The organism is Alkalihalobacterium alkalinitrilicum (assembly GCF_002019605.1).
Classification (GTDB): domain Bacteria; phylum Bacillota; class Bacilli; order Bacillales; family Bacillaceae_F; genus Alkalihalobacterium; species Alkalihalobacterium alkalinitrilicum.
On the sequence record NZ_KV917368.1, the window covers coordinates 2199574 to 2257244 of the forward strand.

At 36.5% G+C, this 57671-nt stretch carries 60 protein-coding genes, 1 pseudogene and 2 riboswitches (1 of these 63 running past the window's edge); of the genes and pseudogenes, 9 read left to right on the forward strand and 52 right to left on the reverse strand.

The window, feature by feature from the left end:
* From BK574_RS10230 to BK574_RS10240, 3 genes are all read right to left on the reverse strand, one after another.
* Nucleotides 1–623: transposase (locus BK574_RS10230; protein WP_142248068.1), on the reverse strand; the 623-nt coding region annotated here is incomplete at its 3' end.
* Between the two features lie 326 nt (nucleotides 624–949).
* Nucleotides 950–1669 carry a FadR/GntR family transcriptional regulator gene (locus BK574_RS10235; protein WP_078428530.1) on the reverse strand — a complete coding sequence of 240 codons (720 nt, stop codon included), beginning with the start codon at nucleotides 1667–1669 and terminating at the stop codon, nucleotides 950–952.
* A 158-nt stretch (nucleotides 1670–1827) separates the two neighbouring features.
* Nucleotides 1828–2895 carry a M14 family metallopeptidase gene (locus BK574_RS10240; protein ID WP_078428531.1) on the reverse strand — a complete coding sequence of 356 codons (1068 nt, stop codon included), beginning with the start codon at nucleotides 2893–2895 and terminating at the stop codon, nucleotides 1828–1830.
* A 568-nt stretch (nucleotides 2896–3463) separates the two neighbouring features.
* Between BK574_RS10240 and serA the strand changes: the two genes are divergently transcribed.
* Complete coding sequence (serA, locus tag BK574_RS10245; RefSeq protein WP_078430830.1) at nucleotides 3464–5038, forward strand: phosphoglycerate dehydrogenase; 1575 nt, start codon at nucleotides 3464–3466, stop codon at nucleotides 5036–5038.
* A gap of 68 nt (nucleotides 5039–5106) precedes the next feature.
* Here the strand turns inward: serA and BK574_RS10250 are convergent, their stop codons facing one another.
* The 27 genes from BK574_RS10250 to BK574_RS10380 form a co-directional block, all read right to left on the reverse strand.
* On the reverse strand, nucleotides 5107–6078 hold the full coding sequence (locus BK574_RS10250) for a peptidoglycan DD-metalloendopeptidase family protein (RefSeq protein ID WP_078428532.1): 972 nt from the start codon (nucleotides 6076–6078) through the stop codon (nucleotides 5107–5109).
* A gap of 92 nt (nucleotides 6079–6170) precedes the next feature.
* A complete protein-coding gene (locus BK574_RS10255) occupies nucleotides 6171–7268 on the reverse strand; it encodes a Ger(x)C family spore germination protein (RefSeq protein WP_078428533.1) in 1098 nt (365 codons plus the stop codon).
* Nucleotides 7255–8361, reverse strand: a complete 1107-nt coding sequence (locus tag BK574_RS10260; RefSeq protein WP_078428534.1) for a GerAB/ArcD/ProY family transporter — start codon at nucleotides 8359–8361, stop codon at nucleotides 7255–7257. The genes BK574_RS10255 and BK574_RS10260 overlap by 14 nt, the downstream gene beginning before the upstream one ends.
* Nucleotides 8362–8391: 30 nt before the next feature.
* Nucleotides 8392–9891: a spore germination protein gene (locus BK574_RS10265; protein ID WP_078428535.1), complete on the reverse strand. Its 1500-nt coding sequence runs from the start codon at nucleotides 9889–9891 to the stop codon at nucleotides 8392–8394.
* Between the two features lie 248 nt (nucleotides 9892–10139).
* Nucleotides 10140–11096 (reverse strand): VanW family protein, encoded by a 957-nt coding sequence (locus BK574_RS10270; protein WP_238457998.1) that lies wholly within the window; start codon nucleotides 11094–11096, stop codon nucleotides 10140–10142.
* A 180-nt stretch (nucleotides 11097–11276) separates the two neighbouring features.
* Nucleotides 11277–11861: a cob(I)yrinic acid a,c-diamide adenosyltransferase gene (locus BK574_RS10275; RefSeq protein WP_078428536.1), complete on the reverse strand. Its 585-nt coding sequence runs from the start codon at nucleotides 11859–11861 to the stop codon at nucleotides 11277–11279.
* Nucleotides 11862–11876: 15 nt separating this feature from the next.
* Entirely contained in the window at nucleotides 11877–12311 is a 435-nt protein-coding gene (locus BK574_RS10280) for a bifunctional adenosylcobinamide kinase/adenosylcobinamide-phosphate guanylyltransferase (RefSeq protein WP_078428537.1), read from the reverse strand.
* Entirely contained in the window at nucleotides 12245–12895 is a 651-nt protein-coding gene (locus tag BK574_RS10285) for a histidine phosphatase family protein (RefSeq protein ID WP_078428538.1), read from the reverse strand. Before BK574_RS10285 ends, BK574_RS10280 begins: the two co-directional genes overlap by 67 nt.
* Nucleotides 12853–13659 carry an adenosylcobinamide-GDP ribazoletransferase gene (gene cobS / locus BK574_RS10290; RefSeq protein ID WP_078428539.1) on the reverse strand — a complete coding sequence of 269 codons (807 nt, stop codon included), beginning with the start codon at nucleotides 13657–13659 and terminating at the stop codon, nucleotides 12853–12855. The genes BK574_RS10285 and cobS overlap by 43 nt, the downstream gene beginning before the upstream one ends.
* Nucleotides 13652–15169 (reverse strand): cobyric acid synthase, encoded by a 1518-nt coding sequence (locus BK574_RS10295; RefSeq protein WP_078428540.1) that lies wholly within the window; start codon nucleotides 15167–15169, stop codon nucleotides 13652–13654. The genes cobS and BK574_RS10295 overlap by 8 nt, the downstream gene beginning before the upstream one ends.
* The gene (locus BK574_RS10300; protein ID WP_078428541.1) at nucleotides 15166–15741 is read right to left on the reverse strand and encodes a bifunctional adenosylcobinamide kinase/adenosylcobinamide-phosphate guanylyltransferase; all 576 of its coding nucleotides are present in this window, start codon (nucleotides 15739–15741) and stop codon (nucleotides 15166–15168) included. The genes BK574_RS10295 and BK574_RS10300 overlap by 4 nt, the downstream gene beginning before the upstream one ends.
* Nucleotides 15738–16820 carry a threonine-phosphate decarboxylase CobD gene (gene cobD, locus BK574_RS10305; RefSeq protein WP_078428542.1) on the reverse strand — a complete coding sequence of 361 codons (1083 nt, stop codon included), beginning with the start codon at nucleotides 16818–16820 and terminating at the stop codon, nucleotides 15738–15740. Before cobD ends, BK574_RS10300 begins: the two co-directional genes overlap by 4 nt.
* Entirely contained in the window at nucleotides 16807–17769 is a 963-nt protein-coding gene (cbiB, locus tag BK574_RS10310) for an adenosylcobinamide-phosphate synthase CbiB (protein WP_238457999.1), read from the reverse strand. Before cbiB ends, cobD begins: the two co-directional genes overlap by 14 nt.
* Nucleotides 17766–19241, reverse strand: coding sequence for a heme ABC transporter ATP-binding protein (locus BK574_RS10315; protein ID WP_142247939.1), 1476 nt, complete (start codon nucleotides 19239–19241; stop codon nucleotides 17766–17768). Before BK574_RS10315 ends, cbiB begins: the two co-directional genes overlap by 4 nt.
* A 23-nt stretch (nucleotides 19242–19264) precedes the next feature.
* Nucleotides 19265–20299, reverse strand: coding sequence for a FecCD family ABC transporter permease (locus tag BK574_RS10320; RefSeq protein ID WP_142248069.1), 1035 nt, complete (start codon nucleotides 20297–20299; stop codon nucleotides 19265–19267).
* The gene (locus BK574_RS10325) at nucleotides 20283–21275 is read right to left on the reverse strand and encodes an ABC transporter substrate-binding protein (RefSeq protein ID WP_078428544.1); all 993 of its coding nucleotides are present in this window, start codon (nucleotides 21273–21275) and stop codon (nucleotides 20283–20285) included. The genes BK574_RS10320 and BK574_RS10325 overlap by 17 nt, the downstream gene beginning before the upstream one ends.
* Before the next feature lie 240 nt (nucleotides 21276–21515).
* Nucleotides 21516–21701: riboswitch (cobalamin riboswitch) on the reverse strand.
* Nucleotides 21702–21975: 274 nt separating this feature from the next.
* Nucleotides 21976–22431: a flavodoxin gene (locus BK574_RS10330; protein WP_078428545.1), complete on the reverse strand. Its 456-nt coding sequence runs from the start codon at nucleotides 22429–22431 to the stop codon at nucleotides 21976–21978.
* A gap of 135 nt (nucleotides 22432–22566) precedes the next feature.
* Nucleotides 22567–23505 (reverse strand): WD40/YVTN/BNR-like repeat-containing protein, encoded by a 939-nt coding sequence (locus tag BK574_RS10335; RefSeq protein WP_078428546.1) that lies wholly within the window; start codon nucleotides 23503–23505, stop codon nucleotides 22567–22569.
* A 443-nt stretch (nucleotides 23506–23948) separates the two neighbouring features.
* Complete coding sequence (locus BK574_RS10340) at nucleotides 23949–25730, reverse strand: ATP-binding protein (protein WP_078428547.1); 1782 nt, start codon at nucleotides 25728–25730, stop codon at nucleotides 23949–23951.
* Nucleotides 25730–26446, reverse strand: a complete 717-nt coding sequence (locus tag BK574_RS10345) for a response regulator transcription factor (protein WP_075384834.1) — start codon at nucleotides 26444–26446, stop codon at nucleotides 25730–25732. Before BK574_RS10345 ends, BK574_RS10340 begins: the two co-directional genes overlap by 1 nt.
* A 138-nt stretch (nucleotides 26447–26584) precedes the next feature.
* The gene (gene ccsB, locus BK574_RS10350; protein ID WP_078428548.1) at nucleotides 26585–27772 is read right to left on the reverse strand and encodes a c-type cytochrome biogenesis protein CcsB; all 1188 of its coding nucleotides are present in this window, start codon (nucleotides 27770–27772) and stop codon (nucleotides 26585–26587) included.
* Nucleotides 27756–29411 carry a cytochrome c biogenesis protein ResB gene (resB, locus tag BK574_RS10355; protein WP_078428549.1) on the reverse strand — a complete coding sequence of 552 codons (1656 nt, stop codon included), beginning with the start codon at nucleotides 29409–29411 and terminating at the stop codon, nucleotides 27756–27758. The genes ccsB and resB overlap by 17 nt, the downstream gene beginning before the upstream one ends.
* Before the next feature lie 12 nt (nucleotides 29412–29423).
* Nucleotides 29424–29951, reverse strand: a complete 528-nt coding sequence (gene resA, locus BK574_RS10360) for a thiol-disulfide oxidoreductase ResA (protein ID WP_078428550.1) — start codon at nucleotides 29949–29951, stop codon at nucleotides 29424–29426.
* Nucleotides 29952–30232: 281 nt separating this feature from the next.
* Nucleotides 30233–30961, reverse strand: a complete 729-nt coding sequence (locus BK574_RS10365) for a pseudouridine synthase (protein WP_078428551.1) — start codon at nucleotides 30959–30961, stop codon at nucleotides 30233–30235.
* Nucleotides 30962–31249: 288 nt separating this feature from the next.
* Nucleotides 31250–31780, reverse strand: a complete 531-nt coding sequence (locus BK574_RS10370) for a spore maturation protein (protein ID WP_078428552.1) — start codon at nucleotides 31778–31780, stop codon at nucleotides 31250–31252.
* A gap of 2 nt (nucleotides 31781–31782) precedes the next feature.
* Nucleotides 31783–32370, reverse strand: coding sequence for a nucleoside recognition domain-containing protein (locus BK574_RS10375; protein WP_075384840.1), 588 nt, complete (start codon nucleotides 32368–32370; stop codon nucleotides 31783–31785).
* Nucleotides 32363–33517, reverse strand: a complete 1155-nt coding sequence (locus tag BK574_RS10380) for a D-alanyl-D-alanine carboxypeptidase family protein (protein WP_078428553.1) — start codon at nucleotides 33515–33517, stop codon at nucleotides 32363–32365. The genes BK574_RS10375 and BK574_RS10380 overlap by 8 nt, the downstream gene beginning before the upstream one ends.
* A 180-nt stretch (nucleotides 33518–33697) precedes the next feature.
* On the opposite strand from BK574_RS10380, the gene BK574_RS10385 reads away from it, so the two are divergent.
* Nucleotides 33698–34423, forward strand: coding sequence for a DUF421 domain-containing protein (locus tag BK574_RS10385; RefSeq protein ID WP_078428554.1), 726 nt, complete (start codon nucleotides 33698–33700; stop codon nucleotides 34421–34423).
* A gap of 72 nt (nucleotides 34424–34495) precedes the next feature.
* Here the strand turns inward: BK574_RS10385 and BK574_RS10390 are convergent, their stop codons facing one another.
* The 7 genes from BK574_RS10390 to BK574_RS10415 form a co-directional block, all read right to left on the reverse strand.
* Entirely contained in the window at nucleotides 34496–35353 is an 858-nt protein-coding gene (locus BK574_RS10390; RefSeq protein WP_078428555.1) for a DUF421 domain-containing protein, read from the reverse strand.
* A gap of 31 nt (nucleotides 35354–35384) precedes the next feature.
* Entirely contained in the window at nucleotides 35385–35591 is a 207-nt protein-coding gene (locus BK574_RS10395; protein WP_075384844.1) for a DUF1657 domain-containing protein, read from the reverse strand.
* 12 nt (nucleotides 35592–35603) lie between these two features.
* Nucleotides 35604–35954 carry a stage V sporulation protein AE gene (spoVAE, locus tag BK574_RS26995; protein ID WP_142247940.1) on the reverse strand — a complete coding sequence of 117 codons (351 nt, stop codon included), beginning with the start codon at nucleotides 35952–35954 and terminating at the stop codon, nucleotides 35604–35606.
* 9 nt (nucleotides 35955–35963) lie between these two features.
* The gene (gene spoVAD, locus BK574_RS10400; protein WP_142247941.1) at nucleotides 35964–36971 is read right to left on the reverse strand and encodes a stage V sporulation protein AD; all 1008 of its coding nucleotides are present in this window, start codon (nucleotides 36969–36971) and stop codon (nucleotides 35964–35966) included.
* Entirely contained in the window at nucleotides 36972–37451 is a 480-nt protein-coding gene (gene spoVAC / locus BK574_RS10405; RefSeq protein ID WP_078428556.1) for a stage V sporulation protein AC, read from the reverse strand.
* A gap of 16 nt (nucleotides 37452–37467) precedes the next feature.
* Entirely contained in the window at nucleotides 37468–37911 is a 444-nt protein-coding gene (locus BK574_RS10410) for a hypothetical protein (RefSeq protein ID WP_078428557.1), read from the reverse strand.
* A 134-nt stretch (nucleotides 37912–38045) separates the two neighbouring features.
* Nucleotides 38046–38249 (reverse strand): DUF1657 domain-containing protein, encoded by a 204-nt coding sequence (locus BK574_RS10415; protein WP_075384847.1) that lies wholly within the window; start codon nucleotides 38247–38249, stop codon nucleotides 38046–38048.
* Nucleotides 38250–38341: 92 nt separating this feature from the next.
* Between BK574_RS10415 and BK574_RS10420 the strand changes: the two genes are divergently transcribed.
* From BK574_RS10420 to BK574_RS10430, 3 genes are all read left to right on the forward strand, one after another.
* The gene (locus BK574_RS10420; RefSeq protein WP_218970571.1) at nucleotides 38342–38878 is read left to right on the forward strand and encodes a hypothetical protein; all 537 of its coding nucleotides are present in this window, start codon (nucleotides 38342–38344) and stop codon (nucleotides 38876–38878) included.
* A gap of 86 nt (nucleotides 38879–38964) precedes the next feature.
* Nucleotides 38965–39651, forward strand: coding sequence for a YetF domain-containing protein (locus tag BK574_RS10425; RefSeq protein ID WP_078428559.1), 687 nt, complete (start codon nucleotides 38965–38967; stop codon nucleotides 39649–39651).
* An 11-nt stretch (nucleotides 39652–39662) separates the two neighbouring features.
* The gene (locus BK574_RS10430; RefSeq protein ID WP_078428560.1) at nucleotides 39663–41237 is read left to right on the forward strand and encodes an alkaline phosphatase family protein; all 1575 of its coding nucleotides are present in this window, start codon (nucleotides 39663–39665) and stop codon (nucleotides 41235–41237) included.
* 80 nt (nucleotides 41238–41317) lie between these two features.
* On the opposite strand, the gene BK574_RS10435 is transcribed toward BK574_RS10430, so the two are convergent.
* On the reverse strand, nucleotides 41318–42226 hold the full coding sequence (locus BK574_RS10435; RefSeq protein WP_142247942.1) for a superoxide dismutase: 909 nt from the start codon (nucleotides 42224–42226) through the stop codon (nucleotides 41318–41320).
* A gap of 120 nt (nucleotides 42227–42346) precedes the next feature.
* Here BK574_RS10435 and BK574_RS10440 point away from each other — a divergent pair, with 120 nt between their 5' ends.
* Entirely contained in the window at nucleotides 42347–43150 is an 804-nt protein-coding gene (locus BK574_RS10440; protein WP_078428562.1) for a DUF2935 domain-containing protein, read from the forward strand.
* A gap of 41 nt (nucleotides 43151–43191) precedes the next feature.
* On the opposite strand, the gene BK574_RS10445 is transcribed toward BK574_RS10440, so the two are convergent.
* The 4 genes from BK574_RS10445 to BK574_RS10460 form a co-directional block, all read right to left on the reverse strand.
* Nucleotides 43192–43683, reverse strand: coding sequence for a DUF3907 family protein (locus BK574_RS10445; RefSeq protein WP_075384853.1), 492 nt, complete (start codon nucleotides 43681–43683; stop codon nucleotides 43192–43194).
* Nucleotides 43684–43781: 98 nt separating this feature from the next.
* Nucleotides 43782–44168 (reverse strand): hypothetical protein, encoded by a 387-nt coding sequence (locus tag BK574_RS10450; protein ID WP_078428563.1) that lies wholly within the window; start codon nucleotides 44166–44168, stop codon nucleotides 43782–43784.
* A gap of 108 nt (nucleotides 44169–44276) precedes the next feature.
* The gene (scpB, locus tag BK574_RS10455; RefSeq protein WP_078430834.1) at nucleotides 44277–44888 is read right to left on the reverse strand and encodes an SMC-Scp complex subunit ScpB; all 612 of its coding nucleotides are present in this window, start codon (nucleotides 44886–44888) and stop codon (nucleotides 44277–44279) included.
* Nucleotides 44889–44902: 14 nt separating this feature from the next.
* Nucleotides 44903–45673 carry a segregation/condensation protein A gene (locus BK574_RS10460; RefSeq protein ID WP_078428564.1) on the reverse strand — a complete coding sequence of 257 codons (771 nt, stop codon included), beginning with the start codon at nucleotides 45671–45673 and terminating at the stop codon, nucleotides 44903–44905.
* A gap of 156 nt (nucleotides 45674–45829) precedes the next feature.
* Here BK574_RS10460 and BK574_RS10465 point away from each other — a divergent pair, with 156 nt between their 5' ends.
* Nucleotides 45830–46357 carry a DUF309 domain-containing protein gene (locus BK574_RS10465; RefSeq protein ID WP_078428565.1) on the forward strand — a complete coding sequence of 176 codons (528 nt, stop codon included), beginning with the start codon at nucleotides 45830–45832 and terminating at the stop codon, nucleotides 46355–46357.
* Between the two features lie 289 nt (nucleotides 46358–46646).
* On the opposite strand, the gene BK574_RS10475 is transcribed toward BK574_RS10465, so the two are convergent.
* The 9 genes from BK574_RS10475 to BK574_RS10510 all read right to left on the reverse strand — a co-directional run bounded on the left by BK574_RS10475 (nucleotide 46647) and on the right by BK574_RS10510 (nucleotide 54460).
* Nucleotides 46647–46994, reverse strand: a complete 348-nt coding sequence (locus BK574_RS10475; protein ID WP_078428567.1) for a GNAT family N-acetyltransferase — start codon at nucleotides 46992–46994, stop codon at nucleotides 46647–46649.
* A gap of 352 nt (nucleotides 46995–47346) precedes the next feature.
* Complete coding sequence (ribH, locus tag BK574_RS10480) at nucleotides 47347–47817, reverse strand: 6,7-dimethyl-8-ribityllumazine synthase (RefSeq protein WP_075384858.1); 471 nt, start codon at nucleotides 47815–47817, stop codon at nucleotides 47347–47349.
* Nucleotides 47818–47870: 53 nt separating this feature from the next.
* A complete protein-coding gene (locus BK574_RS10485; protein ID WP_075384859.1) occupies nucleotides 47871–49064 on the reverse strand; it encodes a bifunctional 3,4-dihydroxy-2-butanone-4-phosphate synthase/GTP cyclohydrolase II in 1194 nt (397 codons plus the stop codon).
* A gap of 16 nt (nucleotides 49065–49080) precedes the next feature.
* The gene (gene ribE / locus BK574_RS10490) at nucleotides 49081–49734 is read right to left on the reverse strand and encodes a riboflavin synthase (RefSeq protein ID WP_078428568.1); all 654 of its coding nucleotides are present in this window, start codon (nucleotides 49732–49734) and stop codon (nucleotides 49081–49083) included.
* A 4-nt stretch (nucleotides 49735–49738) separates the two neighbouring features.
* Nucleotides 49739–50824 carry a bifunctional diaminohydroxyphosphoribosylaminopyrimidine deaminase/5-amino-6-(5-phosphoribosylamino)uracil reductase RibD gene (ribD, locus tag BK574_RS10495; protein ID WP_078428569.1) on the reverse strand — a complete coding sequence of 362 codons (1086 nt, stop codon included), beginning with the start codon at nucleotides 50822–50824 and terminating at the stop codon, nucleotides 49739–49741.
* A 321-nt stretch (nucleotides 50825–51145) separates the two neighbouring features.
* A riboswitch (FMN riboswitch) is annotated at nucleotides 51146–51293 on the reverse strand.
* A 249-nt stretch (nucleotides 51294–51542) separates the two neighbouring features.
* Complete coding sequence (locus tag BK574_RS29045; protein ID WP_338020590.1) at nucleotides 51543–52091, reverse strand: group II intron maturase-specific domain-containing protein; 549 nt, start codon at nucleotides 52089–52091, stop codon at nucleotides 51543–51545.
* Nucleotides 52092–52102: 11 nt separating this feature from the next.
* A complete protein-coding gene (gene ltrA, locus BK574_RS29050) occupies nucleotides 52103–52810 on the reverse strand; it encodes a group II intron reverse transcriptase/maturase (protein ID WP_338020591.1) in 708 nt (235 codons plus the stop codon).
* Nucleotides 52811–53346: 536 nt separating this feature from the next.
* Complete coding sequence (locus tag BK574_RS10505; RefSeq protein WP_078428570.1) at nucleotides 53347–53781, reverse strand: peptidylprolyl isomerase; 435 nt, start codon at nucleotides 53779–53781, stop codon at nucleotides 53347–53349.
* 94 nt (nucleotides 53782–53875) lie between these two features.
* Nucleotides 53876–54460, reverse strand: coding sequence for a biotin transporter BioY (locus tag BK574_RS10510; RefSeq protein WP_078428571.1), 585 nt, complete (start codon nucleotides 54458–54460; stop codon nucleotides 53876–53878).
* A 201-nt stretch (nucleotides 54461–54661) separates the two neighbouring features.
* Between BK574_RS10510 and bioD the strand changes: the two genes are divergently transcribed.
* The gene (bioD, locus tag BK574_RS10515) at nucleotides 54662–55405 is read left to right on the forward strand and encodes a dethiobiotin synthase (RefSeq protein ID WP_078428572.1); all 744 of its coding nucleotides are present in this window, start codon (nucleotides 54662–54664) and stop codon (nucleotides 55403–55405) included.
* Nucleotides 55380–56738, forward strand: coding sequence for an adenosylmethionine--8-amino-7-oxononanoate transaminase (gene bioA, locus BK574_RS10520; protein ID WP_420796933.1), 1359 nt, complete (start codon nucleotides 55380–55382; stop codon nucleotides 56736–56738). Before bioD ends, bioA begins: the two co-directional genes overlap by 26 nt.
* Nucleotides 56739–57228: 490 nt before the next feature.
* Here bioA and BK574_RS27000 read toward each other — a convergent pair.
* Nucleotides 57229–57671 (reverse strand): annotated as a pseudogene (locus BK574_RS27000) (IS200/IS605 family accessory protein TnpB-related protein); it runs 303 nt beyond the window's last position.

Genomic DNA, 57671 nt, shown 5'->3' on the forward strand with positions numbered 1-57671 from the left:
ATATCAGGCATCTGTTCTGGTGCTGCTTGAAGGGCTTCAAGACGCCGCTTATACCCAGAGCTACGCTTGTCTATCTTGTCAGATATTCCGTTGATCTGGCTCTTTTTAGAACTTAATAAAGAAAAGTCAACTGGGATGAATGTGGCCCCATCTGACCAACCAAGAGTAAGCATTCGAAATCCTTTAAAGAAGCGCACTTTCTGAGAAGAGTGATCGTGACAACGCGCTAAGAGTTCTACTGATTTACTCCGATTGCGATCATAAGAAGAATCATCAAAAATAAGCACTTTTGGACGATTATGGTTCGTTAGCTTAGTTACCTTCCCAATTGTGTAAGCACTGAGATTAAGCAAAAACCTTCTCCATGCAAATGTAGACTGATTCAAGAAACGATAGACCGTATCTTTGGCAGGGAAATCGGTAGATTTTTTACTATCAAGGGTTCTAAACCAGTTCTTGTTTTCAAAGATCAAACAAAAAATCAATTTAAATAGGTAGGCACAAGAAAAGCCAAAAGACTTTGTAATACCAGCTTTTCTTAAATGTTTTAGTACCTTTAATTCTTTAAATGTGGATGTTAATTCATTTGGTAGTTGCTTATTTTGGTCATTATTCGCTATCATATAGGAGACACCTCTTCTGTATGGTTATGTGATTCTAGACAAATCAACTATACCAAACGTTGAGGTGTTTTTTTATGCATTTTTTTCCTGTCAATGACCATACTTCAACGGTTACTAGCCTTACAGCTAGTTAAACGAATCACATTTTTCTAGGTGCGAAAGTTGAGTTAATAATTTCTGCAATTAAAAAGCGAGTTAATATTAATGAAGCATATACTAAAAAGGAGGTCAACATCAATTGTCAACGCTCCTTTTACAAAGTTTATTGTAAACATTTAACTTTAATCCAAATAAATCTTCTAGTGCGGTATCCTTTTTATAGGTGCTTAGCTGTCCTTTTTCAAGTTTGTAAATAGTCCTTTTTCAACACCGACTATATGTTCCAACATCGCTTCATGAGCAGCTTGAGGATCTTTTGCCTTTATCGCTTCATAAATTAACCGATGATCTTCATACAATTGGTTCATTTTCTTTTGTTCTGAATATAACAGAAGCTTCCTAGCCTCTCTCATCGACTGATGCATAACGTCTGATACTTGGCTAACTAGTTTTGTTAACATTTCGTTCTTTGTAGCATTAACAATAGCTTTATGGAAATCAACATCAGCCTTTTCACCAATACTTCCATTTCCTTCTGCTTGTTTCATTTCTCGAAGAGTTTCTTCCATCATTTGTAAGTCTCCATCTGTTCGATTCACGGCTGCAAGTGAAGCGGCTCCTGTTTCAATTACTTTTCTAATTTCAAATAACTCTCGCATATCTTCCTTTTGCATGAGTTGAACTCCTGGAATAATATTCCCTATTAAGTCTATATCCACTTTATTAACAAAAGTTCCTTCACCTTGTCGCATTTCTATATAGCCCATAGCTTTTAAAGCGCTTAAAGCTTCTCGAATTGCAGACCGACCAACATTAAATTCTTCCGCTAATTGTTGAACAGAGGCAAGTCTCTCACCTGGCTTTACTTCGCCTTGCTTTATCATATCCAATAATTGTTCTGCAACAATTTCATAGATTTTTTTCGGCTTTACTTCTCGTATTGCCACAAAATTCCACCTTCTTCACTGTCTTATCTCCTAATCGTTATATATCTAATTTATTATAGAGGCGATGTTAACGCTTTTGGATAAGTAAATATGAATAAATTGTACCGATAATCTATTGAATTAGCAACAATTATAAGTAATAGATGACTTTTAATAAATTATAATATTAACCCTTCTAACGCAAGTAAAACATTGTTCGACCAAATTTCAGAAAAAGACGATAACGGAAGTGGATTGGTTCCCACTCCCACTTCAATCGTAAACCCTGGACGTCCTGTTTCTTGAATAAACCAGTCTTTATATCCTCCATCACTTTCAGCAGTGTGTACAGGTACGTATGAACTTACAAGCGAAAGTCTCTCTACCATCGCTTTGCTTTCGGGGGGTTCATACCCTCGGTATCCCCAATAGATTACTTGACCTTGTGAATGAAAGGCAAATACATGCGAAAAATCATGTAAACATGAAAATTGATAAACTGCTCTTGCTTCAGGTTCTGTTAGTGGGGCAGTACCACTATAATGCCGCGACCATGGTTGTTGTGGACTCTCGTCTGCTTCTATATCCCACCCAGCTGGCCACTGGTGATTTAAATCTACTCCTCTTATATTGCTCGACCAATGGTTAAATTCACGACAACCTTTATTTATTGTGAGTACCTCTTTGTACATTGGATGCTCGGGGTAAATACCTTGTTGGACTAATTCGACACCGTCTGGATTTACTAATGGCACTATATATAAAGTGACTTGTTGAAAGAGTTTTTCGAGATCATATCCGTGCCACCTTTGCTTTTTCTTCATATGCAATAACAACTCTTTAATAAACGTAATTAAAAATTTACTCGTTAACCATTCATTAGCATGCCATCCACCAGAATAAAATATTTTCTTTTTACCCGTTCCAATTTGAAAACTAACGATTGGGTGAGATAAAACAGATTGACCTATTTGTTCAATTGAGACAATTTGACGATAGTTTTGATACATAAATTGGATATCAGCTTCTAAATCGACTGGTCCATATTCACATAAACACTGAAAAGGTGAACATGATACCGCTGTTTCTGTGTTCACTTCTGGAATCTCCAACCTATCCCCAGGATAAATATATGATGTTTCATCGTTTACTTGGCGATTAAATAATAGTAAATCAAACGGACGAATTCCAAATTTTAAAGCTATTTTTCTAATCGTATCCCCTTTTTGAACAGTGTATGTTCTCATAATTCCCCTCCTTATTTTTAACTTATGAACCTATTTGCAAAATAGAAGAATTCATTTGACAGAAACATGGCAATATGATAAATTATCAAACAATTAGAACTGTTATAATAAAGTGGAATTCCAGTTGATGCGGGATACAAAACGATGAAGAAGAAATGTCAGCCAATTCAGTAGTCCATTTCTTTCAGCACTTCTGATTTGATACTCTGAAACAACTTCAAATATTAGGAGAGTTCGGAAAATCTGTTATCTTTAGAGAACTGTTCTCCTAAAGCATATTCAGAAATGAGTGTGTAAATGAGGGTGGCACCACGGAACAAACCTCCTGTCCACACGACGTTTCGTCGTGTGGACAGGAGGTTTGTTAATTTACCGCTTTCAGCATAATGTTTATTGAATGATACCACTCGTTGTAAAAAAAACGGAAAATCATTTGTTGATTAGGCTTATAAACTTCTAAAAAGTCAAATTTATTAAAGCCTTTTATATTAAAGAATGAAATAAGGAGAGTGGAGAGATGATACATCAGGTTGTCGTAGAACCAATTGATAAGAAAGGGAGTCCACCTATGTACAATATCCTAGTTTCAGATGCTATGAGTAAGGAAGGCCTACTTCCGCTACTAGAAAGTGAACAAGTGAATTGCATACAAAAAAATGTGACTGAAGTACAACAGGAACTGCATACGTTTGATGCTATACTCGTCCGAAGTGCTACAACGGTTACAGCCGAATTAATTGAAAAGATGCCAAACTTAAAAATCATTGCTCGTGCTGGTGTAGGTGTTGACAATATTGACATTGAAGCCGCAACGAAAGCAGGGATCGTTGTTGTTAATGCTCCAGATGGCAATACCATTTCAACAGCTGAACATACATTTTCGATGATCTGTGCCCTTGCTAGAAAAATCCCTCAAGCGAATCAATCCATTAAATTAGGTGAATGGAATCGAAAGGCCTTCCAAGGAACGGAATTACGTGGAAAGACTCTAGGGATCGTAGGCTTCGGGCGCATTGGTTCACAACTAGCCAAACGTGCAAAAGCATTTGAAATGCAACCACTCGTCTTTGATCCATTCTTAACAAAAGCTCGTGCTGAAAAACTTGGTGTCGTTCCTGCCACACTAGAGGAAGTGTTAGAAAAAGCTGATATCATCACGGTGCATACTCCTTTAACAAAAGACACAAAAGGGATTCTCGGTATGGAAAATATCGGTAAAACTAAAAGAGGGGTTTATTTAATTAATTGTGCCCGTGGTGGAATTATTGATGAAGTTGCTCTAAAGCATTATCTAGAAAATGGGCATGTTGCCGGAGCTGCTCTTGATGTATTCGAAGAAGAACCCGCTATAGACAATGCATTAATTGAACTAGACAATGTCATCGCTACACCCCATATTGCAGCATCCACGAAGGAAGCTCAATTAAATGTGGCAGCACAAGTTTCAGAAGAAGTTCTTCTTTTCTTAGAAGGAAACCCTGTAAGTAACTCTATTAACCTTCCAACTCTATCTAAAGAGGTCTATGGTAAAATTAAACCTTACTATGAATTAACGAAAACGATGGGGAATATTTTATCTCAATGTATGAAAACACCAGTACAAGAAATCGAAGTATTCTACGGTGGTGAAGTAACAAACCTCGAAACATCGATTACAACTAGAAGTTTAATGGCTGGTTTCCTATCAGCTCGTGTCGATGCATCAGTAAACGATGTGAATGCGTCATTAATTGCAAAAGAGCGTGGCATTGTATTCGGTGAAAAGTTTTTAAATAATGCTTATGGATATGCGAATATCATTCATGCGATTGTTCACGGTGAGAATCGCACATTTGAAATTAAAGGAACCTATGTGAAAGAATATGGTCCACGAATTGTAAGTATCAATGGATTTATTGTTGACTTCTTCCCTGCTGGCCACCTCATTTACATCCAACACAATGACCGTCCAGGTGTAATCGGAAAAATGGGGCAAATGCTAGCGGAATATGAACTTAATATTGCAACAATGCAGGTTGGTCGTAAAGAAATAGGCGGTGAAGCAATTATGATGGTAGCTATTGATAAAGCAGTGACTGACGACGTGCTGAGCGCTGTCCGTTCAATTGAGGAGATTACTTTAGCTGATAAGATTGAACTTTAATAAAAACAGAAAATATAAATCTAGAGGCTGACAAAAGTGGTGATCCACCTTTCTTCAGCCTCATCTCTTCAATTCGTTACTTGTAACACATCTCCAGGGTATATTATATCACTATTCAATTCATTCTTTCCTTTAATAGTTGCAATTGAAATTTCGTATTCACTTGCGATTCGATGGAGGGTTTCACCTGGTTGGACGACATGAATTAACTCATTAACCTGTGAAAAAAAGTCTAAATTTTGATCCACATGTATGAGCTCATCTTCTAAGTCATTCCACTCTTTGAGGTGTTCAACAGTTACATCATGTTTCTGAGCTAAGCTCCATAATGTATCCCCTTTTTCGACCGTGATCGTTAATTTCATATCTTGGCTATTCATTTTTCTATTTGGTGCCTTTTTAGTCTTTACTGAATCCAAATATGTAAAATTCTCTTTGACTTCTTCATTTTCTTCTAACAACTGATACCTTGCTGATAAAACTGTTTGGAATTCCTCTTGTTGTCTTTTTTCGTCATCTTCTTTTGCAACCAATGAATTTTGTTCATCTTTCAATACGAGTAGAGGGTCAATGGAATTAGTTTTACTAATGTTCCATTCACCGACATGAACTTCAAAATGCAAGTGATTACCTGAAGAACGTCCAGTATTGCCTACTGTACCAATCACTTGTCCTTTTTCAACCCGCTCACCTTCACTGACGAATCTTTCATGCAAATGAGCGTATACTGTTTCTAATTTATTATCATGGCTAACAAAAATTACGTTTCCATAAGAGTCTGAATAATAAGATTTAGTAATCGTCCCCTCTTTTATAGAAACAATTGGGGTTCCTTCTGGGGCTGCAATATCTATTCCGTAATGTCGTCCCCCTCTTGTCCCATAATGATCAGATAGATCACCTGTTGTTGGCCAAATGAGTGAATTTATTAAGTCTTCTTCTATTGTTTTTGCATATGTAGTTGCGGCTCCTACAAAAAGGATACTAATGAAGACTGCAATAGCAACCACAATTAATATCCGTTTAACATAATCTAACATGTTTGCCTCCTCTATTTTCTTAGAATGTGTGCCCTAAAAGATGACACACAATGTTATACTATGGAAGCTTGGTCCATTTTATTACAATAATTTTATTCAATCGCGCCTGAGTGGATAATTTCAACTTCAAAATTGAATTCTACATTGATATCCTTATACAATTCTTCCCATTTTTCAGGATCCCAATTCCTCGTTCGGCTTCGGTATTGTTCTCCAAGTCCAAGTGGATCAATATTTAAAGTCTTAAACTTTTCTATTAATTCTTCAGCTGTTTTCAGTTTAACTTCTTCCATTTCCTTTTCTAGCCGATCTATAAAACCAGGATCTTCAACATTAATCCGTTTGGAGCTGTCGGTAATCTCTCCTTTTACGTTAACATGATAGATAAAAGTAGGAGCTTCGCCTCTATTTTCAAGTGTAATTCTGTAAGATGATGTTATATTTTCTACACTAACAACTAACCCTTCTCCTTCATGGGTAAGTAAATGCTGCTGGGTACCGTGTTGTCCTCTCACTGTTAAATACCTTAAAACATATGATTCTTTTAAATTTATACTCGCGACATATTTGTCATGGTTAAACAATGCCGTACCAATTACCTTTAATTCATCTTCTGCTTTAACAAGCGGTAAATAGGCATCTCTACCATCATTGTACATACTGTATAAAAATAAATGTAAATTAGAAGGAGGGATTGCCCGCTGTTGAACGTGTTCAATTAAATCTGGAATAAATACTCCAATTCGATCTTCATTTTCGTTAGCTACATTAAAAATTTCTTTTGCGTTTCCATCAGAAACGGCTAATTGAACACGGTTAGGGACATCGGGATTTCTATATAAAGCATCCGCAAGATGTTCTATTCCTTCTTCTGCAATAGAATTACTAAAAATAAACACACGAGACTGACCTAATCTGATTGGACGTTGACTTTTCATATTAATGGCTTCTAGTGCACCATTGGTCGTCCTTCCCTTGGCTGACAGATGTTGGGAAAATAATGCACTTTCTTCTCCTTGTTCAACAAAGTTGGGAAAGGCAACACTTACTTCCTTTTCTTTGTCTTCTGTTTGATCATAAGCTACCCCGTGAACTAAAGATAATTCTTCAATGATATTCGTTTCAATGCAGCCAGATAGGGTGAAAGTGCAAAACAGGAAAATGATAAATAGCCATTTACATTGTTTCATTTTGACTTTTCCTCACTTTATTCGTAAGTTGCTGGATAATAAATAGTAAAGGAATATATACAAATACGATACCAAATCCAATATACGAGTAATATTCGTTTAAAAGGTTTACTTCATCTCGTGATACAAACAAACTTGTGGTTACCGCTAAAATAAGTAATACAGGAATTAGGACCTTTTTTTGTTGGACTTTAAAGACCTCTTTACAGGCTCGTGTCGCTGCCCAGATTGCTAAAGCAATGTTAGGAGCTACAATAATCATCCATAGAGAAATACTTATATATTCAAATCTTTCAATAAACGGAAGCTCTACAATTTTATATAATGTTAGAGTTGCCCATATGGTACGGCTTAATTGTTCTTCACTATAGAAAACTAAACTGATAATCATAATGAATAAATAAATAACTGTCGTATACAATGCACCTAGCTGTGCCCACTTTAGTGAGCTTTCCTTATTTTTTAAAAAGGGAAAGTACATCAATAATAATTCAAATCCTAAAAACGATAAGGTTGTATCTCTTGCTCCGATTAGCATTTCTCCAATAGTTTGCCTCCAAATCGGTAGTAAGTTAATAAAATTTGCAAATTCTAGCGGTAAAATTAACAGCAGAAATAACGGTATTGGTATAAATACACTAATAACAGCTAATCCAACTACTGCACGAAATCCACCATTTATTAAATACCAAAGTAGCAAAACTGCAACAAGACTAAAAACCCATGTTGGAATTTCAGTAAAAATCCATACTTGAATGACTTCAATATATGTTCGGAGTACAACAATAGCCAGTCCTAAAAAATAAAGAATTAATAAAACACTTAGAAATCCACCAAGCCATTTGCCAAACAATTGCTGATGAACAAAGACGATATCTCCACCACTTGGACTTAAAATCTTATAAATCATCCAGATTAAAATGTGAACAACTATTCCTCCTATTATTACTGCAATCCACGCATCAAACCCTGCCGTTTTAACGATGATACGTTGAAAGCCAAGAACGCCTACCCCAATTTGCATCGCATGAATAGTAAAAAATACTAAATAGGAGGAAATTTGAAAGTTCTCTTTTATTTTAGGATATGTCATCAGTTTCACCACTTCCATCCTTGAAGACTTTTACTCGTCAATGTCTTTTGTTTTCTTCACTCTTGAAGGATTAAAACGTTTCGTATCTCTAGGTCTCATTAAAACTGGCCGAGAAGAAAAGAATGTAAATGGCAACCGAAAAAATGCATCTTTCCAGTCTTTTATTCGTAATGGATAGACCGGCTCTAAATATGGTCTGCCTAACGATGTTAGCCTAACAAGGTGGGCAATCGTAAAAAGTAAACAAATGACGATACCAATTCCTCCTAATATCGCTGCCGCAATCATAATAGGAAAACGAATAATTCGAATTGTATTACCCATTTGATATACCGGTGTTGTAAACGAAGCTAACGCAGAAAGGGCCACGATAATGAGTAGTATATTACTTGTTAACCCTGCCTCTACTGATGCTTGTCCGATAACAATACCACCAACAATACCAATCGTTTGACCTACTTTTGTCGGCAGCCTTGCTCCTGCCTCACGTAACAGCTCAATCGTAAACTCTAAGAAAAGAGCTTCGATGATCGGTGGAAACGGAATATTACTGCGAGATGAGATTATGGTTGCTAACAAATCTTTCGGAATTAGCTCATAATGAAAAGTCAGTACGGCAATATAAATTGGTGCGGCAAGGACAGAAAATGATACCGCAAAGAAACGCAGAATACGAACAAATGAGGCAATATGCCACGGTAAATAATAATCCTCTAATGAAGAGAAGAACTCAATAAGTGTTGTCGGTCCAAAGAACGCTTCTGGAGAACCCGAACTCAACACAACGACTTTTCCTTCTGTTAAAGCAGCAGATACTCGATCTGGTCTTTCTGTATTTACATAAACTGGAAAAATCGAAAATGAACTATCAGATACCATTTGATTTAGCATCGAACTATCAAGAATTTGATCAAACTCAATATCCTCGATTCTTTGGACCATCGTTTTTACATTTTCTTGGTCGGCAATGCCCTCAATAAATAAAACGACGACCTTTGACTTTGTAATTTTTCCGACTTCTATTTCTTTGATCTGTAAATTAGGTAAAGGAAGTCGCTTACGAATTAAATTAATATTAGTATCAAGTGATTCAATAAACGATTCTTGTGGCCCCGTTACTGTAAACTCGATTTCAGGCATTCCGACATCACGTTCAAAATTAACACTTGCCTCTATGAGCAGACACTCTTCTTTGTCTGCTACGAGTTGCAAGAGGATATTCCCCTGTAACACTTTATTCTTAATTTCTCTCGTATCACTTGTAATCGTGACTTCTTCAATTGGAATTTTTTCTTTAAGAACTTCTATTCCTTCCGTTATATACTTATTAACATAAGGAAGCACGTCTTTGTGGAGCCTGTCAGGATCTACTAGTGATGAAAAGAACATCAATTTATACGGTACTGGTGAATTATAATGTTCATATGCATTAAAGTCAGTCGACTTTTGAAATACGTTTAGTACGGAAGTAATGGTTTCTTGCTGTCCTTGATTACTATGCATTTGTTTCACAAGCCATTTTAATAACATAGTCAACTTCTCCTAGCTTCTATTACTTCAGTTTCGTCTTAGTATAAGAAAACAGTGGAAATGTTATGCAATTATAGGATACATATAGAATGAGCTTAATCATAATCCCTATACATACGTAAAAAAGCTGCCCATTTCCCCTCATCTCCTTCATATAATAGGAGCTTGAAGTATTTAATGGACAACTTCTTTGCACTTGTAATATCTATACACACTTTTCTTTAAGTAGTGTTAATTTTAATCATTGATTATTGAATGGAAGCAACCAATTGCTCCTTATTTTGCGATGAAAACACTTCGACTGTTATTTTTCCAGAATTTAAAGAAACATGTGTTTTTAAGATGACAGGGAAGTTATATGGGTTAGAAAAAACGAAATCTGGACCACCCCAAGATACTGTTGCATCTCGATTAGCAGGAACATAACCAATCTCTCTTGAATGACTATACCTTTCGACGACTTGTAAACCAGCAGCATCAATCGCATTAAATAATGTTGAGGATGTTTGACAAATCCCCCCACCAATGCCCATAACAAATTCTTTATTGACGATTTCTTTTGCTTCTCTATATCCTCGTTCCACGGTTCGTTGTCCTACCACTTTATTAAAAGAGAATTCATCCCCTGGTCCTAGAACATAATGTTGGATTGAGTCAGCAGATAGCTTAATATTAACAGAACGTCCTTCTACACTTGGATTAAAATGAGTAGAATAAGTCCCAATATTAACATCTAGTATTCCAATTAATTGTTCCTCTGATACTGTAGGTTTCTTTTCATAGATTGGGAGTATTAGTTCTTGATCATGCACATCTAGTTCTTGAATTTTAGAAACAAGTTCTTTCTCAGATAAAATTACTTGTTTTTGCCCAGGTATAATTTTCCCATCTGGAGAAATAGTTGGATTGCGCATCGGTTGATCAATATTTCGAGCTAGTTTAGCTGCGAATTGAGCTAACAAGTCCTCATCTAACCCTTCTGAATTAGAAAAATAACCATATTCATTTAATACAATAACTTCTTCTTCATCCGTTCGCTCATCAATTAATACAACTTCCCACTTCACTGGTTTCTTATAATTTTCTATTTCATTATGAACGAGCCCATGATTTCTCGAACTCTTTTCTTCTTCAGCTGCAACCATTGAAGAAAAACAAAATGAAAAACTTATAATAACAACAATAAAGACCCAGAGCTTTTTCAACCCTACTCCCCCTTTTGTATCGTTTCCACTCGTTAATTTATGATGGAAATTTATAGAAATGAACAAAATAATAAAAATTTTTTCTTCTACCTATAAGACGTATCTTACCACTAAACGGTTTCAATATTTCAAAATTTCCCAATAAAAAAACACGTCAAATTTCGACGTGTTTTGCAGTAGTTATTTACCTTTTCGTTTTCCTTCACGAAATACGATAGCACTTCGCTCATATTCCACATCTTTAACTCCCATTCGATGGTTAACAACTCGAGCAATTGCGAAGAAGTAGTCAGATAAGCGATTTAAGTATTTTAAGACGACAGGATTTGTTTCTGAGTCTCGTTGTAACCGTGAAACATACCGCTCGGCACGACGAGTTACTGTTCTGCACACATGAAGAGTAGCAGCTGCAGGAGAACCACCAGGCAGGATAAATCGCTCAAGTTCAGGTGCTTCCTTAATGTATTCATCAATTCGTTCCTCTAAAAAAGTAACCATCTCTATATTCGCTTTATAAGGACGATCTTCAGTTGCTTTAAGCATCGCTAAATCCCCACCACAATCAAACAATTCATGCTGTATTTTGACAAGCTCATTCAATATATCTTGAAAGATTTCTGGATGAAGTTGCGTAATTGCCTGCCCTACAAAACAGTTCACTTCATCTGTCGTTCCATAGGCAACCACTCGCGTATCATCTTTTGTTAACCTCCCTCCAATAACACTCGTCTTTCCTTCATCTCCTGTACGTGTGTATAAACGCATTTTACATTCCCCCAATTATTTTAATTGTTCAGAAATCCCATACCATATACGGTAAACTTTATTAGCCTGTGTTACAATATCCTGATAACACCAACCAACTAAATCACGCCATAGGCGGTCGTCCTTTTGAATAGGCACAATACCTTTTCCAATATCATTGCCTACTAGGACTATTGTTCGGCCACTACGCTCTCTTTCCCATTCGACCCAGTGATCTAATAAAAGATTAAATTTGGCACGACCATCTTCAAATAAAAAAAATCGTTTAAGAACCGTGTCCATGCCAAAAATGACACACACTTGTCGATTCGGCAACTGTGTAAGTTCATTCACTGAAACATCTTCTTCATACCCATTATAACAAACAAATTCGTCGATATGGTCTATTTTATAGTGTGAATAAACCCAGCTTCGTTTTCCATTAAAGGCGCCTCCTGTAACAAATTCCAACGCTCACCCCTCCTCATTTGCTCTCCATCTGTAACAAGTGAATACCCTTGACCATAACCAATATTCCAATCCCAAAACCCTTTGTTTGTAGAAGAGCATTGAGAAAGAATGAAGCGAATCGGTCCTCCATGACTCAAGATCACTATATGCTTTAGTTGTTGTTCTAGCGCATACACAACCACTTTGTTCCATCCTTCCAAAACCCTTTCTTGAAACTGTATATAAGCTTCTCCATTAGGAGGGGTAACTACAGTTTGATTTTCCAACCATTTTTTATATAGAAGGTCGTCTTTAAGTTCCTCATATGTTTTGCCTTCCCAACAGCCAAAGTCGAATTCTCTTAAACTTTTACTTTGTTTAATATGTACGTTAGGAAAAAGAGTTTTCGCAGTATCTACACACCTCATTAAATCGCTAGAAATAATAACTTCTGGAGCTAAGTATGAATAGTTTTCTTTTGTTGATTGAAGTAAATGATATCCTTTTTGGTTCAATGGAACATCTGTCCATCCTAAATATCGTTTTTGTTCGTTATATTCTGTTAAGCCATGCCGTAATAGAGTAATAGTGATGCGAAGAGCCATAAGATGACTTCTCCTCCTTCTACTAATGTACCGAGTGTATCCCCCGTAATACCACCAAACTGTTTTCTAAAAAATGAAAAACTTACGAGTAAAATAAGGATTGAAATAATCATTAATCCTAGTGCTATCAAAAAGTAGGTAGACAATAATAAAAATATGAAAGCTAAGATTAGCACTCCCCAAAAATAAAAACTTAATTGAGTTTGCGGCATTAAATTTTGTTGAACAGAATATGCCATCCCTTCTTCTCGTGCTGGTTTACCAAACATTAAGGCACCAGCCATAAGCCAGCGCGAAAAAAATGGTATAAATAAGATATAAAACCAATACTGATCAGCCATTTCTAGCACTTGGAAAATAAAGAGATACTTTCCTATGAGGAGAAAAAATAATGAAATTACAGCAAAGGCGCCCACTCGTGAATCTTTCATGATGGTTAATTTTCGTTCTTTGCCCTGGCGTGAAAAAATACCATCACTTACATCCATCCATCCATCAAGATGTAGCCCACCCGTTAAAGCAACAATAAGAAGTAGCAAAAAAAAACTACTAATTGTTGTTGGGAGCATGAGCCACTCAATCATGAATAGAGAACACACTGTTGCGACACAACCAACGATTAAACCTACTAGGGGATATAAAGAGACAGAAGTAGATGCGGTTTTCTTCGTCCACGGAACTTCCTTTTTAATCGGGATGGTCGTCAGCAGTTGCAACGCTAATATTAGCCCATCTAATTTGCCAACTTTCTCATGATTATTCATTTTCTCTCTTCCAACTTTCAATCAAGTCAATGACATAGTCCAAATCTAAATACATTTCAACATGATCGGCCAGTCTATCATATGCTAAATCTCTTACTTCTTGTAGTTTTAGTACTTTTCCTTGCTGAAGCCCCTTTTTTACGCGAAGTTGGTTAAGCCATGCTGTTCGCCATTCATCATTATGAAATACATGATGAAAATACGTACCGATCACTTGCCCATTATTTATACAAATTCCTTCTGTTCTTTCCTCAATTTCCAGAAAAGGTTCAATACGTTTATCAGTGGAAACCGTGCTCCCTAAATGAATTTCAAAACCTACTATTTCTTCTTTACATTGCCAATGTGAGGATACAAGTTTTCCTTTAGAGCGTATCGTTATTTTTTTCTCGTTAAAATGTGTTTTTAAAGGAGCAATTTTTAAACCTTCTATTGTTTGCCCAATAATACCTGTATCTGTGCCCGCTTCGTCTATTAGTTTTTCTCCTAGCATTTGATATCCGCCACACAGCCCTATAATCGTTCCACCTGCTTGAACATATTGAGATAAGACAATATCTAATCCCGTTTCTTTTAAAAACGTTAAGTCATGAAATGTACTTTTCGTTCCTGGGATAATGACGGCATCTGGTTTCCCAAAATCACGTTTGTCCTTTACGAAACGTAAATAAACATCTTTCTCCTCTGTTAAAGGTTCAAGATCCGTATAATTCGAAACATAAGGTAAAGCAATGACCGCAATATCTATGTCATTTTCTTCTCGCCCACCCCTTTTAATAAGGTTGTTTTGAATGGAAAGAGAATCTTCCCCTTCAATTGATATATGGTCATAATATGGAATAACCCCGACCACTTTTATTCCTGTGTACTCTTCAAGCCAAGAAACACCATCCGTAAATAAGCTAATATCCCCTCGAAACTTATTAATGATGATACCTTTGACACGTTTTCGTTGTTCTTCTGAAAGCAGCTGAATAGTACCAATGACACTCGCAAACACACCGCCTCTTTCTATATCAGCGATTAATATAACAGGAACATCGGCTAACTCGGCAACTTTCATATTGACGAGTTCACGGTCGTTTAAATTAATTTCCACAGGGCTACCTGCACCTTCAATGACCACATAATCATAGTTATTTTCAAGCTCAGTTAATGCTTGTTGAATAGCTCGAATTCCTTTTTCATAAAACAATTCACGGTAATTTCGACCAGAGAATGTCGTATACACTTCCCCAAATAATACTACTTCAGAGTCCATCGAACTACGCGGTTTTAATAAAATTGGATTCATATAAACATTTGCTTGCGTATGAGCAGCTTCAGCTTGGACACCTTGGGCTCTACCAATTTCTTTCCCGTCAATAGTAACATAGGAGTTATTAGACATATTTTGTGATTTGAAAGGAGCCACTCTTTTATTTTTACGAGCAAGTATTCGACAGATACCTGTAACAATTACACTTTTTCCAACGTCTGAGCCTGTTCCTTGAAACATAATTCCTTTCATTCATACGCCACCTCCTTTTTAATAAGTGGAAGACCAGCTTCTACTAAATAAGCTTGATCACATAATGCCACAATTTTTTGATGAAGCTGACCGATTAACTTCATATAAGCGATTGTACTTTCATCGTTTGGAATAATATCTTCAAACAATTCATTAGTCACAACAATTACAGGAATAGGAAGCCGTTGCAGCGCCTCAAAAGTCCGAAAAAAGCGGTTCAATAATTGTTGTCTGAATGATAGGTCCTTCCATCGCTCGACTCCCTTTTCGATTCCACTAAAGAATTCTTCTGTGACTAGACCTGTTAAACAATCAAGGACCACAACATCATTTTTTTGAAAATGAACGGCTAACTCTTCAATATGAGTGTTTTTTTCATGAGTCACATATACTTTACCCCTCATTTGACGTTCTTCAATATGGCGCTGAATTCTTGCTTCCATTTCCGCATCTGTTCGTCTACTCGTCGCTATATAATGAATTACACCATTTTCAAGGACTTGCTTTTCAGCTATTTCCAAGGCAAAAGAACTTTTTCCGCTTCGAACTCCTCCTGTCATAAAAATGATCATGGCCGCTGTGACCACCTCTCTAATACTGAAAGTAGTAGATCATTATCTTGTCGAGTCTTAATGGCTAAACGAATGTACTTACCTTCAAGACCTAAAAAGTTATACGTATGGCGTGGAATGACACCGTTTCGAATAAGAAAAGTAATTAACGGTGTTAAATCTTCATTGGTTCCTTTTGGCTTTAATAAATAAAAATTTACTACTGAAGGCGAGACTTCATAACCAATATCGCTTAAGAGTTTAAACATCCTCTTTCTTTCTTCCCGGATAAAAGTTTTAGTGTCAATCGCATGTTCCTCATCACTTATACAATCTAGCCCTACTTGTTGAGCCATCCCATTTACACTCCATGGCTGCTGAAACTTTTTCAATTCACTAACGAATTCCTTACGGGCAACGACATACCCTAACCTAAGCGATGGGATCGCATACATCTTCGTTAACGATCTTAAAACAACTAAATTATGAAACTCTTCTATGTATGGAATAACACTTACATTTTCAGTACAAAAATCGTAAAATGCTTCATCTATGATGACGGTTACATTTTTCTCTCTTGCTCTACTAAAAACTTGGATGAGAGTAGATCGTTCTATCGTTGTCCCCGTAGGATTATTAGGATGACAAAGAAAGAGAATATCCACCCCATTTATTGCTTCAAGGAGGCTTTCCACCTGAATATCCCAACTACTTTCTTGCAATAGTTGATAACGAATAATCTCACAATCATAGGTGAGACACGCATCTCGATATTCTGAAAATGTTGGTTCAACAATGAGGACTCGTTTCTTACGAAAATAGTTCGCAATTAATAAAATAAGCTCTGCCGCACCATTTCCAACTATCAATTGATCAATTGATACATTAAGATCATTGGCTAGCTTCTCTCGTAATTGAGAAGCATGAGGGTCAGGGTAGGTTGTAATTGCTTCAATATATTGATTCCAGCGGTCGCGAACAACTCGAGGTACACCTAAGGGATTTACATTTTCACTAAAATCAATTGCATGTTCGGGCAGCTGTAATCCCATAGCTTGAACAAAGTAATGTGGATTTGCTCCATGACTAGGTAACGACATACAAAATACCTCCAATTATCCAAAGCACCAATAAGAAGAAAATAATAGTAACTTCCATGATCTTAATCGATTGCTTAATATGTTTAGCTGAAATAGACATCATGGGAATCCCCATTTTTGCGCGATCAGATATCATACCTTTGTATTGATTTCGTCCACCAAGCTGTATTCCGAGTAAACTAGCTACAGCTGCTTCACCCCAGCCACTATTTGGACTCGGATGTTTTCTCGCATCTGTCCATAGAATTTGATAGCATTTAGCTTTTTTTTGCTTAGAAAAACTTGGATTAAAAGTAATCATTAGTAGTCCTGTTAACCTACTCGGAATTAGATTTAACACATCATCAAATTTAGCTGACGCCCAACCAAAATCCTTATATTTCTCACTTTTATAACCAACCATTGAGTCACATGTATTCACAGCCCTATAGAGCATTGCAAGAGGTGCACCACCGATTAGTGCAAAAAAAAGGGGAGCGGTTACGCCGTCACTTGTATTTTCCGCTACTGTTTCTACTGTTCCTCTAATAACTTCAGCTTCTGATAAATGTTCCGTATCTCTTCCTACGATATACGAGAGCTTTAGGCGTGCTTTTTCCATCTCATTTAATTCTAGTGGTTTCAATACTTCTTCAGCAGCTTCTTTTAAACTACGAGCGGCAATCGTAAACGAAATAATAATTGCTTCTAGTAATATACCTACAGCAGGATGAATAGTATAGGCTAGTATTATAGGAACAAGAGTAAGACAAAATACAGTCATACAAATTATAATTAGAAAGATGCTTCCTCGTAGTTTTTTTTGCTTTCCTACGTTAAGTTTTACATCCAAAAATGCAATTAACTTACCAATACCTACTACTGGGTGGGGAATATGCCTCGGATCCCCAACCATTCGATCGATTAGCACAGCTAAGGAAAGTGCAATTAAATGGTTTACAAGAATCATTCAATTTTCCTTCTTTCTTTATTTCTCTTAACCGCTTCATTCGTTGCTTCATATACCGCTCGGGCAATCGTTTTGCCTATGGGGGTGATCGTCCCCGCATACGGATGTTCCACACCAGTTTGTGAAGCTGCTACCATGATACTATCTGTAGATGTTCCCGTAGCAAGCGTATTTGTTTGTGGATCTATAATATTTTCATCAAAAAGAGCCTTAGCTTTTGCTTCAGTTGCCGTCATTACAGCTTGAACAAAAGCTGCATCCGATAAATTACCTTCTATAAAAATCCACGTATTAATTGTTCCTACCGTTTGTAGAACATTCTCCTGCAAATAAGCCTTTGAAGCATCAACTGCATTCGAAACACCTGCGGTTACAACAACGAAAACAGTAAATGCTTCGTTCGTGTATGTTTTAAAAGAAGCGTCTTCTAAGATTGCAGCGGTCATCATCCCAACTGTACCTTCAAAATCAACATTATGATTTCTTAAATATTGTTTATACTCATCTTCTACACAATCACAATTATAATCTTTATGGACATGTCGATTAAAAAAAGTTGTATTCCAACTAAATCCCGCACCAATTACTGCTGAAGAAAAGGTCTTTAAATGAATAGGGCTCGTTACTTTAATAAATTCTTCTGTTTTTTCAAGTTCGAAACGATTTATTAGCGATCGCTCAGTTTCTAGTGACTGTTTCGGTTGTAGTGTAATTAACGGACTTGGTACAGACGGATGTTCTCTTCGTCCCACTTTCGCTTGGTAGACATCCTGTAACTTTTTTTCATCCATAACATGAGCAGGGCTATCAAGTGAGCAAACCTTACCTTCATCTAGTAATAAAATACGGTCACAATATAAACTTGCCATGTTTAAATCATGTAAAATGGCAATTACGGTTAAGCCTTTTTCACGAGACCAAAGTTTTAAAGAGTCTAATAAACTCATTTGATAAGAAATATCTAGATGATTAGTAGGTTCATCTAATAGTAATATGTGTGGTTCTTGTGCTAGTGCACGAGCGAGCATCACTCGTTGACGTTCCCCACCACTCAATGAATGAAGTGGTAAATCTCTAAATTGAACCACTCCTGTTAACTTCATCGCTTCTTCAACGATTTGTTTGTCTTTGTTACTAGAAACTTGAAACCAACCTTTTTGGTGGGCATAGCGGCCGAGTTGAACGATTTCTTCAACAGTATAAGAAAAGGACGTATCCGATTGTTGAGGTAAAACGGCCATCCACCTAGCTAACTCTTTTGCTGAGTATGTCGTAATACTTTTATCTTGAAGAAAAATATCACCAGATTGTAAAGGAAGTAAACCACTGATCATTTTTAGAAGGGTTGTTTTACCACTCCCATTCGGACCTAGTATCCCAAATATTTCGCCCTTTTCTACAGAAAACGAAACATCATTAATAATATTAACATTCCCATATCCGCCTTTAACGTCTGTTACTTGTAAAATCATCACCTTCACTCCATCCATGCAGATTATAATCTATGACGTTGTCGGATTAAGATCATCGCAAAGACAGGGCCTCCGACAAGAGCAGTTATGACTCCAATAGGTAATTCTGTTGGGGAAATGATTGTACGAGCGACTAAGTCCGTTAAGATAAGGAATCCTCCTCCAATCAAAACGGAAAGAGGTAATAAATGTCGGTGATCTGGTCCCCATATGAGTCTAGTTAAATGTGGTATCACTAAGCCGACAAATCCAATCGTTCCCGAAACAGCTACAGCCGACCCTGTTAATAATGCAGCTCCGAGTAAAATCAATATTTTACGCGATTGTACGTTGACACCAAGATGTTTAGCGGTTTCTTCACCGAACGCTAATGCATTGAGCTCTCTTGCATTAAGAAGTAGAATGATTAATCCTGCTAAAAAGAATGGAGAAATTAAATATACATAGCTCCAGCCCCTCATCGAGACACTTCCCATTAACCAGCCAATTATTTGTCTAAGCTCTTCTCCTGTTAAGGCAATCATTAAAGAAATCATCGACCCAAGAAAAGAACTTAAAATAATTCCAACTAATATGACCGTATGTGCTGCCATCGAACGATTAAGAGCTTTTGCAAAAAATATAACTACAAATAATGTAAAAAAACCAGAAACTATACTGACGACTGGTAACGTGTAAGCACCTAAGTAAGGTATTGTAATCCCAAAAAATAATACCGCTACTGCTCCAACTGCAGACCCAGATGAAACTCCTAGTGTATATGGATCAGCCAACGGATTTTTTAAGAAGCCTTGGAAAGCAGCCCCTGCTAAGGCAAGGGCACCTCCAACAAACATGGCTAATAAAACACGTGGAAAACGTATTTCCATTACAATATTTACATACATCGGATCAACTTCTGTTGCAATAGGTAACCCAATCCATTCTCTTCCTAACACCGTAAGAACTTCAACGAATGAAATAGGGACACTACCTAAAGCAATACCTGAGACGATAGATATAAATAAAAACGCAAAACAAATAATATATGCGAGTGTTATATTAGTTTTCGAAAACATCTGGGTAAATAAGTTTTGCAAGTTTTTCGACCCCTTCAATTAAGCGAGGACCAGGACGTTCTACAATATTCGCTTCAACGTTATAAACTCTTTCGTTTTTAACCGCTTCTACTTCAGTCCAAGCAGTACGAGCCAAAACATCTTCTACTGCATTCTCCATTCCTTCTACGTGTCCATAAGTCGTAATAATGACATCAGGATTTAAAACAACAGCATCTTCTTCAGTAAACATCGGCCATCCATCTTGATTACCTGCTGCGTTTTTCGCATTGATCATTTCTAACATTTCATGCATAAATGTTCCTTTTCCTGTTGTATACATGTCTGGAGCTGGCCAAATTTCAACCCAAACTGTAGCCTGATCAGCTTCATCTATTTCACTAGCTTTTGTTTGAATTGCCGTAATTCTATCTTGCATTGATATAATCACATTTTCAGCTTCTTCGGCATTTCCTAATGCATTACCAACCATCTGGATAGAGTCATATAATTCGTCAAAAGATGAAGCATTTTTCACGACCAATACGGTCACACCCGCGTTACGAATTTGATCTAATCCTTCTTCACTATTCATTGCATTGGCTAACACTAAATCCGGGTTGGATGCAATAATCTTTTCAACATTGAACTCCATTCCACCGATGGACTCAATTTCTTTCACTTCTTCAGGAAAATCATCATTATCAGTAACCGCAATTAGTCGATCAAAACCATCTAAAGCATAAACAATTTCTGTATTACTTGGAACGAGTGAAATTAACGATTGTGGCTCTTCCTCGATTATTACTTCTGTTCCTGTTGCATCTGTAATTGTAATTGGAAACGCTGTAGCTTCCCCACTACCAGTTGTTTGGTCTTCTGTTTCCTCAGATGGTGTTTCTTCTGTTTGTGGCTCTTCTTGATTATCTGTACCACATGCTGTCATTAATCCTACAATGAGTATTGAGGCAACTAACCACATATACCATTTTTTCAAACTCTCCAACCCCTTTTTCGATATCTTTTTAGTATTCAATGAATGAATTTAGAAAAGGAAAATATGTACAAAAATAAAAACTCTCCTTCATCGGAGAGTTTAGGTTACAGTTTAATAGATCTCCTGTTAACACTTAAATGACTACTTACATTCGAATAAGTGTCGTTCTCGTTTGAACAATCAGGTCACTCTATATTACAAGAGTATGATCTTATCACACTGCTCCCCTTTTCCACGAAGGTTACACAATCCTTTAAGGCAGGTCTCCTGACTTGTACTTTAGGTGGTTCCTTCACCTTCCCATCTTTTTATTATAGACAGTGGTATACTGAAGGAATTTAGTACTTACAGTGGCGGGACCGTGTTGGATTTGCACCAACTTCCCTTTTCACACTCACGTGAGTGACCTTAAAGTTTACAATATATTCAATTCATTGAGATACGACTCCATTATACAAAATAAAAGATTATTCGTCTATATAAAGTGAAACTTTATTCAGTGGGGGTTTTCCTTTATCCCCCACTGAATATTAGTTGAACCAATCGGGTTGTTACTGAGGCCCACAGGATGTGGGTCACACAGACGTTGCAACAGGACGTGGCGACCTTAGTCTGTGTTCAATCGTCTCCCACTTATCCTTTATTGATTCCTCAAAGTCTTGAAGTGGGAGTCTTAGCGCCCAGTTAAACGGGATAAAACTTATACGCTCGTTTTTAGGTTAACAGTTTTTGCAAACTGCCTACCAAACTCTTTACACTCTTCTTCTTCGCCGTCTGGACTAAGCTCAATTTTAAGACCTTGTTGAGCAACTACACCGTTTCTTTCTTCTACCATCGCTTCTAATAAATCAACGGCTCCACAAAAGATTTCGTACGCTGTATCCCCTGATCCAAAAACGGCAAATTGTTTATCCGAAAGATCTAATGTTGCCATTTCATCATACAAATCTAGGAACTCATCTGGAAGTTCTCCATCTCCCCAAGTATAAGCACCTAACACGATTGCATTAAAAGCATTTAGCATATCTGGATCACAATCAATTACATCGATTTTCGTTACATTTACCTTTTCTTCCTTTAGACCTTCTTCTATTAAGTCAGCAATCGCTTCTGTATTCCCTGACATACTAGCATAAACAAGTAAAACGTCCTTCATTTTTCATTTCCCCTTCCAAATTTTATGTAAGTTATTCTCTTTTGGTTGCTTTTTAGACTCTTTTGAAAGTATATTAAAATGCTCACTTGGCTACGGTCCAAAAAACAAATCTTTACAACTGATTAGAAAATGGTCTTAATGTAAAACCTGTTTCAAATTACTGTTTCGGTTAGTTGCTTGTTCGTGTATTTGATTTGAATGTATTGTTTCATAATGACCAGCAACGACATAATGTTGATTATGATTTGCAATTCTCCAACCGTGACCTCTTACTTTATTGCAAGGAACGACAATGTTATTTTCTATATGAATCCGTGAAACTGTCGCATACCCGTCTTTACCTTGTGATGAGGTAACATAAATAAATCCATTATCTTCAGTGACATCTAAAAAACTTGCTTGACTTTCCACTTGCTCAAACTCATTCCAGAAATAATCATTATTTTTACTCAAAAGACTACAATATTCAATCTTTCCTTTTGTCCCTTTACACGAGCCGCCTGCTACTAATAAATAATTTTCATATACAATTATGGAAGAAACCATAGAATTCATTTCCTTTTTCACCCATGACATTTTTAGGCTACTTAAATCCAGTTTCCATATTCCTCCATAAGTACGATGAATTTTCGTACCAATGAAAAGGAAATTGTTTAATAAACATAATGAACGAACGGATGGTTGATTATCTTTCAATCTTACAAACGGCTGAACCTGGCACCATGTATCACCAAAATCATAAGAAAAAAATAAGCAATTGTTACCGTGAGTAATGACTATACCTCTAGAATTACCAACTACACTCCAAATCGTTGTTGTAGTTGGTAAGAACTTATGCTCCCATGTTTTCCCTCCGTCCCAACTTTTTAGAAAAACACCTTTTTCCCCGACCGCATACAAAATTGAACAAACTTTTATTAGCTTTACGATACGAAAAGGGAATGGAAAAAGACTGGTTAAGCGATTTCCAACCAAACGATAAACCCCTTCCCTTTCGATGGCCACTATGTATTCTCCATTTTGATCCTTACAAACAGCTGTACCACCTCGGAAAGTGTTTTTCATTGTGTTCACAATCAATTCCTCCACCATAGTTAATAATGAAAATCATTTTCAATAACTATAATAAATGATAATGATTTTCATTGTCAATATATATTCAAAAAAAAAAAGTCCTATAGACAATCAAGATCAGTTATCGAGGAGAAAATATAAAATACACACAAAATAGAGGTGCAAATCACATGATGATTAGCACCTCTATTTTTATTGATACCTTTTATAATATTACAACAATTGTCATATCACTCTTATTAAAAAGCGTACAAGCAAAGGTGTAGCGGACTCAGTACTGATTTGTGTAAAAAACAGTGATTTCTTCGGTCTGATGTAATTAGTAGATCATTTACTAATTATTAGCACTCTTCTCTCCTTAAACCGAGGCTGTTAGCCATATCGACTTCTCCTCTTAGTGACAATTGTTCCTTATGAAACAAGATTTTTCGTTACTTTTCATCTTATTCTTCTGTTTTTCGAGGAATTTGAAACGTAAATGTCGTGCCTTCATTCACTTTACTATGAACTGATATTTCTCCACCGTGAGCTTCAACAATATTTTTTGCTATCGCTAAGCCAAGCCCAGTTCCTGACCTCCCACGAGTTCTTGCTTTATCCGCTTTGTAAAACCGTTCAAACACAAACGGTAAATCTTCTTCTGGAATTCCTGAACCACTATCTTGGATATCAAAACGCAAATAGTTTTCATAAGGTTGAACCTTTAATAGAACCGTCCCACCTTTATTCGTATGGCGAATGGCATTATGAATTAAGTTTGTTAACACTTGTTCCACACGATCTGGATCTAGCTCTGCTGTTTTAACAAAATCAGCAATTTCTCCAGACAAAGCGATTCCTTGTTCTTTTGCTAAACCTTGGAACTTACGAATAATCTTTTCTGACAATTCTTTTGCGTTAACCATTTGTACGTGTAATTCAATATGACCCGCTTCCATTCTTGCTAAATCAAGTAGCTCATTTACAAGTCGTCCCATTCTTAATGATTCATCATAAATAATTTGAGCAATTTCTTTTTTCTCTTCATCCGTTTGAGCAATGTCATCAATAATCGCTTCACTATATCCTTGTAGCATCGAAATTGGCGTTCTTAATTCGTGAGAAACATTGGCAATAAAATCTTTACGAAGCTTATCTAATCTTCTTTCTTCCGTTATGTCGCGAATCACTGCAACAGCCCCACGTACGAACGTTTTATCGTAAAGTGGCGAAAGTATTATAGCCCAGCTTCTCCCTTGGATATCAATTTCCATCGCTTGTTCTTTCTCTATCGCAACTACTTGTTGGAATAGCTTTTTTATCGATTTTGGTAAATCTTCCGCTTTTCCATCTAAGCCTTGGTCATAATACCAAGCTTGTAAAAATCGTTCAGCAGGTGGATTTGTAACAACAATTGTTCCTTTTCTGTCAATCGTTATTACTCCATCCGCCATACTACTCAAAATTCTAGATAGTTGCTCTTTTTCTTGATTTAATGCAACATAATTTCGATTTAGCTCACGTCCCATTCGATTAAATGCTATCGCAAGCTGACCGATTTCATCATGCGTTAGTATCGGTACCTTCGTATCAAACTTCCCTTCGGCCACTTCCATCGATGCTAGACGCATCTTTCTTAAAGGGGCAGTTACTCTCGATGAAAGAAAAAATGCAAAAATTGTCGTTAGTACGATGGCGATACCTGCAGAAAAATAAATAATTCTTTTTGTTTCTCCTGTCGTTTCCTCAAGTGCTGAAAGAGATTGATATAAAAACACAGCCCCATTTTCATTCGTCATTTGAACAGGTCTACCAACAATCATTACTTCAGTATGCACTTCAACCCCGTTTGAATAAAAAGGAAAATCCCCTTGACTTACGACTTGCTCACCTTGTTCAAACACTTGTGAAAGGATTTCATCTTCATAGAATATTTCAACGGGCAAGTCCACATTCACAGTATCATTCGCAGAGTACCAATGATTTTCGTCTTCACTAATAATGACTACCTTTGTTTCATAGGACTCAGCAATTTTTGAAATCGTTGATAAAGCGGTTTCTTCACTTTCATACTCTTCAATAATGGTCGCTACCATTCTAGCATGGTTCATCAACTGAGATTCGGCTTCATTCACATGGAACTTTTCAAAATATTGAAGAAGCATTACCATCAACACAGACAATACGACAGAAACGAGTGCTAATATCGTAAACCAAAGCTTACCAACAACACTTCGCCAAAGCATTACCCTTTCACTGCCTCGAATTTATAACCGACACCCCACACCGTGGATATCATACTCGCTGCTTGAGGAGAAACTCGATTTAATTTTTCACGTAACCGTTTTACATGAGTATCAACCGTTCTTAAGTCACCAAAGAAATCATAATTCCACACATCTTTTAATAACTGTTCCCGCGAGAACACCTTATCTGGTGACAACGCTAAATAATGTAGTAATTCATACTCTTTCGGTGTCAAATTAATTTCTGTGCCTTCAACTGTAACACGGTGTGCATCATTATCAATCGTCAAGTGTGAAAAAACTAGGATATCTTTTGATCCCGTATCCGTTTGCAAAAATTTCGTTGAAGAAGAACGACGTAGTAGCGCTTTCACACGAAGGACTACTTCTCTTGGACTAAACGGTTTCACAATATAGTCGTCAGTCCCTACTTCAAACCCTTGAACACGGTTCGCCTCTTCTCCTTTTGCTGTAAGCATGATAATCGGTGTTGCTTTTGTTTTTCGTAGTTCCTGACAAACTTCAATTCCGTCTATTCCAGGCATCATAATATCTAATAGGATTAAATCATAATCTTCATTTAATGCCATTTCTAAAGCAATCTCGCCATTCTCAGCATCTTCTACTTGATAATTTTCCCTTTCTAAGTACATCTTCAATAAACGACGAATACGCTCTTCATCATCAACAACTAAAACCTTTGCTTCAAAATCCATACGAACGACTACCTCCCAAAATAAACACTTATATTAATATTAGCATGACAATATTCTCTTTATTTTAACATGTTTCTACTATAACCAAAAAGATACAATTATGAGGCTGACTCATAGTAAAGAGTCAGCCTCAATAAGTTAAGCGTACGAATGTAGTCCTGCAATAACTAAATTAACAAATATAAGGTTAAACATAATAATCGCAAAACCAATTACACATAACCATGCCGAACGCTCACCGTGCCATCCACGAGAAAGACGTAAGTGTAAATAAGCTGCATAGAATAAAAATGTAATAAGCGCCCATACTTCTTTAGGGTCCCAACCCCAGAAACGAGTCCAAGCAATTTGAGCCCAGATCATTGCAAATATTAGACCACCGAGTGTAAAAATGGGGAAGCCGATTGCAATGGCGCGATAACTTAATTCATCCACACGATCTGCATTAACCCCTTTTAATATCGGCTGAATGGCAGCGCCAATTGGTTTTCTTAGGATTAAACGTAGCAACCAGTACAACACAAGTCCAGCTATTAAAGACCATACAACCGTATTGGCATCATTACTACGTAACCAAGCTGGCATTTCAATTAAAGCATTCATCCGATTTTCGGTTAACATTTCACCTTCGTTCGGTCCTAGTAGCGGTGGTAAATTATACACCATTTCAGCTGGTTGATCTAATTCGTTCACATAAGAAAATTTCGCCTCATAATTAAAGGCATTAAAAATATAACCGATTAAAATGAAACCAACAATTGCAACAATACTATATAAAATAATCTCTAATGATCTCGTTTTTTTATTTTTCTTCGAGTAATCAATTGTACGAAGTAAATAAATTAAACCCGCGGCAAATCCAATTGCTAATATTCCTTGGCCTAATGCAGTAGTAATAACATGAATCTTCAACCAAATACTTTGTAAAGCAGGAATTAGCGGTGATACTTCGCTTGGAAAAACCGATGCATACGCTATAATTAACATGACAGTTGGCATTGCAAACAACCCAAGAATGTTTGAACGATAGATGGCATATATAATAATAAAAGCAAGTCCCATCATAATACCTAAAAAGGTCGTATATTCAAACATATTACTTACAGGTGCATGTCCTGCAACAATCCATCGAGTAATAAAATAACCCATAGCAAATAAGAAACCAGCGATCGCTGAGATAAATCCAAATGTTCCCCAGCGATTACCGTTCATTTCCCCTTGTTTATCACGCCACTTCTTTCCTGTGATCGATACAGCAAAGAAAATCGTTGACGCTAAATACAAGAAGAAAGCAACCAATAACAAATTACTACTTAATGCTGCCATCTTGCTCTTCCTCCTTAGGTTCTTTCTCTTTTTCCTTTTCAGCCACTTGGTCAACTGGAGAGGAGAGTTCTGTTCCCACAATGAGGCGATCGATCTCATCTTTCAGTGAACTCCAGTTTTTATTAGTATGACCTGCTATCCATAATTCTCCATTTATACGTTGAATCCATACTCTTCGATGGACCCAATAAGAACCTTGGATGAGTCCTACCATAAAGATGAACCCACCTACCATTAATATTCCTAATGTATAGTCTTTTCTAACTGTCAAAGCAGTTACATGTTTCGTTTCAACACCATTAAAACGTAATTGGTAATCATTTTCTCCAAATGGTTCCAAGTTTTGCCCAATCGCTAAGAAACTAACTTCTCCATCTGGATGGGTTGGTGAAACCATCTCAAAAATAAAGGCTGGGTTATTTGGGATTCTTGATCGACTAGCAGGTTGTCCTTGATCATTAAAGAAGTAATCAGGAAAGTAATGACGAACTTTTACTTTATATCCTTCTCCCAATTCATATTCTGCCTGTGGATCAAATAGATTAACAGAAAAATCACCGATTACTACCTCGGAATCTTTTTCGACCATATTGAAACTCATTTCATTTAACTCATGTAATTTGTAATCGACTTGGTAAAGTGCATAGCCATCAAACTTAAATGGGTCATTTACAAGAATATTATGTCGTGCAACTTCTACTAAATCTCCATCTGCACCAATCGTGTCTGTATCTTCTTTTTTGTACAGGACAGCCGATGTTTGATACGTTTTTACTACAGTAGCACCCGAATTTCTAAGCGCTTCTCCAAACACTTCGTCGTCTTCATCATATAATTCAACAATAAACTTTTCGTTTTCCAAATAATACTCTTGGTTTGTTCCTGGAATTACTTCTATTTCACCTTCACGAATCCAGACAAAATCGTCTATATACATTCCTGGGAAATAACGTAACATACAACCTATTAAAAAAATAATAATTCCAATATGATTTACGTAAGGACCCCAACGAGAAAATCGTCCTTTTTCACCGACAAGGTTTCCATTTTCTTCAGAAATGTTATATTTTCTCTTTTCCAAGTTCTTTTTTACTAATGCAACCGTTTCATCGTCATTACTTACTTTCGATGTTCCAAAAATACGTTGACGTTTTAAGAAATTTTCATGTCTAGTCACTCGTTGTGTTTTAAGTGCTCGATGAAGAGGTACAACACGATCTAAACTACAAATAACGAGTGAAACACCTAATGCAGCTATTAATAGCATGTACCACCATGAGCCGTATAAATCGTGGAACCCAAGCTGATAATACATTTGTCCTAGAACACCATACTCATCTCCATAAAACTGCGCTGGATTTACAGTAGGCGGTATATACATTTCTTGCGGAAAAATTGTTCCAATTGATGATGCAACTAGTGTAATCACGATAATCCAAATTCCTACTTTTACGGATGAAAAAAAGTTCCATATTTTATCAATAATCGTCCGATTGTAGGTTTGCGAACGCCGAGCCACACCTTCATATCTCATATTTAGAAGTTCAACGGCTTCACCTTCTAATGGCTTTCCACACGATTCACAAATACCCGTTCCAAATGGATTGACGTGACCACATTCGCATTTAACTTTATTCATGTGAACACCTCATTAAGATTGCGGTTTAATCTCTTCTAAAAACCTTCGAATAACTGTTTCGTCCATAAATCCAGAATGAACCCGAACTACTTCACCATGTTCATCAATTAATATTGTAGTTGGAAGTGGACGAATGCCATACGCTTCAGTAATTCGCCGCCCTTTGTCAATTGCAACTGGAAATGTTAATTTGTACCGATCTACAAATGTTTGAACAACTAAATCCGATTCATCAACATTCAAGGCAATCATCTCAATACCTTGATCTTGATACTCATGGTAAAGCTCTTCCATGATCGGCATTTCTTTTTCACATGGAGGGCAAAACGTCCCCCAAAAATTTAGGAAAATGCCTTTACCTTCTAATTCTCTTAATTCAATCGTTTCGCCAACTAAATCGTTTACAATAAAATTCTTTGCTTTGTCCCCTGCACGTACTACTGATTGATCAGAAAAGAAATTAATATAAAACGTATAGCCAATAGCAACCGTAATGATAGCTAAAATGGAGCTACGAATGACAAGTCTTCTTTGTTTCATTATTCTCTCCCCTCTCATTAGAAAAACACGATTTAGCGCCATAAATGACGAAAATCAATGCTGATTCTATAAGTAAGAAGCGGGTATTAGATCCGTAGAAATCAACGATGTCAACTTCGTCGATCTTAAACTACCCTTAACTCACAGATTATTTGACAATGCGATTGTCACAAATAAGTATGAAAAAAGTTTGAAGAGATGAAGAATTCCAATCAATTTCTCGACAAATTTCTCTCTTTTGCCTTATTATAACGATGGAAACCGAAGTTATTTAGTTTTGATTATGACTTTTGTGTGACAGCTAATTCACGGAAGTGTTTCACCTCAATCGGCTTTAACGGACGAAATTCTCCAGGCGTTAAACCAGTAAGATCCAGAAAACCGTACTGCTCTCTTTTTAATTTAATAACATTATAACCCAGTGCCTCAAACATTCGACGAACTTGACGATTTCTTCCTTCGTGGATTGTTAATTGAACAATTGAAGTTTGATTTTTTTTATTAGCCGAAATTAATTTAACTTTTGCTGGTGCCGTCTTTCCATCTTCAAGGCGAATTCCATCTTTTAATTGCTTTAGTTGTTCTCTAGTAGGAATCCCTTTAATTTTTGCAACGTAAACTTTATCAATTGTATGTTTTGGATGCATTAAAAGATTAGCAAATTCACCGTCATTCGTTAAAAGAATAAGCCCAGAAGTATCGTAGTCAAGTCTTCCTACTGGAAAAATCCTTTCTTGGACTTCGATAAAGTCTGTTACCACTTTTCGACCTTTATCATCTGATACACTTGAAATTACTCCAGATGGTTTATATAGCAAAAAATAAACCGGTTGTTCCCGGTCAATTGGTACTCCATTCACTTCGATTTCATCTTTATTCGCGTTTACTTTTACACCTAGCTCGCGAACAAATTGACCGTTAACCTTAACCTTTCCTTCTACTATTAATTGTTCTGCTTTTCTTCTTGATGTCACACCTGCTTGAGCAATGACTTTTTGTAATCGTTCCATATTTTCACCTCATTGAACATCTTAATGCTTATTATACAAATTCTCAAGTTTTCATTATTATAGGCAAATTATTGTCACTTTTTACATCACTAGTTAGAATGATACCTTTTCATGTTACACTTAACATTCAAGTTATCGTTATATAGAACAGTAAGTAATGAACTAGCTAGTTTTTTTGACATAACTTAAATGTTTTTCTCCCTGAGGCAAATTCTATACTAAATTAAGTGAATCCCCCAAACTAGCTCATCTTTACAAGAAAAAAAGACTACCATTTGATAGCCTCAGTCATCCAAATACTAATGTTACAATAATAATCGATGCAATAATGCCAACTACATCGGCTAGTAATCCTACTTTTAACGCATCTCCCATTTTCTTTATACCTACAGCTCCAAAATATACTGTTAATACATATAAAGTCGTATCCGTACTTCCTTGCATCGTTGAAGCTAATCTTCCTATAAATGAATCAGGACCATAAGTCGCAATCAAATCTGTCGTCATTCCTAATGCACCTGTCCCAGATATCGGTCGAATCATAGCAAGTGGAACAATTTCACTAGGAACACCGATCGCTTGTAGTATCGGCCTTAGCGATTCAATAATAAAGTCCATTGCACCCGATGCTCGAAATACAGAGATAGCTACGAGCATTCCTACTAAATAAGGAATGATTGAGATCGCCATCGTAAAACCTTCTTTTGCTCCTTCAACAAACGTCTCATAAGTTGGTACCTTTTTATAGGTTCCATATAGGAGAATAAAAGCGATTAGCATTGGGATAATCCATATTGAAATGACAGTGATCCATCCCATGCTTACCTCCTCCTCATTCGACGATAATAAAAATAACGGTCAATAAGTATTGCGCCTAGCGTTGAACATAAAGTCGCTAGTATCGTTGTCCCGACAATTTCTGTAGGTGACACCGAATCATAACTCATTCGTATCGAAATCACGGTTGTCGGAATAAGCGTAATACTCGCTGTATTGATCGCTAATAGCGTAATCATGGAACGACTTGCTTCATCACGGTCCCCATTTAATCTACGAAGTTCTTGCATTGCTTTTATTCCCATGGGTGTTGCAGCATTTCCTAATCCAAACATGTTCGCTGTCATATTGGAGAGGATATACCCCATTGCTGGATGATTACTAGGCACTTCTGGAAAAAGCCTTGTTGCGATTGGGCGTAGCAATTTTGCTAAACCTTCTAATAACCCAGCACTTTGTGCTATCTTCATCATCCCTAACCAAAAGACAAGAATACTAATTAAACCGAAACAAATCGTAACCGCATCCTTTGCTCCAGTAAAGATCGCTTCATTGACTTCAGGCATTTTTCCATTAATTCCTGCAAAAATTAATCCAATGACAAGCATGGATACCCAAATGATATTAATCAATGGATTTCACTCCCAATGTGAGAAAGAAAATTTGCTTAATTCTAGACCAAAATCCTTTCTTTTCTTCTTCAATGGGTGTTAAGAAATAAAGTGGAATATTACTTAATGTTTCACCATTCATTGAGATTGTTAGTTTACCAACAGGTTGAGGCATATAGATATTTCTCGCTTCCTCACCTTTTGGTGGACGATATAATGTGATGTCCTTTTTTACCCCTGCTTTTTCCTTTTCTGTTAACGGGTACGTAAATGTGTAAGGAATATAAACTTTATCTTTATAAAACTCATCTTGAATTCCATCAATTGTACCTTCTTCTGCAAGTGTTTCTACTGTATAGCGATTAAACGCGGAATTAAAAAGATTCATATGATCATGCCAGTCACTCGGTGCATTTAAGGTAACGCAAATTAAATCAAAACCATCTTTCGTAGCCGTTGACACTAGTGTCCGTTTAGCTCTTTTTGTGAACCCTGTTTTTCCACCCGTTGAATAGTTGTATAACTGAGTTAATAATCTATTTTTGTTTTTCCAATAACTATATACATCGCCTTCCCGTGAAGCTTTATACGTTTTCGTAGCTGAAATTTCTCGATAGTGTTCATTTTCCATTGCATACTGAGTCAAGATTGCCATATCATAGGCGGTTGAATAATGTTCTTCATGGTCATCTAATCCATGCGGGTTGGAAAATACCGTTCGGCTCATACCTATTTCTTGCGCTTTTTGATTCATTAAATAAACAAATCCTTCAAGACTACCACCGACATGTTCTGCAATGGCAACTGCTGCATCATTTCCAGATCGAAGCATGAGACCATATACTAGATCTTCTAACTTAATTTTTTCACCTGCTTTTAGATAAAGCGATGATCCTTCTGTTCCTTCCGCTCGTGTCGAGACTTTTACATACTCATCCATTTTTCCTGATTCAATCGCAAGTATAGCCGTCATAATTTTTGTAATACTAGCAATCCTCATTTGTTGGTGTTCATTTTTTCCATATAACACCCTACCAGAAGATTGTTCTATTAAGATTGCTCCTTGAGCGGAGACTGAGAAAGCCTCACTTTGATTCGTAAATGCAAACGTTGAAAATGATAAACTAATAGATAGACATATGATTAGTGCTTTATTTCTAATGTACATATAAATCCCCGCCTGAATAGTAGTTTGTACAAGTGTATGCGGTAAAAAATGAAGTATGAACAAATTTGTCCAATCCCTTTTAATATTGGAATATTAGACCATTCATTTGAGAAAACTATAGGTAACTTATAGGATATGTTTTACCTGCATTTAGATGAAGCAAGGAAGTAGGTGAAAGGTATGGATGGAGATGTATTAAAAGAGTCTGCCATTATATTAGCTCGAATTATTACGATTTTTCCATTGTTTTTACTAATTACACTTTATATGGGGAAACGATCCATAGGTGAAATGCCCATTTTTGATTTTCTCATTATTATGACTTTAGCCAATGTTATCGGTGCTGATATTGCGGATCCAAAAGTTGATCATGTCTATACCTATTTAGCAATCATTGTTATCCCTTTACTCCAAAGGCTAACTGCCTATTTATCGATTTCTAATCGAAAATTAGGAAAAAAGTTAACATTTGAGCCTACTTTAGTAATTCAAGACGGTAAAGTATTAGTGAAGAATTTAAAGCGGATTAGATATACCGTTGATAACGTCTTGCAAATGTTACGTCAAAAAAATATTTTTGATATAAGTGAGGTTAAAATTGCCATTATCGAAGCTAATGGGCAAATAAGTGTATTAAAGAATGACAGTAAATTAGAAGTAACTATTGAGGATTTAAATGTACAAAAGAAAAGTAGAAGTTTGTCTTACCCACTTATCGTCGAAGGAATAATATATGAGGATATTCTTACTTATTTAGGGTTAACTCAACAATGGTTAATTTCAGAATTACAAAAAAAGCAAATTGCACAAGTTAATCGAGTATTTTTTGCATCTATTAATGAAGACCATGAACTTCACATATCTCTAAAAGATGAACAGCAACAAATGCCACCGATTTATAACTAAAATTTACATCCGTTTATTTTTATAAAACCAGTTAAAACAAAAGCGAGAGGCAGCCTCTCCATTACCGCCTCTTTATTTTAATAACGGTTTTAATTTTTTCATAACGTCTTCCATTTCATGAGCACAGCGCTTGTACATTTTTTTCGTTTGTTCTGATTCGGTTTGCATCGAAAATACTTCCAAATCGGCTTGACACTTTTTAATTGCAGCAAATAACAGTGGCTTTTCTGTAGGTTCTGGAATTTCAATCTGATCATCGAACACATCTACTGTTAATTCTCCATATGAGTCGACTTGGCCTAAGTATACATTTTCAATTGCTACGCCTATTTTGTCTAATTCATGCTCAAGCCATCTGCGATTAAATCCAATTGTTGAAAGTGGTTCATCTAATATTTTGCCATCCATAATGACGGTTTCTGGCTGTTTGATAGGAGCAACTTGAATTTGCATATCTTTTGGTGTTAAAGGTTGGTAATCTTTTTTCAATAGGACGTTAACAGCGCCGTTTGGTTCAAGAATAGCAAATTCAACATCGGCGACACGAAATACATTTTTCGTCCTCAGTTTCGTTAACAATTCGTCCGTTGTATATCTACCTTTCCTCATATTATCCTCAAGGATTTTGCCATCTTTAATAATGGGTACACCTTTACCACCAACTAGGTTTCGAATCCTTAAACTTTTTACTGATAAAGAACCAATTAAGTATGGGATAAAAATCCATATAAACAAGGCAATTGCTACATGTCCTGGAGGTATCGCTAAAGCCACAGACCCAACTCCAACAATGATTGCTACTGCTGCAGCTGCAATAAACTCAAAATATGAAAGGTCCCCTACTGCCTTGCGGACAAAAAGTTTCGCTCCGAACATTACAACAATAAGACCAACTGCAGAACGTAAAACAATTTCTAACCAACCTGGCAAATGAACCCCTCCTTTCCTAAAATTTTATCGTTTAAAATCCGTTATATTGAGGCTCTTCTCGTTCAAGTTCACCAATTCTTTTTTCAATATCACCGATCACTTTTCTAGTTGTTAAACAAGTTTCATGAAATACTTGTCGTGCTTCCTCATCTTCAGTCTCAATTGAAAATGTGTTCAGCGAGGCCTCGATACCCTTCAATGTAGATAAACACTGTTTTACTTGTGAAGCGACTGTCATTTTGAACCCCTCCTATCCTTTTGGTTTAAATATTAACGCTGCAAAAAAACCGAAAATAATTGCAGCTGATATCCCTGCACTTGTAACTTCAAATATTCCAGTAATAACACCAACAAGCCCGTGCTTCTCTGCTTCTGCCATCGCTCCATGAACGAGTGCGTTACCGAAGCTAGTAATAGGTACAGTTGCCCCTGCACCCGCAAAATCAATTAATGGTTCATACAATCCAAAACCATCCAGAATGGCCCCAGATACAACTAATGTACTCATCGTATGAGCAGGGGTTAGTTTTCCTACGTCCATTAAAATCTGACCAATTACACAAATAAGTCCTCCAACAACAAAAGCCCAAAAGAATATCATCCTTTTTAGTCACCTCCCTGCTTCAATTGCAACGGCGTGGGCGATACATGGAATCGTTTCTTTTTGTTGAAACGATAGTGGTGATAGTAAAGCTCCTGTTGCAACGATCAGCATTCGGTTAATTTCTCCTCTTTTCATTCGGTTAAGTAAGTGTCCATAAGTAACGGCGGCAGAACATCCTGAACCACTAGCTCCAGCTAATACAGGTTGACTCTCTCGATAAATCATCATTCCACAATCTTGAAATTGCTCTTCTGTAAGTTGTAATCCATGTTTACCTAATAGATCAATTGCGATGGAATGTCCAATTTTACCCAAATCACCTGTTGCAATTAAATCATAATATTCTGGACCAATTTGCAGGTCTCTTAAATGTGCTTCAATCGTATCTACAGCAGCAGGTGCCATAGCTCCACCCATGTTAAACGGGTCACTTAACCCCATATCAACGACTCTTCCAATTGTGGCCGATGTTACTCTCGGTCCATTTCCTGTTTTTCCAATTAAACCAACACCAGAAGCCGTAACGGTCCATTGAGCCGTCGGTGGCTTTTGCGCACCATATTCTGTCGGGTATCTAAATTGCTTCTCAACAGCTGAATTATGACTCGAAGAGCCTGTTAATATATAGTTTGCTCCTCCACCATTCAGGATAAATGATGAAATGGCTAAACCTTCCATCGAAGTAGAGCAAGCACCAAATAAACCAATGTACGGAATACTTAATGTTCGACAAGCAAAGCTTGTTGGTGTAATTTGATTAACTAAGTCACCTGCAATGATAAATTCAACTGCTTCTTTCTCCAGCCCACTTTTTTCGATGGCTTTATTACAAGCTTCCTCAAATAGAATTCGATGAGCTTTTTCATATGAATCTTGTCCCATCCACAAATCTTCGTGAAGCGTATCAAAGTCTTCAGGTAGATTTCCGTTTGCTTCAAAAGGACCACCGACCGTTCCAGTAGATAAAATAACAGGCTTATTCTCGAAAACCCAAGTTCGATGGCCTGTAAGCATTTAAAATCCCCCCCATTGAATAATAATCGTTTTAATAATAGCAATAACAAAGGCCGCAACGGTCCCGAATACGATAACAGACCCAGCAAGCTTAAACATATTTCCTCCAACCCCTAGAACATAGCCTTCGGTTCGATGTTCGATTGCCGCACTGGCAACTGAATTGGCAAAACCCGTAACGGGTACTGCTGTTCCTGCCCCTGCAAATTGAGCTATGCGGTCATACACCCCAAAACCAGTTAATAAAATAGAAAGAAATATCATAACAGCTATAGTCGGATTACCCGCTGTTCGTTCCGTAAAATCAAAAAACGTATAAAAGAAAGTTTGTACAAACTGTCCTAATAAACAAATAAGTCCACCAATAAAAAATGCTCGTATGCAATTTTTCAAAGCTGGCCGTTTAATTTCATGTTCACTTGCAAACTTTTGGTATTCTTGTTGTACTGGGGTTAAGTTTTTTTTCTTTTGATCCGACATATGTTCTCTCCTCACTTTACCCTTTCATATCTTCTTCGAGTTTTTTTAAACGTTTTTCTAAATCTTTTTTAGAAACTCTTCTTTCCTTCAGTTCTTTTTCTAATTTTTCAAGTTCCATAAATATTTTCTTATCTGTTGAAAGAAAAACAGTCGAATTAGGATACCGTTTTTTTATTCTCTCAAAACCGTCTGCTCGAATACCCTTAAGATGTAAGCGATCAAAGTGTTTAACGGCTGGAGCAATATAAATGTTTTCTTTATTAGAAACCCCTGTAACTTCAATCACTTCCTCCATTGATAATATAATCTTTTTTGCATTATCCGCTTTTGTTTGGTCTACCAATGCTTCTTTTCCAACAAAAAGCGGTGTTTGTTCCTGTTGTTGAAGGTTCATTTGACCACAACCACAAACAATGAAAACAATAAATAAAACAATTAACTTAAAATAGTGATTTTTCATTGGAACCACCCTATTCTCAGCTTCGTGTTAATGATAGTTTGACAAATATACGGCATTAATATGTAAACCAACCAATTCATTGTTATAATTGTTAGAACAAGGTTGATATGATCATCAACCTTGTTCTAGTCGTATTAGTCGTTATATTGCGGTTCTTCTTGTTGAATTTCTTGTAGTCTTGGGCTTAGCGTATCTACAATTCCTTGTGTTTGTTGTGCTAAATTTTGAAACATTTGCTTAGCTTGTTGATTTTCTGTTTGAAGTGCAAAAGTTTCAAAACTTGCTTGTGCACTTTTTAATCCTGCTAACGTTTGTTTCACTTGGCTTGCAACTGTCATATTAGTTCCTCCTTGAATTTTAAAAATCTTACGCTTGTATTATTTGATAATAAAACTAAAAAAATGGTGGAAAATAATGGAATATACTTGAGGTGTTAAAATTGTATCTATTTACGGTAATTGGTATTCTCATTGTTAATATCTTGATGTTCATCATTCTTGTGTTTTTATATCGTGCTTTAAAAAAGCAAGAAATATTATCAAAGCAGCAAATAGAACTTATTGAAAATTTTGCAAAAAAAGAAACAACAGAGAATGAACTTCTTCTTGAAGAATGGAGATCATTTGTTTTTTTACAAGCGTTACAAGTTCGTGAGTCTATTTCCAAACAAGTGAGTAATCTTCACCCAAAAGCGATTGAAGATGCACCTGTATCACACGGCCTTACAGATAAAGAATTAGCTATGATATTTTCACCTCAGCAAGTCGAAGGCGTTATTCTTTTTTGGAAACTATTTCATCAATATGTTGATACATACTGGAAAACCGAACAAGGAAAAATCAAGACCGTATTTAAAGGTGCGATCGATATAGAAGGCAGCGAAGTTCATACTATTCAAACGGTATCAAACCAACTACTACCAAAACTAGATCGATTGATAAAACAAATGAAAGGAGTTGAGCACTAACGCTCACTCCTTTTCTTTTTGAGTAATTATTCCATTGTTGGGACATTCTAAAAAATAACTTTCATTTTAAGCTGAGGGGAAAACGATTGAATACAAATTTTTTCTATTTAACGACAGAACTAATTGTTGGTTTTTTTGCACTTTTAGTCATTACAAAAGTCTTAGGTAAAACACAAATTACTCAATTAACACCGTTTGACTTTATATCAGCACTTGTATTAGGTGAACTTGTTGGTAACGCTATTTATGATAAAGAAATAGGTGTTCCATACGTACTTTATGCCGTTTTTATCTGGGGGACGCTAATCTACTCCGTTGAGTGGTTAACACAAAAATTTAAGGCAACAAGAAGTATTTTGGAAGGGAACCCAGCCATCGTTATTAGAGAAGGCAAAATAGATTATCAACAACTAAAGAAAAACCACCTAGATATTAACCAACTTCAACACTTACTTAGAGAAAAAGATGTTTTTTCGGTTCGTGAAGTAGCTTATGGCATTTTGGAAGCAAATGGTTCAGTAAGTATTTTAAAAAAATCGAACTACGATCTACCGAATAAACAAGAATTAAATCTATCGCCTCAAAAAGTTTACCTACCTGTAACCTTAATTCTAGATGGCGAGATCCTTTATAACAACTTAAAAGCAAGTGGCTATAACTTAACTTGGTTAAAACAACAGCTAAGTTCACATGGTGTTACCGATGAAAAAGATGTACTTTTTGCAGAGTGGCTCGAAGGAGATTCTCTTTATATTAATACCTATAGTCAATAAGGAGTGAGAATATGTTTTTTCGTATAGTTGTAGTTATTATCCTTTTATTCTTATCTGCTTGCCAAGGAGCCAACGATCAAGGTGGTGCCTCCATACAACAGCTTGAAAATGATGCAATCAAACCAAATAAAAAAGTAGTTCTCGTCATGATTGATTCGATGATGGGATCATTAATTGACAATAGTAAAGAAAAAGGAAAAATACCTGCTCTTGAATTTTTAATTGAAAACGGACAGTATCACAAGGATTTAGTAGCCCCATTTCCATCGATGTCTGTCGTTATTGAAAGTACATTAATGACAGGCCAGATGCCAAATTCCCATAAAGTCCCTGGACTTGTCTGGTATAAACCAGATGAAAATCGAATGGTAGATTACGGTTCAACCATAGAAAAGATGGTCAAACTCGGCATGCGGCAAAGTTTGATGGATTCTTTATACCATTTGAACAATTCCCATTTAAGTCCTAAAGTCACAACGATACATGAAGCATTACAACAAAAAAAATATTCAACAGGTTCCGTCAATTTTCTCATTTATCGAGGAAAAACCACTCACGATATGACACTTCCTGTTCTTCTTGACCAATGGCTAAATTTAAACGACTCATTGCAAACAAAAGGTCCAGACCTATTAGCCTTCGGAAGTGCAGTTAAACCCAAAGTCATCGAAGACAAAGAATTACCTGACACTTTCCTATCCAATTTTGGCTTAAATGATGAGTACTCAGTTAAAGTCGTAAGTGAGATGATTAAACAAGGAGAACAACCAGATTTTTTAGCGGTTTTTTTACCAGATTTTGATAAAGAAGCTCATGAAAATAGTCCGCATTATCGTGTCGGATTTGAAAGAGCTGAAACATTCTTTCAAGAAATATTAAATAGTTATGAAAGCTGGGATAAAGCTTTAGAGGAAAATATTTTTATCGTATTTGGCGACCATGGGCAAGACAAGTTGTTAGACGATGAATTAACGATGGCCATTCCATTAGATGAAATTTATAACGAATATTCCATTGCTCAATTAACGGATAACGTCAGTCATGGTGAGATTGCGATTGCGAATAATCATAGAATGTCATACATTTATCCAATGCAAGATATCCAATTAGTCCCACGACTTGCAGAAGTGGCTATGACAGATAAACGTGTTCAGTTTGCTTCATGGGTTGATGAAAATTGGGTATACGTCATTTCACCAGATTATAAAGAAGGCTTCCGTTTTAGACCTGGCGGGCCTTGGATTGATCGGTACGGCCAAACATGGGAATGGGAAGGAAATGAACAAATTGTTGGAATTGAAGTTGATCGTAGTCAGTCTAAATTGAAATATACTGATTATCCAGATGTTCTAAATCAGCTGATAAGCTCATTGAATAGTAACGATTATCCTTCCGTTTTGTTAACAGCAAAACCAGGTCATACCTTTCAGTCAGAAGGAGCTCCACTTCATGTTGATGGTGGTGAACACGGTGGTCTCCACAAAAATGATACTCTAGCTGCTATCATAATTGCAGGTACCGATAAACGATTTGAAAATCCTCGAATTGTTGATTTAAAAGAATACATTCTTCAGTTCTTTCAATAGCTTAAATTATTCTAAAACGAGATAATAAAATTTTTCCATATTTAAACAGAGGCTGACCATAACTGGTCGGCCTCCTCTCTTTAATATGGTTTCCACCGTAATTCTCTTGCCTTTAAAAACCGTTGGTTTACATCTGGCCAGTTTACAACATTCCACCAATTATTAATATAGTCTTCACGTTCATTTTTATATTGAAGATAATACGCATGTTCCCAAACATCAAGAGTTAATAATGGAATAACGTCCCATTGACTTAAATTTTGGTGTTTTTCCGCCTGCAAAATTTCTAAGCGATGTGAACGTGGTGCCCACACTAATATTGCCCAACCTACAGCTTCCACCTTTTTAGCTGCTTCTGAAAAATGTTTCTTAAACTGTTGAAAACCTCCAAAATTCTTTTTGATTTGGTTCGCCAGTTCACCAGTTGGCTCACCACCACCTTTTGGACTCATATTGTTCCAAAAAATCGTGTGTAAATAATGACCAGCACCATTAAACGCTGCTTCCCGTTCCCAATGTTTAATTAAATCAAAATCACCTGTTTTTCTAGCTTGCTCCATTTTTTTCTCGGCTTTATTTAAACCGTCCACATAGCTTTGATGATGTTCTTGATGATGTAACCTCATAATTTCTGCAGCAATATAAGGTTCAAGAGCATCATATGGATATGGGAGCGGCGGCAATTGATGTCCACCGATCGGAACTGGTTGTAGTGCAATACTATTCATATGAATTCCTTGGTCATTCCTATTCATTCTAAGAAAAAGATCTTCCCAATTTTGATATAAATCATACGCTTCTATTTGTAATTGATTTTGATTTGGCCTTTTTTCTAATAATCTTTTAAAATGCGATAATTTGTCTTCAAAGCCTTTTACACAGTTACTTTCAAGATTTTGTTTAACATTCTCTTCCACTTTAATCCAAGTCGATTCTATACTTTCTACCCATTCACTAAGTTGCTCATGATATGCTTCCATTAATTGCATTCCTCCTTCAATTCGACGTCATCGCTTTACTATATGCCTAGACAATCCTAATTGGTGAAAAATCACAATCTGGGCACTTGATACATATAGTTATGTTGACTACAAATCCAGGAGGAGTTTATGAATAATTTTCAACAAGTTGCATTATTTGAACATCGATTTTGGCTTCAAGTTTTAGGAGATCATGCTAGGTTTATTCGTGACGCACTTTCTCCTATTGAGAAAGATGAAGTCGAAATCACTAAACAGTATATTGATATTTTTGACCAATTATTAGAATCTGCAAGACAAGATATAAGTGGTGATCCATTACTTCAACTTACAGAATCTTCGTTTGATCAAGCGAAAGATATTCGAGAATTTAAGCTCCACTTAATTCGCAAACATTTAGTCGGTGACATTATAATCGGGCTTCCCCCTACTTTTTTAAATCATATGGTAAATGAAGTTGAAGAATATTTACGAATTCTTCCTTACTTAGTCAAAGGTGAAATTCCACCTATTTCGCACCCACTACATCACCACCTCGTTTGGCTCCTTGATGCAGCTGGTCATGCAGATGCCATTACTGGAGAACTAGATATGGTAGAGAAAAAACTAAGTAAAAAAAGCGAAGAATTTACGGAATCATTTGAGGATTTTTATATTAAAGCAGTAGAACTTGCTGGGTACCTACGAGCAAATGTCGATAAATTCCCCGCATTGCATCGTTTTAATAATCAAGTTGAATTAGAAATTGAACTGTTCAAAGTATTTCTTAGAGAACTCGAAGAATTAGAGATGAACAATAAATTATTAGGTACTTTCTCAGAATTAATGGCTGATCATATGGCAAGGGAAGAATGTTATTACTTAATGAAATTAGCAGAAGCTAGTGAGACAACGATGCCCACTTGTGATCCCACAGCACCAAGAAATGAATAAACAATAAACAAAAGCGAAGCCTAAAATGGCTTCGCTTTTGTTTATTTTGAATGAATCATTTTCGTTTGAAAATCAGTTTCATAATACTCTAATTCTTCACGAATTGATTGAAATGGACCTTCAATCGTCTTCATTAAGTCTTTTAATGAGTTTGGCACTGATTTTGAAAATTTAATAGCATTTTTACCTGTATATGCTGATCGACTATCTTCATACCAATTATCTATGCGCGGATTAAAGAACTCTTCGATGCAGTGATGATAAATCCAATATAACGTTTTTTCAGCCGCAGCTTTACGAAATGTTTTTCCATTTAATATAACTTCACTTGCTTCTTTACCTTCTTCACAAAAAACTAGAACACGACGCAAAGAAGAAAGAACCGCCTTAAAAAACTCTTCATCTGATTGCCCATCTTCACTTAACATGTCACTAAGTGTTGTTCCATTTAAATATTCACTTATATTTCCACAAATATCTTTTAATGTATCATGCGCTAAAGTTAATTGGCTTTCAACCAATGTATTGGCCATTGGCGACACCTCCACTTTTATGTTAATTATATTATACGACACTTCGGACAAGAACGCCTTTAAAAATTAAAGAAAACAATATCTTTATATGTACCATTTTATAACTGACTTTTTCCTTGTGTCATAAGGTCACTCATAATCGCTTTGATCTGTTCAGAATTTACATCTGTAAATACCGCTTCTAACTCTTTCAATTCATTAATATAAATCCGCTTTTTTTCCTTATTTCCAGGGTTTTGTAATAAACAAACTAATGCAACTATGTCCTTAAAATATATTTCTTTTTGATCAACGGTTATAATTGGACTTTCTTTAAATGAAGAGATTTCTGATGCCTGCTCATCAAAAAAACGAACATATAATACATTCAGCTCTTTTTCTTTTCCATTTTCATTATAAATTACAGTGGAACGATTGAAAAAATCTTCTGATGTGTTGGGCTTTTCCTTTTCCAGTTCAATTCCTTTAGCCTTTAGAATAATCACAACAATTCTCCTAACTGTAAACTTAGTTTTATTTATTATATCATGTGTTCGCCACAGAGTAGAAAAACATAATAGTACGAAATCGTCATGGTATATCTTTATGTCACGTTAATTTTTATTGGTATCTTCATTAAACATACTATCCATACCTTCTTCAAACTTCTTAAAGAAAAGATCAGCGTCTTCATCTAGCATACCTTCATCCACTTGATCAGGTAAAGGTGGTAAGTCTTTTAATGATTTTAATCCGAAATGATCTAGAAACTCTTTCGTCGTTCCATACAATATCGCCCGACCACTACCTTCAGCTCGTCCTACGTCTTTTATTAAAAGTTTAGCAGTTAAGGTTTGGATCGCTTTTTCTGTTTTAACACCACGTATTTCCTCTATCTCAACACGTGTGATCGGCTGCTTGTAGGCAATAATGGCTAAAGTTTCAAGTGCAGCTTGAGATATCCCCGTATGTCCTGGCGTTTCTACTAGTTGCTGAAAATAGATGGCGTGTTCAGGTTTTGTCGTTAATTGGTATGAACCAGCTATTTCCATTAATTGTAGTCCACGGTTCGTTTCTTTCAAGTCTGCTTTTAGGTCATTGATTGCATCTTGGATTGTCTCGGTTTCAACTTTCAAAATATCGGCTAATTGTTCTTCTGTTAGTCCGTCTTCTCCAGCTACAAATAATAATCCTTCAATAATACCTTTCATTTCACTTAAATTAATTGAATTAAACAATGTCAATGAAACGAGCCCTCCTTCTTGATGTAAATCATGATGTCTGAGAAGTTATTTTCTTGCTCGCAAATTATTGCATTTTTCTTTATTAGTTCTAAAATAGCTAAAAATGAAATCACAATATGTGATCGCTCACGTACAGGAAATAATGAATAGAAATTTCGTTTGCCTCCTGTTCGGATTAGATCCTCCATAATTTCACCCATTCTATTCTCAATTGAATATTCTTGACCTTTTACGGTTTTAGCAACAGGTGCTTGCATTTTTTTTCGTTTAAGCATCGATTGGTAAGCCTCTAACATATCATAAAGAGTAATTCCCTTTAATGTTACTTCTTTCCGATCTTCTTGCGGAAAAAACCTTTCGAGATTAACAGGTGGCTTCGTATGAATTAATGAACGTTCCACCTGGCGATCTTGTAACTCCATTGCTGCTTCTTTATACTTTCGATATTCAATTAAACGTATCATTAATTCTTCACGAGGATCTTCTTCATCCACTTCAATACTATCGTCCGTATCATTCCATACCTCTTGTTGTTTGGGAAGTAACATCTTACTCTTAATAGCCAATAATGTCGCAGCCATTACTAAATATTCGCTTGCAATATCTAAATGTAACTCTTGCATCGTTCGAATGTATTGCATGTATTGATCTGTAATTTTCGCCACTGGAATGTCATAAATATCTACTTCTGCTTGATTAATAAGATGAAGTAATAAATCTAAGGGGCCTTCAAATGCATCTAGTTTCACACTATATTGATTATTCATATCATCACCAATTTCTATTAAAAACCGTTGCTAGACAGGATTATATCATATTTTATTAGGAGCGCTCTGTTTATTTCCATAAAAAAAGCCAATTAGTTTCATATGAAAATAACTTATGATACACTTTGACTAAATTTCTCTATGGAGGCTCATTTCATGAAATATCCACAAGCTTATATTGATTATTTACTTTACTTTCATGTTGAACGTGATTTTTTCGAATGTCATGAAGTTTTAGAAGAATACTGGAAATCCGAAGCAGGTGCCAAAGAACAAGTTTGGGTTGGGTTCATTCAACTAGCTGTTGCTCTTTATCATTATCGTCGAAAAAATTACAAAGGTGCTGAACGAATGCTCATTAGTTCTCAACAACTTTTTACAAAAGAAACTTCAAAAATACATGATTTAGGTGTAGATAGCGACCAATTACTCAAAGACTTACCAAACATAAAAAAAGACATCGAAGAAAAAGCTCCTTATCAAGATTACAACATCCCAATTAACAACGAAGAGCTCCTTCGAGTCTGTAGAAACCACTGTACAAAAAAAGAGCTTCAATGGGGCGCTCCTAGTGACTTGAATAATCATTACCTGATCAACAAACATTCCCTTCGAAACCGTGCGGACGTTATTAATGAGCGAGCTAGACAACAGCAAATAAAAAAAAGATTCAAAGCCAATTAGTAAGTTATTAGTAAGTTATTCAGGCCTTTTACTAAGTAAGAGCTATAAGATAATTACTTTTCAAATTGTTACTTGCAACTTGTCCCCCACTTATCCTTCATTAATTCCTCGAAGTCTGGAAGTGGGGGTAATACTGCCAGTTGGTGCGGGATAAAGTCTATTCCAAACAAAAAATAAAGGGTGACTCAAAAGTGTTCGTTTCATCACTTTACCCGTTTTAAATGCCTTTTTCCCAGAAGCATTTAATTTCGTTCTTAGTGTGACAAACACTTTATTTTGGAGTCCACCCTTACACATCTAACAAGCATGCCGTATAAAACTCTTTTGTATCTTGATTAGGTCGAAGTGTACCATTAATTTTTTCTTGTACAGCTTGAAGCATTTTTTTTCCAATCCCTTCATCACGGAAAGAGGGATTTACACAAACATGACATAATTCAAAATCACCGTCTACGTCTTCATAGATTCCTATTACCCCGACAATATCTTCTTCTTTCCATAAGAATAATTGCCATCTGTTATCATGTTCATACTTTTCTATTGTTTCTTGTAACAATTTTATTTGTTTTTGATTCGGCATGTACGACAATAGCCCCATCGCAATCTTTTTATAAGTAGATTTATATTTTATTAACATATCAATCCCTCTTCAATCTTTCTAAAAACTGTCATGCGTAAGCTACCAAATTAAATTTTATCACATTCTCATCAAATATTGTGTGATGTTTAGAAAAAAAAACGAGAAACGTTACTTATATAATATGTCAGTTGAGTGAAAACGTTAATGAATAAATAATATACTTTTTCATTTAGCGCTTACGCCATGCCAATGAATACCATTGCAAATGGAAGTTGTAAAGGGTTTCCAACAATTCACTGTAGTCAACAAACTATTCATGCTCTAAATAAAAAAGAGAGCATAACGGTAGTAACTGTCATGCTCTCCTCTTACAATTAATTTCAAGTTGTTGCGGAAAAATCAACCGAGCTTACTGATTAAAAGAACGACTTAAGTTTGCCATCTCAATTGCTGAAGTCGCTGAATCCCATCCCTTATTGCCTGCTTTTGTTCCTGCTCGTTCAATAGCTTGTTCAATCGTATCCGTTGTTAGTACTCCAAAAATAACTGGAATTCCTGTATCAAGTGTAAGTCGAGATACTCCTTTTGCCGCCTCACTACAAACAAAATCAAAATGTGGTGTTGCACCGCGTATAACCGTTCCGAGTGTGATAACAGCATCATATTTATTTGTTTCAGCCATTTTTTTTGCTGCTAGCGGTATTTCAAATGCACCTGGTACCCATGCAATATCAACGTCTTCTTCAGCAACACCATGACGTTTAAGAGCGTCTTCTGCACCACTTAATAATTTACTCGTAATAAATTCGTTAAATCGACCAACTACGATTCCTACTTTTAATCCCGAACCAACTAAATTTCCTTCAAATACTTTTCCCATTAATACTTCCTCCTTATGTAGGGGTCTAACCCCTTCTTTCACTTAATATTTTTTTAGAAGTGTAACATATGACCAAGCTTTTCGTGCTTTGTCTTTAAATAATCTTCATTATTGATGTTATGTGGTAGTTGAAGTGGAACTCTGTCTACTACTTCTAACCCGTAACCTGCTAAACCTTTAATTTTTCTTGGATTATTAGTTAATAATTTCATTTGCGTAATCCCTAACTCACGAAGAATTTGGGCACCAATCCCGTATTCACGTAAATCAGGAGCAAAGCCTAACTTTTCGTTCGCTTCAACAGTATCATAACCTTCTTCCTGTAGCTTATAAGCTTTTAACTTATTAATAAGACCGATACCACGCCCTTCTTGACGCATATATAGAAGGACACCTTTTCCTTCTTGTTCAATTTGAGCAAGAGCGGCATGCAGTTGTGGTCCACAATCGCAACGTTGCGATCCAAATACATCACCTGTTAAACACTCGGAATGGACCCGTACGAGCGTTGGAACGTCAGATAGAATTTCTCCTTTTACTAATGCAATATTCTCCTTGCCGTCTAACACATTTGTATAGCCAATAGCTTTAAAATCTCCGAATTCTGTCGGTAAATTAATCTCCACTTCTCTTTCGACTAATTTATCTTTTCTATGACGATATTCAATTAAATCTTTAATTGTTATCATTTTCAGTTCATGCTCATCTGCAATTTTACGTAAATCAGGTACACGAGCCATTGTTCCATCATCATTTATAATTTCGCATATGACGCCTGCAGGCTTCGCTCCGGATAAACGAGCTAAATCCACTGCGGCTTCTGTGTGGCCCGCTCGCCGTAACACTCCACCATCTTTAGCTACCAGAGGAAAGATATGACCTGGTCGTTTAAAGTGGTGTTTTTTCGTATCTTCGTCAATTAATGCTTGAACCGTTACTGACCTCTCGTGGGCACTAATTCCTGTGGTTGTAGTATGGTGATCAATACTTACTGTGAAAGCCGTTCCATGTGGGTCTGTATTATGATCGACCATCGGGAATAGGTCCAATTGTTTTGCACGTTCTTCTGTAATCGGTGCACAAACTAAGCCTCTTCCGTACTTAATCATAAAATTAATCACTTCTGGTGTCGTTTTCTCTGCTAGTGAAATAAAATCCCCTTCATTTTCACGATCTTCATCGTCACACACGATGACAACTCGACCTTGCATTAACTCATAGATGGCTTCTTCAATCGGATCAAACATGATCTTCCCCCCTTTTTTATTTAAACCCATGTTCTTCTAGAAAACTTTCCGTTAACGAGTTTTTTATTCCTTGTTGTGGTATTCTTTCTGTAATAAATTGTTCAATGTATTTCCCGACAATATCACATTCGATATTTACAATATCCCCAGGTTGCTTGTGACCTATGACGGTTTCACTTAAAGTATGTGGAATAATTGAGACGGTAAAAGATGTTTCATCAACACCAAACACCGTTAAACTTGTCCCGTCTATTGCTACAGATCCTTTAAAAAGAATATACCTTCTGAGTTCAGGAGATATTTCTATTTGGTAATACACAGCATTGTCAACCGCTTCTCGTTTTTTGATTTTCCCGACACCGTCTACGTGACCAGATACAAAATGACCACCAAACCGTCCATTCGCTGCCATTGCACGCTCTAAATTTACTTTTGAACCTCGTTGTAACGTTTTTAAGCTTGAACTTCTCACCGTCTCAGGCATGAGATCTACTGTAAATTTATGATTATCAAACGAAGTTACTGTTAAACAGACTCCATTTACAGCAATGCTATCCCCTAAATGTACATCTTTTAAAATTTGATCGGCACCAATTGTCATAACAACTGCTTCGTTATTTTGCCTAATATTTTCAATTATACCTAACTCTTCAATAATCCCTGTAAACATGATGCTATCCCTCCTTTGGAACGGAAATAATTTTTATGTCAGGGCCCATTTGTTTGACTTGTTTAACTTCAAGCTCTAACACATCTGCCATCGTTTGAAACCCTTCACCACCAAATGAGCTTGGGGCAGTCTTTCCCCCAATGATTTTCGGTGCGATGTACGTAATGACTTGATTGACTGCTCGTTCTTGTAGAAAACTTGAATTGACCGTCGCTCCACCTTCTACAAATAATGAAGTAACGCCTCTTTCTCCTAAAATGGTTAGAAGTTTTTCAATTCTAATATTTTCTCCTAAAGATAGGACAGTCACGCCTAGTTTTTCTAATTTCTCTTTTTTCATCTTATTACCATAATCTGTTGTTATAATCCAGGTTTTAGAACAACGATCTGTCACAACGGTTGAATCTAAAGGGGTACGCAACTTGGAGTCAAGGATAACCCGAATAGGATTTTTTCCACCCGTCAGCATTCTTGTTGTCAAAGATGGATTGTCCGCTAATATTGTACCTACACCAACTAAAATCGCATCGTGTGTATGTCTCAGGTAATGAACATCTTCTCTAGCTTCACTGCTAGTAATCCATTTACTATCACCTGTAACTGTTGCAATTTTTCCGTCAAGACTCACAGCTGATTTTAACGTAACAAATGGTTTATTAGTCTTAATAAAGTGATAAAAGACTTCATTTAATTCGTCGGCTTCTTTTTTCATAAGGCCTACTTCTACTTCTATCCCAACATCTTTCAACTTTTCTATTCCTCTACCACTAACTTTCGGATTAGGGTCAGTTGTTGCAATAACAACTCGTGTTATTTTTGATTGGATAATTAAATCAGCACAAGGTGGCGTTTTTCCATGATGACTGCAAGGCTCTAACGTTACATAAATCGTGGCATCTTCAGCTTTATCACCTGCCATTCGAATAGCATGAACTTCTGCATGTGGCTCACCAGCTTTTAAGTGTGCGCCCATACCAATCACTTGACCGTCTTTTACAACAACGGCACCGACTAGTGGGTTTGGTGTTGTTTGTCCTTGTGCTGAACGTGCGATTTGAATTGCGAGTTCCATATACTGTCGGTCATTCATCTTACTAACCTCTTTCTCTCATGACGTTATTAGAAAAACACGCTTGATCGCAATCAAGTTGAAATCAATGGCTTTTCTTATACTATAACCCTCTAAAGAAGTTAACTAAAAAAGAATACAAAAAAAGGCAGCCCCTTAAGAAATCTCGTTCACCCTCTATACATTGACGTACAGATCGTGACTATTTCTTAGCTTTTGGGACAGCCTTTTATTAAGCATCGAAAGAAAAGACAACACTAAATAAACGTTCGTATTGTGTACGAAAGATAATGGAATTTCCACAATTAGATAGATTCCACCTCTATACACCTACGCGCTCTTTTCTTCCTTCTCTCATCCAGACTTTTACTGTCGGCCCTGGAGTTTCACCAGATCCACCGTTATAAATAATTCATAACGGGTCACGGACTAAGAAACATTACGTTTCATCACCGCCGGTAGGGAATTACACCCTGCCCCGAAGGAAACAATATGAAAACTATATTATTTTCTAAATTGTATATCTAATGAAAGACATTCGTCAACTATAAGATATATATCGTATTCAGTCTTGCAAATAACTGAGTTAAAAATCATGTTAAAGATTTATTGATGAGTTTGATGAAATCTCAATTTTGAAGCAACTCGTAATCGAAATCGAGTAGAGGGAAAATATGTTAACCTATTTTCGCCCCTCTCACAACACCGTACATACGGGTCTCGTATACGGCGTTTCAATTTATATTACAGTGTGTACTTTTAAGTAACGTTCTAAAGCAGAGGGTACTCCCCTTTGGTTTAGTCTTTTGTTTGAGATTGCTTTTTGAACAACTTTCGATAATCCGATATACCGATAACCTTTCCGGCAGAACGTTAATCCTTTCGCTTCTTCTTCAGGTATCCCTAATTGAGTTAGCGACTTGATTTGTTTTTTCGCTACCTTCCATTGTTTCCAGATGATTACCCTTAATCTTGAGCGTAATTTCTTATCTATTCGACTCATTGCTGTTTTCATATTTGCGATTCTAAAGTAATTCACCCATCCGAATATGACTTGTTTCAGTTTCAGTATTCGGTAGTCTAACGGAACACTCCAATTTCGCTTTGTCAATTGTCGAAGCTTCCTTTGAAATTTCTGTACTGAAATTGGATGAGGCCGCACTTGATATCTCTTGTTATTAGGATCATAATAATACCCAAATCCCAAGAATTTTAACTCTTTTGGGCGAGAAACTTTACTCTTTTCGGCATTTACTATCAATCCTAATTTCTCTTCTATAAATCTCACGATTGATTTCATCACTCTGTCAGCGGCTTTTTCACAAAGATGAGTGCGTCATCAGCGTATCTTATGAATCGTAATCCTCTACTTTCTAATTCCTTATCGAGTTCATTCAACATAATATTACTCAATAATGGACTGAGGTTACCTCCTTGCGGAGTCCCGGTTGGTGTTTCTTCATATTTCCCATTCACCATGACCCCACTAACAAGATATTTTCTTATTAGAGAGATAACGTCTCCATCATCTATTGTGTTGGCAATAATTCGCATGAGTTTATCGTGGTGGACTGTATCGAAGAATCTTTCAAGGTCAATGTCCACTATCCAATCGTGTCCATCATTCAGATATTCCAAGCTTTTTATAATTGCCATCTCACAACTTCTTTTTGGTCTAAAGCCGTAACTGAATTCACTGAACTGCTTTTCGAATATCGGACTAAGTACTTGGTGAATTGCTTGTTGAACTACCCTATCCGCTACTGTTGGTATTCCCAATTTGCGCATCTTTCCATTTTCTTTTGGGATCTCCACTCTTAAGGCAGCTTGTGGTTGGTATTTTCTTGTTCTGATGCGCTGGCGCAGTTCATCCTTGTTCTCTTTCAGATATTGTTTTAGTTCGTCGACTGTTACTCCGTCGACCCCACTTGCACCCTTATTTCTATAAACACGCAGGTAAGCTTCGTTCATGTTTTGATTACTTAAAATCTGCTCTAAAAGCTTCACACTCGTTTCTCCTCTCCTCTCACGTAGTAAGTGATAGCTCCATTTTGGCTATCCTTTGAGATACGCTCATTCTTTCACCATTAACACATTCGGAGTTCGTCACTTACGCATTCGTGGCGTTGAAACACTATAAATTGTTCAGCCCTTCATGAGATTACTCATTACTATGGCTTCTGCTGACTTCTTGCGGTTAACCTTTTTCGAATGTACATATGTACATGATCTCCCAGGGTAAGACAACTATCTTTCCTCTTTTACTCGCCTGATTTACTCTATAAAGTTACGCACATCTTTTGGACTTTGACTTGTCATGGAGCCTCATCCCTTTATAAAGCCTTGGTATCAGATTTCTGTTCGTCGAGCCAAGATTTTATTCCACGCTTCCTCTAGCCCTTACCTCACGATAAGTACCTTGCGCTTCCTTAGTGGTTGGTCGATGTGTACCCCCACAGTGGACTTTCACCACCTAGATAGTTGCCATGCCTGGCACACATATAAAAAGGGGTTGACACCAAGTGTCAACCCCTTCTCTTCTATTACTCTTCCCAAATTTTCACTTCTGACATTACGTCACCTTGATGGATGCGTAAAACAGTGTCCATTCCCTCTATAACTTGACCGAATACCGTATGAACACCGTCTAAATGAGGTTGTGGTTCATGTACAATAAAAAACTGACTGCTTCCAGTATCTTTCCCTGCATGAGCCATTGATAATGAACCAGCTACATGCTTATGAGGGTTTCCTTCAGTTTCACATTTGATTGTATTCCCACTTCCACCAGTCCCATTTCCAATTGGGCAACCTCCTTGTGCTACAAATCCAGGAATAACACGATGGAAAGTCAATCCATTGTAAAACCCTTTATTCGCTAACTCTTCAAAATTAGCTACAGTGTTTGGGGCTTCTTCTGAGAACAATTCAAATACGATTTCTTCACCGTTTTCAAATTTAATACTTCCTTTTTTCATTATGTATTTCCTCCTAAATGTTTTATTTCACATCCGTTTTATTTTACTATAAAACGAAGTTAATGTGAAATTTTCCTATACTGGAGGTATTTGTTTAAGCCACACGTTGCTTCTGTAAGTATTTAGAGCCCTGAATGACCTTATACAAACGTGGCGAAATAATCGCTGCAACAGTTGATACTGCTAAATCTAAAGGTAGATAAAGGACCATCCAAGACCAGGCGACGAAATAACTAAACCCTTCAGGTGCCTCTGCCCAAATGAGTAATGCTGCGTACATCCAATGGGTACCTATTACATAATTAAGAAATAGACCAACAAATGAAGCGATAAAAAATGTAGATAGTTTAGGTTTCGCGTGAGTTTCAACCAGTTTACCAGCAACGTAAGCGACAAAAATAAAGGAAACAACAAAGCCAAAAGTCGGCCCAATAAGAGTTGCAAAGCCCCCTTTAAATTGAGCAAATACTGGTGCCCCTATTAACCCTACTAATAAATATGCCATCATTGATATTGATCCTAACCGACTTCCCAATAATGTACCCGCTAGAATAGCAAACAAAAGCTGTAATGTAATTGGCACACCACCAATGCTTAAATAAGGTGCAACATTTGCCCCAATTGCCATTAAAGCAACAAATAATCCCGCTATTGAAATATCAATTGCTTTTAATTTCATAGTTCATCTTCTCCTTCCATTTAATAGTAATAGTAATCTGCTAAATTTTAAATTGTCAACTATTTTTTATAAATAGTTGACAATATAACTATAAACCAATTAAAAAGATATAACTGTTATAAATTCACCTTTTTCTGTTGAAATTTAACATTTTTAATGTTAACCTTCTATTAAAATTAGTTTACTAGAAAGGGTGTAGCTATGTCTGGTTTTTTTATAACAGGAACTGATACTGATGTTGGCAAAACGATAATTACTGGTTTACTAACTGCTGCTCTAAATGAAAAAGGTATTCGAACAATTCCATACAAACCTGTTCAAAGTGGTGCAATATATAGAGAAAAGCAACTGATTGCCCCTGATGTTGACATGTACGAAAAAATTAACAATGAGAATTGGCCTCATAGTGCCACCTATTTGTTAAAAGCACCGGTTTCTCCTCATCTTGCAGCAATATGGGATCAAGTAATAATCGAAAAAAAACAAATTTGCGAAGATTATCGTAAACTTAATAAGGAAAATCAATGTGTACTCGTCGAAGGAGCTGGCGGAGTTGCCGTACCGCTAATAGATGAATTTTATTGTGTGTCACATTTAATGCAGGAGCTTCAACTTCCAGTGATCATCGTAGCAAAAGCTGGCTTAGGAACGATCAATCATACAACTTTAACCGTTCAATACATACAACAACTCGAACTCCCCATCACTGGGATTATTATGAACGGTTTTCAAGATAGTGAGAAATTGGCACAACAGGAAAATGTAAAAATGATTGAAAAAATGACCGACATTCCAGTCATAGGAAAGTTACCATTTGTAGAAGATTTAGAACACCGTCTAAACGATAAGACTTTCATATTACGTCTAATCGAACAAATAAACATTGATTATCTAATCGAAAAATGGAAGGAGCATTTTTGTGAACGAATCAACAAAATGGATTGAAAAAAGCAAAAAATATTTATGGTTGCCATTTACACAAATGAAAGATTACGATGAAGATCCTTTAATTATTTCAGAAGGAGAAGGTGTTTATTTAACGGATATTAATGGAAAAAAATATCTTGATGGCTACTCTTCTCTATGGCTTAATGTTCACGGTCACCGCAAATTTGAAATTGATGAAGCAATTATTGAGCAACTTAAAAAAATCTCCCATTCTACTTTATTGGGTGCAACCAACATACCCGCAACCGAATTGGCAGAAAAGTTAGTCGGTATAACCCCTACTAACTTAACACGTGTATTTTATTCTGATAGCGGTGCAGAAGCTGTTGAAATCGCCTTAAAGTTAGCTTTTCAATATTGGAGAAATTTAGGACATCCAAAAAAACAAAAATTTGTAACGACAAAAAACGGTTATCACGGCGATACGGTCGGCGCGATCAGCGTTGGAGCTGTTGACATATTTCATACGGTTTATCATCCGCTGATGTTCGATAGTTACAAAGTATCATTTCCAAATGTATATCGCAATGAAAGTTCAGACCCTGAAACGATAAAAAATGAATGCTTACATGAAGTTGAACAGCTCTTCTCCGAAAAGAACGAGGAAATTGCTGCTTTTATTATTGAAGGGATGATCCAAGGTGCAGGTGGAATGAACGTTATGCCTAAAGGCTATTTAAAGGGCATTGAGGAACTATGTAAAAAGTACAACATTTTACTCATTGTTGATGAGGTTGCTACTGGCTTTGGGAGAACAGGGAAGATGTTTTCAGTAGAACACGAAAATGTTCAACCTGATTTAATGACAATTGCAAAAGGAATCACAGGTGGTTACCTACCTATAGCCGCAACAATGGCAAGCGAAAAAGTGTATAATGCTTTTTATGCTGACTACTCCGAATTAAAAACGTTTTTTCATGGCCATTCTTATACAGGTAATCAATTAGGATGTGCCGCTGCTCTTGCTAACCTTGAACTTTTCGAAAAGGAAGAGATCATTAAGAACGTACAAAGTAAATCTGAGTATATCTCAGAACAATTACAATCTCTGAATAAGCTCGAGCATGTAGGTGATATCCGGCAATTAGGGTTAATGGTTGGAGTAGAGCTTGTAAAAAATAAAGACACGAAAGAGCCTTTCCCATGGGGAGACCGAATAGGTTATAAAACAACATTAAAAATGCGTGAACTTGGAATGTTGTCTCGTCCATTAGGAGATGTTATCGTATTTATGCCACCACTTGCTACAACCTATAAAGAGCTAGAACAAATGATAGCAATTATGAAGCAAGCTATTAAAGAAACGACAGAAGTAATAGCGATTCCATAATAAGCAAAGCTGAAGGGCTACAATTCAAATTAGTACCTTCAGCTTTATTAAAGGACACAGTTATTTAAGGTAATTTATTAGTAGGTTACTAGGTCAACTCCCAAGTTCTACTATAACTTATTTCCACATCGGCTTTCTTGTATCCTCAAAGCCTTGAAATGGGAAGCTTAGTATTAGTTCAACGGAGTCAACGTACCCCCACTGAGAACCTTACGGTTCCTATTTCAGTGGGGGCTTGGGTTTGCTACTCAGGTCTCCTCGTTAAGACGATTTGACGCTCTAAATAGCAAGTGCTGTTAAACACTCCCCAAACACTGTTTTTGGTTGGTACTGGCGACGAACTATCGTTTTCCCACTTGCACACCACCCTTTCGAAAAAGAGCAGTTCTTCCTTGCGGAAGACACCACCACTCAGATTACTCTGGCGTGTGCTACAAGCCCCGACAAGTCGAGTACACATGGATGGTTGACGCACCCACTAAACTATGCTCTAAGCAACAGTTTTACGTTTTTGTACTTCCAATTTGATTGGAGTTTTGACTTTAAGATTTTCATCCAACTCTACGACTTCTGATTTACGCAAAATATTCAATGCGCCGTCGATGTCACCGTGGATACATGGTCCAGTTTTACTTTGATACTGACCACGATGTATACGTTTACCACTGAATGAGTAGTTCGTCTTATCGTCCTTCGACCAACAGGGATAGTGTCTCTATCTAAGAAACTAGCTTTTGATGTATAACTTTCTTCTTGTTTTTTGAAACGAATGCCTTCTTTCAGGCATTTGTTTTCGATGGAAGAAATCAGTTTATGAAATGGAATTTGAACAAATTGTTGATTGTTCTTTTTGCCCATATCGGACTCTTGTTTCCAACCAGCGTTATAACCAACAACAATGGTGTCGATGTTTAGTTGTTTGACTTTTTTGAA

Coding starts and splice junctions, on each gene's coding strand:
- BK574_RS10295 (WP_078428540.1), bottom strand. CDS start 15,169: ATGAAAGGAATTATGTTTCAAGGAACAGGCTCAGACGTTGGAAAAAGT.
- BK574_RS10445 (WP_075384853.1), bottom strand. CDS start 43,683: ATGGCCAATACATTGGTTGAAAGCCAATTAACTTTAGCGCATGATACA.
- BK574_RS10440 (WP_078428562.1), top strand. CDS start 42,347: ATGAATAATTTTCAACAAGTTGCATTATTTGAACATCGATTTTGGCTT.
- cbiB (WP_238457999.1), bottom strand. CDS start 17,769: ATGATTCTTGTAAACCATTTAATTGCACTTTCCTTAGCTGTGCTAATC.
- BK574_RS10275 (WP_078428536.1), bottom strand. CDS start 11,861: ATGCGTTTATACACACGTACAGGAGATGAAGGAAAGACGAGTGTTATT.
- ribE (WP_078428568.1), bottom strand. CDS start 49,734: ATGTTTACAGGGATTATTGAAGAGTTAGGTATAATTGAAAATATTAGG.
- BK574_RS10475 (WP_078428567.1), bottom strand. CDS start 46,994: ATGTTAATAAAATATAAATCTACTTATAAAAAGATTGCGATGGGGCTA.
- BK574_RS10410 (WP_078428557.1), bottom strand. CDS start 37,911: ATGAAAAATCACTATTTTAAGTTAATTGTTTTATTTATTGTTTTCATT.
- BK574_RS10345 (WP_075384834.1), bottom strand. CDS start 26,446: ATGGATTTTGAAGCAAAGGTTTTAGTTGTTGATGATGAAGAGCGTATT.
- BK574_RS10255 (WP_078428533.1), bottom strand. CDS start 7,268: ATGAAACAATGTAAATGGCTATTTATCATTTTCCTGTTTTGCACTTTC.
- BK574_RS10265 (WP_078428535.1), bottom strand. CDS start 9,891: ATGTTATTAAAATGGCTTGTGAAACAAATGCATAGTAATCAAGGACAG.
- BK574_RS10320 (WP_142248069.1), bottom strand. CDS start 20,299: ATGTTTTCGAAAACTAATATAACACTCGCATATATTATTTGTTTTGCG.
- BK574_RS10330 (WP_078428545.1), bottom strand. CDS start 22,431: ATGAAGGACGTTTTACTTGTTTATGCTAGTATGTCAGGGAATACAGAA.
- BK574_RS10505 (WP_078428570.1), bottom strand. CDS start 53,781: ATGAAAAAAGGAAGTATTAAATTTGAAAACGGTGAAGAAATCGTATTT.
- ribH (WP_075384858.1), bottom strand. CDS start 47,817: ATGGGAAAAGTATTTGAAGGAAATTTAGTTGGTTCGGGATTAAAAGTA.
- BK574_RS10250 (WP_078428532.1), bottom strand. CDS start 6,078: ATGTTAGATTATGTTAAACGGATATTAATTGTGGTTGCTATTGCAGTC.
- BK574_RS10460 (WP_078428564.1), bottom strand. CDS start 45,673: ATGAATAATCAATATAGTGTGAAACTAGATGCATTTGAAGGCCCCTTA.
- spoVAC (WP_078428556.1), bottom strand. CDS start 37,451: ATGTCGGATCAAAAGAAAAAAAACTTAACCCCAGTACAACAAGAATAC.
- BK574_RS10415 (WP_075384847.1), bottom strand. CDS start 38,249: ATGACAGTTGCAAGCCAAGTGAAACAAACGTTAGCAGGATTAAAAAGT.
- BK574_RS10300 (WP_078428541.1), bottom strand. CDS start 15,741: ATGATCATTTTTATGACAGGAGGAGTTCGAAGCGGAAAAAGTTCTTTT.
- BK574_RS10430 (WP_078428560.1), top strand. CDS start 39,663: ATGTTTTTTCGTATAGTTGTAGTTATTATCCTTTTATTCTTATCTGCT.
- BK574_RS10370 (WP_078428552.1), bottom strand. CDS start 31,780: ATGGGATGGATCACTGTCATTTCAATATGGATTATCCCAATGCTAATC.
- BK574_RS10240 (WP_078428531.1), bottom strand. CDS start 2,895: ATGAGAACATACACTGTTCAAAAAGGGGATACGATTAGAAAAATAGCT.
- cobD (WP_078428542.1), bottom strand. CDS start 16,820: ATGTCGTTACCTAGTCATGGAGCAAATCCACATTACTTTGTTCAAGCT.
- BK574_RS10435 (WP_142247942.1), bottom strand. CDS start 42,226: ATGCAATTAATGGAAGCATATCATGAGCAACTTAGTGAATGGGTAGAA.
- BK574_RS10285 (WP_078428538.1), bottom strand. CDS start 12,895: ATGGCTCTTCGCATCACTATTACTCTATTACGGCATGGCTTAACAGAA.
- resA (WP_078428550.1), bottom strand. CDS start 29,951: ATGAAACAAAGAAGACTTGTCATTCGTAGCTCCATTTTAGCTATCATT.
- ribD (WP_078428569.1), bottom strand. CDS start 50,824: ATGAATGACCGACAGTATATGGAACTCGCAATTCAAATCGCACGTTCA.
- cobS (WP_078428539.1), bottom strand. CDS start 13,659: ATGAATAATCATGAGAAAGTTGGCAAATTAGATGGGCTAATATTAGCG.
- BK574_RS10385 (WP_078428554.1), top strand. CDS start 33,698: ATGGATGGAGATGTATTAAAAGAGTCTGCCATTATATTAGCTCGAATT.
- BK574_RS10395 (WP_075384844.1), bottom strand. CDS start 35,591: ATGACAGTCGCTTCACAAGTAAAACAGTGTTTATCTACATTGAAGGGT.
- spoVAE (WP_142247940.1), bottom strand. CDS start 35,954: ATGATATTCTTTTGGGCTTTTGTTGTTGGAGGACTTATTTGTGTAATT.
- spoVAD (WP_142247941.1), bottom strand. CDS start 36,971: ATGCTTACAGGCCATCGAACTTGGGTTTTCGAGAATAAGCCTGTTATT.
- BK574_RS10340 (WP_078428547.1), bottom strand. CDS start 25,730: ATGCTTTGGCGAAGTGTTGTTGGTAAGCTTTGGTTTACGATATTAGCA.
- serA (WP_078430830.1), top strand. CDS start 3,464: ATGTACAATATCCTAGTTTCAGATGCTATGAGTAAGGAAGGCCTACTT.
- ccsB (WP_078428548.1), bottom strand. CDS start 27,772: ATGGCAGCATTAAGTAGTAATTTGTTATTGGTTGCTTTCTTCTTGTAT.
- BK574_RS10315 (WP_142247939.1), bottom strand. CDS start 19,241: ATGATTTTACAAGTAACAGACGTTAAAGGCGGATATGGGAATGTTAAT.
- BK574_RS10365 (WP_078428551.1), bottom strand. CDS start 30,961: ATGGAACGATTACAAAAAGTCATTGCTCAAGCAGGTGTGACATCAAGA.
- BK574_RS10485 (WP_075384859.1), bottom strand. CDS start 49,064: ATGTTTGATCCGATTGAAGAAGCCATCTATGAGTTAATGCAAGGTCGA.
- BK574_RS10465 (WP_078428565.1), top strand. CDS start 45,830: ATGAAATATCCACAAGCTTATATTGATTATTTACTTTACTTTCATGTT.
- resB (WP_078428549.1), bottom strand. CDS start 29,411: ATGAATAAAGTTAAATGCGAATGTGGTCACGTCAATCCATTTGGAACG.
- BK574_RS10510 (WP_078428571.1), bottom strand. CDS start 54,460: ATGAAATTAAAAGCAATTGATATTTCAATAGCGGGATTATTTGTTGCT.
- BK574_RS10260 (WP_078428534.1), bottom strand. CDS start 8,361: ATGACATATCCTAAAATAAAAGAGAACTTTCAAATTTCCTCCTATTTA.
- bioD (WP_078428572.1), top strand. CDS start 54,662: ATGTCTGGTTTTTTTATAACAGGAACTGATACTGATGTTGGCAAAACG.
- BK574_RS10380 (WP_078428553.1), bottom strand. CDS start 33,517: ATGTACATTAGAAATAAAGCACTAATCATATGTCTATCTATTAGTTTA.